Source organism: Amycolatopsis minnesotensis, from assembly GCF_039529815.1.
Classification (GTDB): domain Bacteria; phylum Actinomycetota; class Actinomycetes; order Mycobacteriales; family Pseudonocardiaceae; genus Amycolatopsis; species Amycolatopsis minnesotensis.
Map to the genome: position 1 here is coordinate 281646 of NZ_BAAANN010000005.1, position 57671 is coordinate 339316.

General features: G+C 70.0%; 41 protein-coding genes and 2 tRNA genes (1 of these 43 only partly in view). 18 read left to right on the plus strand and 25 right to left on the minus strand.

Annotation, left to right across the window (positions count from 1 at the left end):
- Nucleotides 1-154 precede the first annotated feature (154 nt).
- The 4 genes from ABD256_RS08680 to gltX form a co-directional block, all read right to left on the minus strand.
- A tRNA-Glu gene (locus ABD256_RS08680) sits at nucleotides 155-230 on the minus strand.
- Nucleotides 231-299: 69 nt separating this feature from the next.
- Nucleotides 300-371, minus strand: a tRNA-Gln gene (locus ABD256_RS08685).
- A 92-nt stretch (nucleotides 372-463) separates the two neighbouring features.
- Complete coding sequence (locus ABD256_RS08690; RefSeq protein WP_344415544.1) at nucleotides 464-1162, minus strand: HAD family hydrolase; 699 nt, start codon at nucleotides 1160-1162, stop codon at nucleotides 464-466.
- A 159-nt stretch (nucleotides 1163-1321) separates the two neighbouring features.
- Entirely contained in the window at nucleotides 1322-2803 is a 1482-nt protein-coding gene (gltX, locus tag ABD256_RS08695; protein ID WP_344415433.1) for a glutamate--tRNA ligase, read from the minus strand.
- A gap of 100 nt (nucleotides 2804-2903) precedes the next feature.
- Here gltX and ABD256_RS08700 point away from each other — a divergent pair, with 100 nt between their 5' ends.
- Nucleotides 2904-4133 (plus strand): FAD-dependent oxidoreductase, encoded by a 1230-nt coding sequence (locus ABD256_RS08700; protein WP_344415435.1) that lies wholly within the window; start codon nucleotides 2904-2906, stop codon nucleotides 4131-4133.
- 110 nt (nucleotides 4134-4243) lie between these two features.
- Here the strand turns inward: ABD256_RS08700 and ABD256_RS08705 are convergent, their stop codons facing one another.
- From ABD256_RS08705 to ABD256_RS08740, 8 genes are all read right to left on the minus strand, one after another.
- A complete protein-coding gene (locus ABD256_RS08705; protein ID WP_344415437.1) occupies nucleotides 4244-5014 on the minus strand; it encodes a fumarylacetoacetate hydrolase family protein in 771 nt (256 codons plus the stop codon).
- A gap of 9 nt (nucleotides 5015-5023) precedes the next feature.
- Nucleotides 5024-6649 (minus strand): citramalate synthase, encoded by a 1626-nt coding sequence (gene cimA / locus ABD256_RS08710; RefSeq protein ID WP_344415439.1) that lies wholly within the window; start codon nucleotides 6647-6649, stop codon nucleotides 5024-5026.
- Nucleotides 6650-6984: 335 nt separating this feature from the next.
- The gene (locus ABD256_RS08715; RefSeq protein WP_344415441.1) at nucleotides 6985-8025 is read right to left on the minus strand and encodes a 3-isopropylmalate dehydrogenase; all 1041 of its coding nucleotides are present in this window, start codon (nucleotides 8023-8025) and stop codon (nucleotides 6985-6987) included.
- 311 nt (nucleotides 8026-8336) lie between these two features.
- Nucleotides 8337-9932, minus strand: a complete 1596-nt coding sequence (gene serA / locus ABD256_RS08720; RefSeq protein WP_344415444.1) for a phosphoglycerate dehydrogenase — start codon at nucleotides 9930-9932, stop codon at nucleotides 8337-8339.
- A gap of 308 nt (nucleotides 9933-10240) precedes the next feature.
- Nucleotides 10241-10549 (minus strand): DUF397 domain-containing protein, encoded by a 309-nt coding sequence (locus ABD256_RS08725; protein WP_344415446.1) that lies wholly within the window; start codon nucleotides 10547-10549, stop codon nucleotides 10241-10243.
- A gap of 79 nt (nucleotides 10550-10628) precedes the next feature.
- Nucleotides 10629-11642: a ketol-acid reductoisomerase gene (gene ilvC, locus ABD256_RS08730; RefSeq protein WP_344415448.1), complete on the minus strand. Its 1014-nt coding sequence runs from the start codon at nucleotides 11640-11642 to the stop codon at nucleotides 10629-10631.
- Between the two features lie 48 nt (nucleotides 11643-11690).
- Nucleotides 11691-12197, minus strand: a complete 507-nt coding sequence (gene ilvN / locus ABD256_RS08735; RefSeq protein ID WP_215546526.1) for an acetolactate synthase small subunit — start codon at nucleotides 12195-12197, stop codon at nucleotides 11691-11693.
- On the minus strand, nucleotides 12194-14095 hold the full coding sequence (locus ABD256_RS08740; protein WP_344415453.1) for an acetolactate synthase large subunit: 1902 nt from the start codon (nucleotides 14093-14095) through the stop codon (nucleotides 12194-12196). Before ABD256_RS08740 ends, ilvN begins: the two co-directional genes overlap by 4 nt.
- A gap of 319 nt (nucleotides 14096-14414) precedes the next feature.
- On the opposite strand from ABD256_RS08740, the gene ABD256_RS08745 reads away from it, so the two are divergent.
- A complete protein-coding gene (locus tag ABD256_RS08745) occupies nucleotides 14415-14957 on the plus strand; it encodes a PH domain-containing protein (protein ID WP_344415456.1) in 543 nt (180 codons plus the stop codon).
- A gap of 151 nt (nucleotides 14958-15108) precedes the next feature.
- Nucleotides 15109-16953 (plus strand): dihydroxy-acid dehydratase, encoded by a 1845-nt coding sequence (gene ilvD / locus ABD256_RS08750; protein ID WP_344415458.1) that lies wholly within the window; start codon nucleotides 15109-15111, stop codon nucleotides 16951-16953.
- A 110-nt stretch (nucleotides 16954-17063) separates the two neighbouring features.
- Here ilvD and ABD256_RS08755 read toward each other — a convergent pair whose 3' ends face one another.
- Complete coding sequence (locus ABD256_RS08755; RefSeq protein ID WP_425546404.1) at nucleotides 17064-17693, minus strand: DoxX family protein; 630 nt, start codon at nucleotides 17691-17693, stop codon at nucleotides 17064-17066.
- A 44-nt stretch (nucleotides 17694-17737) separates the two neighbouring features.
- Nucleotides 17738-18652 (minus strand): 2-hydroxyacid dehydrogenase, encoded by a 915-nt coding sequence (locus ABD256_RS08760; protein ID WP_344415460.1) that lies wholly within the window; start codon nucleotides 18650-18652, stop codon nucleotides 17738-17740.
- Between the two features lie 64 nt (nucleotides 18653-18716).
- Here ABD256_RS08760 and ABD256_RS08765 point away from each other — a divergent pair, with 64 nt between their 5' ends.
- The gene (locus tag ABD256_RS08765) at nucleotides 18717-19910 is read left to right on the plus strand and encodes a PQQ-dependent sugar dehydrogenase (RefSeq protein ID WP_344415462.1); all 1194 of its coding nucleotides are present in this window, start codon (nucleotides 18717-18719) and stop codon (nucleotides 19908-19910) included.
- A gap of 703 nt (nucleotides 19911-20613) precedes the next feature.
- Nucleotides 20614-21186, plus strand: coding sequence for a dihydrofolate reductase family protein (locus ABD256_RS08770; protein WP_344415464.1), 573 nt, complete (start codon nucleotides 20614-20616; stop codon nucleotides 21184-21186).
- On the opposite strand, the gene ABD256_RS08775 is transcribed toward ABD256_RS08770, so the two are convergent.
- Complete coding sequence (locus ABD256_RS08775) at nucleotides 21171-21464, minus strand: hypothetical protein (protein ID WP_344415466.1); 294 nt, start codon at nucleotides 21462-21464, stop codon at nucleotides 21171-21173. The genes ABD256_RS08770 and ABD256_RS08775 overlap by 16 nt on opposite strands.
- A 199-nt stretch (nucleotides 21465-21663) precedes the next feature.
- On the opposite strand from ABD256_RS08775, the gene ABD256_RS08780 reads away from it, so the two are divergent.
- The 5 genes from ABD256_RS08780 to ABD256_RS08800 all read left to right on the plus strand — a co-directional run bounded on the left by ABD256_RS08780 (nucleotide 21664) and on the right by ABD256_RS08800 (nucleotide 28557).
- Complete coding sequence (locus ABD256_RS08780) at nucleotides 21664-23061, plus strand: amino acid permease (protein WP_344415548.1); 1398 nt, start codon at nucleotides 21664-21666, stop codon at nucleotides 23059-23061.
- A complete protein-coding gene (locus ABD256_RS08785; protein ID WP_344415468.1) occupies nucleotides 23058-23843 on the plus strand; it encodes a carbon-nitrogen hydrolase family protein in 786 nt (261 codons plus the stop codon). Before ABD256_RS08780 ends, ABD256_RS08785 begins: the two co-directional genes overlap by 4 nt.
- Nucleotides 23840-25543: a flavin monoamine oxidase family protein gene (locus ABD256_RS08790; RefSeq protein WP_344415470.1), complete on the plus strand. Its 1704-nt coding sequence runs from the start codon at nucleotides 23840-23842 to the stop codon at nucleotides 25541-25543. Before ABD256_RS08785 ends, ABD256_RS08790 begins: the two co-directional genes overlap by 4 nt.
- Before the next feature lie 50 nt (nucleotides 25544-25593).
- On the plus strand, nucleotides 25594-26214 hold the full coding sequence (locus ABD256_RS08795) for a TetR/AcrR family transcriptional regulator (protein ID WP_344415472.1): 621 nt from the start codon (nucleotides 25594-25596) through the stop codon (nucleotides 26212-26214).
- A gap of 204 nt (nucleotides 26215-26418) precedes the next feature.
- Nucleotides 26419-28557, plus strand: a complete 2139-nt coding sequence (locus ABD256_RS08800) for an MMPL family transporter (RefSeq protein WP_344415474.1) — start codon at nucleotides 26419-26421, stop codon at nucleotides 28555-28557.
- A 48-nt stretch (nucleotides 28558-28605) separates the two neighbouring features.
- Here ABD256_RS08800 and ABD256_RS08805 read toward each other — a convergent pair whose 3' ends face one another.
- Nucleotides 28606-30039 carry an MFS transporter gene (locus ABD256_RS08805; RefSeq protein ID WP_344415477.1) on the minus strand — a complete coding sequence of 478 codons (1434 nt, stop codon included), beginning with the start codon at nucleotides 30037-30039 and terminating at the stop codon, nucleotides 28606-28608.
- A 458-nt stretch (nucleotides 30040-30497) separates the two neighbouring features.
- Here ABD256_RS08805 and ABD256_RS08810 point away from each other — a divergent pair, with 458 nt between their 5' ends.
- The 3 genes from ABD256_RS08810 to ABD256_RS08820 are packed head-to-tail and all read left to right on the plus strand — an operon-like array spanning nucleotide 30498 to nucleotide 39624.
- Nucleotides 30498-32255, plus strand: coding sequence for a fatty acyl-AMP ligase (locus ABD256_RS08810; RefSeq protein WP_344415479.1), 1758 nt, complete (start codon nucleotides 30498-30500; stop codon nucleotides 32253-32255).
- Nucleotides 32255-38752, plus strand: a complete 6498-nt coding sequence (locus ABD256_RS08815; protein ID WP_344415481.1) for a beta-ketoacyl synthase N-terminal-like domain-containing protein — start codon at nucleotides 32255-32257, stop codon at nucleotides 38750-38752. The genes ABD256_RS08810 and ABD256_RS08815 overlap by 1 nt, the downstream gene beginning before the upstream one ends.
- Nucleotides 38749-39624, plus strand: a complete 876-nt coding sequence (locus ABD256_RS08820; RefSeq protein ID WP_344415483.1) for an alpha/beta hydrolase — start codon at nucleotides 38749-38751, stop codon at nucleotides 39622-39624. Before ABD256_RS08815 ends, ABD256_RS08820 begins: the two co-directional genes overlap by 4 nt.
- Here the strand turns inward: ABD256_RS08820 and ABD256_RS08825 are convergent.
- A complete protein-coding gene (locus ABD256_RS08825; RefSeq protein ID WP_344415485.1) occupies nucleotides 39608-40843 on the minus strand; it encodes an MFS transporter in 1236 nt (411 codons plus the stop codon). The genes ABD256_RS08820 and ABD256_RS08825 overlap by 17 nt on opposite strands.
- Before the next feature lie 489 nt (nucleotides 40844-41332).
- On the opposite strand from ABD256_RS08825, the gene ABD256_RS08830 reads away from it, so the two are divergent.
- Nucleotides 41333-41536: a hypothetical protein gene (locus tag ABD256_RS08830; protein WP_344415487.1), complete on the plus strand. Its 204-nt coding sequence runs from the start codon at nucleotides 41333-41335 to the stop codon at nucleotides 41534-41536.
- Between the two features lie 525 nt (nucleotides 41537-42061).
- A complete protein-coding gene (locus tag ABD256_RS08835; RefSeq protein WP_344415489.1) occupies nucleotides 42062-43318 on the plus strand; it encodes an HNH endonuclease signature motif containing protein in 1257 nt (418 codons plus the stop codon).
- Nucleotides 43319-43808: 490 nt separating this feature from the next.
- Here ABD256_RS08835 and ABD256_RS08840 read toward each other — a convergent pair whose 3' ends face one another.
- From ABD256_RS08840 to ABD256_RS08860, 5 genes are all read right to left on the minus strand, one after another.
- Nucleotides 43809-44723 (minus strand): SMP-30/gluconolactonase/LRE family protein, encoded by a 915-nt coding sequence (locus ABD256_RS08840; RefSeq protein WP_344415492.1) that lies wholly within the window; start codon nucleotides 44721-44723, stop codon nucleotides 43809-43811.
- A 10-nt stretch (nucleotides 44724-44733) separates the two neighbouring features.
- Nucleotides 44734-45396 (minus strand): histidine phosphatase family protein, encoded by a 663-nt coding sequence (locus tag ABD256_RS08845; protein WP_344415494.1) that lies wholly within the window; start codon nucleotides 45394-45396, stop codon nucleotides 44734-44736.
- Nucleotides 45396-46460, minus strand: coding sequence for a phosphotransferase family protein (locus ABD256_RS08850; protein ID WP_344415496.1), 1065 nt, complete (start codon nucleotides 46458-46460; stop codon nucleotides 45396-45398). Before ABD256_RS08850 ends, ABD256_RS08845 begins: the two co-directional genes overlap by 1 nt.
- Entirely contained in the window at nucleotides 46457-47209 is a 753-nt protein-coding gene (locus tag ABD256_RS08855) for an SDR family oxidoreductase (protein ID WP_344415498.1), read from the minus strand. The genes ABD256_RS08850 and ABD256_RS08855 overlap by 4 nt, the downstream gene beginning before the upstream one ends.
- A 121-nt stretch (nucleotides 47210-47330) precedes the next feature.
- Entirely contained in the window at nucleotides 47331-48572 is a 1242-nt protein-coding gene (locus ABD256_RS08860) for a S8 family peptidase (RefSeq protein ID WP_344415501.1), read from the minus strand.
- A 315-nt stretch (nucleotides 48573-48887) separates the two neighbouring features.
- On the opposite strand from ABD256_RS08860, the gene ABD256_RS08865 reads away from it, so the two are divergent.
- Both ABD256_RS08865 and ABD256_RS08870 read left to right on the plus strand, forming a co-directional pair.
- On the plus strand, nucleotides 48888-49832 hold the full coding sequence (locus tag ABD256_RS08865) for a hypothetical protein (protein ID WP_344415503.1): 945 nt from the start codon (nucleotides 48888-48890) through the stop codon (nucleotides 49830-49832).
- Nucleotides 49833-49899: 67 nt separating this feature from the next.
- The gene (locus tag ABD256_RS08870) at nucleotides 49900-50352 is read left to right on the plus strand and encodes a hypothetical protein (RefSeq protein ID WP_344415505.1); all 453 of its coding nucleotides are present in this window, start codon (nucleotides 49900-49902) and stop codon (nucleotides 50350-50352) included.
- Here ABD256_RS08870 and ABD256_RS08875 read toward each other — a convergent pair.
- The gene (locus ABD256_RS08875) at nucleotides 50349-51983 is read right to left on the minus strand and encodes an acyl-CoA synthetase (protein WP_344415507.1); all 1635 of its coding nucleotides are present in this window, start codon (nucleotides 51981-51983) and stop codon (nucleotides 50349-50351) included. The two genes, ABD256_RS08870 and ABD256_RS08875, sit on opposite strands and share 4 nt — an antisense overlap.
- Before the next feature lie 132 nt (nucleotides 51984-52115).
- On the opposite strand from ABD256_RS08875, the gene ABD256_RS08880 reads away from it, so the two are divergent.
- Complete coding sequence (locus tag ABD256_RS08880) at nucleotides 52116-53810, plus strand: bifunctional 3'-5' exonuclease/DNA polymerase (protein WP_425546407.1); 1695 nt, start codon at nucleotides 52116-52118, stop codon at nucleotides 53808-53810.
- A gap of 1 nt (nucleotide 53811) precedes the next feature.
- Here ABD256_RS08880 and ABD256_RS08885 read toward each other — a convergent pair whose 3' ends face one another.
- Together ABD256_RS08885 and hrpA are read right to left on the minus strand one after the other, a co-directional pair.
- A complete protein-coding gene (locus tag ABD256_RS08885) occupies nucleotides 53812-54306 on the minus strand; it encodes a GNAT family N-acetyltransferase (RefSeq protein WP_344415511.1) in 495 nt (164 codons plus the stop codon).
- Between the two features lie 20 nt (nucleotides 54307-54326).
- Nucleotides 54327-57671, minus strand: partial view of an ATP-dependent RNA helicase HrpA gene (hrpA, locus tag ABD256_RS08890; protein ID WP_344415550.1) — the 3' portion only. The gene runs 486 nt beyond the window's last position; the window shows 3345 of its 3831 coding nt (coding positions 487-3831); its start codon lies beyond the right edge, outside the window; it ends in the stop codon at nucleotides 54327-54329.

Below are 57671 nucleotides of genomic sequence, written 5' to 3' on the forward strand. Positions count from 1 at the left end.
GTTCGCTCGCCGCGGCCGAAGGCGCCCGAACCAGCGATATCGGAGACCGGGGATCTCGGCCTGGTCGACGCACTGTCTCAAGTGTCATGACAGGGCATTACACACTTTCGGCGCCGCCCGCATTCGCGGACAGCGCCGAAAGTGTAGCTATTACTGGTACCCCCGATGGGATTCGAACCCACGCTACCGGCGTGAGAGGCCGGCGTCCTAGGCCGCTAGACGACGGGGGCTAGGATTTCTTCAGTTGTTTCTCTGTGTTGCGAGAGAGAACTTACCAGAACCGGTTTTTCCCTCTGCAGCTGGGGTACCAGGACTCGAACCTAGACTAACTGAACCAGAATCAGTCGTGCTGCCGATTACACCATACCCCAACGAGTCCCGATCCAGCCTTGGCCGGATCAGTACCGCCGGGAAGAAATACTAGACCACGGCCCCGCGAGCCCGGAACGCGGGGCCGGGATGATCACCGCTGGGCCGGGATGCCCAGCCTCGCGAACTCGCTGACCAGCAGTTCCGGCAGCTCATCGAGTCCGGAGACGACGTGCACGCCGCACGGGACGTCGACGTCGTCACAGCCTGCCCTGTCCAGCCAGACGGCGCCGAGCCCGGCGTCGCGGGCGCCCACCGCGTCGACGCCCAGCTTGTCCCCCACGTGGGCCGCCTCGGCGGGATCGCATCCCGCCGAGGCGCATACTGAGTGGAAGATCACCGGATCGGGTTTGGCGACGCCGATCTCGCCCGCGATCGCGATGTGGTCGAAGTACCCGGCCAGCCCGAGGTCCGCCAGTTTCGCGCGCTGGTGGGCACCGGAGGCGTTGGTCACCGCGGCGAGGCGCACCCCGGCCGCCCGCAGCCATTCCAGGCAGGGCAGCACATCGTCGAAGAGCCGCCACGACTGCCTGAGGATCTCCTTGCGGCGCAGTTCGAACACGGTGACGTCGGCCGCGTCGAGGAAGACGCCCAGCTCGGCGAGGAAGCACTGGGTGCGCCGCCGGTGCATGGACGCGTACTCCAGCTCACCGGCGACCACCATGGCCACGTGCGCGTCGGTGACGCGCTCCCACAGCGGCCACATGTCACCCCGGCCGATCAGCGCGGCGAGGGCGAACCTGCTCGCCGCGCTGAAGTCGATCAAGGTGTCATCGATGTCAAGGCAGACCAGCCGCAACGTGGGCGGCGACCACGGGTCGAGTGTGGTCTTTTCCGGGGCGACCGAGGTCTGCGCGAGTTCCACCCAGCGAGGCTAGGCCACTGATGGGCTAAGCGTATTCGGCCAACGAGGTGATAAACCGTCGTCCCATCCGGGATTTTCGCTCTACCCCTAGTGGACGTTCACCGCGCGGTGCAGCCTGCCGAGTGTCCGCTCGCGACCGAGCAGTTCCATCGACTCGTACAGCGGCGGGGAAACCGTACGTCCGGTCACCGCGACGCGAACGGGCGCGAAAGCCTTGCGGGGCTTGAGACCCAGCCGTTCGACGAGTGCGTCCTTGAGCGCTTCTTCGATCGCGGAGGTCTCCCACGACGACAGCGCTTCGAGCGATTCGATCGCCGCCCGCAGCACCGGTTCGGCGTCCGGGCCGAGCGCCTTCGCCGCCGACGCCTCCTCCGGGGCGAAGCTTTCCTCGTCCAGGAAAAGGAAACGCACCATCTCGACCGCGTCGGACAGCACGGTGACGCGCTCCTGCACCAGCGGCGCGATGGCGCGCAGCACCGAAAGCTGCTCGTCGGCGGGCTCGGCGGGGACCACACCGGCGGCGGTCAGGTAGGGCACCACGCGGCCGGTGAAATCGTCCACATCGAGCGCGCGGACGTGCGTTCCGTTGATGGCCTCGGCCTTTTTGACGTCGAACCGCGCCGGGTTCGCGCTCACCTTGGTGATTTCGAACGCCTCGACCAGTTCGGCGATGCTGAACACGTCCCGGTCGTCCGCGATCGACCAGCCGAGCAGCGCCAGGTAGTTGAGCAGGCCCTCGGGGATGAACCCGCGGTCGCGGTAGTTGAAGAGGTTCGAGGAAGGGTCGCGTTTGGACAGTTTCTTGTTGCCCTCGCCCAGCACGTACGGCAGATGGCCGAACTCGGGCGTGAACTCCGCGACGCCGACGCGCCGCAGCGCGGCGTAGAGCGCGATCTGGCGCGGCGTGGACGGCAGCAGGTCCTCGCCGCGCAGCACGTGTGTGATCCGCATGAGCGCGTCGTCGACCGGGTTCGTCAGCGTGTAGAGCGGCTCGCCGTTGGCGCGCACCAGCACCGGGTCCGGGATGGTGCCCGCCGGGAAGCTGATCTCGCCACGCACGAGATCGGTCCAGCCGAGGTCCTCGGCAGGCATGCGCAGCCTCAGCACGGGCGTTCTGCCCTCGGCGCGGTAGGCGGCGCGCTGGGCGTCGGTGAGGTCGCGGTCGAAGTTGTCGTAGCCGAGCTTCGGATCCTGGCCGGCGGCCTTGCGCCGCGCTTCGACCTCGTCGTTGGTGGAGAACGCCTCGTACAGCTCGCCCGCGGCCAGCAGCTTCGCGGCGACGTCGGCGTAGACCTCGCGGCGCTCGCTCTGCCGGTACGGACCGTAGTCGCCGCCGGCCTCAGGGCCCTCGTCCCAGTCGATGCCGAGCCAGCGCAGGCCGTCGAGGAGCTGTTCGTACGACTCCTGCGAGTCGCGCGCCGCATCGGTGTCCTCGATGCGGAAGACCAGCTTGCCGCCGTGATGGCGGGCGAAGGCCCAGTTGAACAGGGCCGTCCGGATCAGCCCGACGTGCGGGGTGCCGGTCGGCGAGGGGCAGAAGCGCGCGCGTACCGCGGATGTCTCACTCATAGCCCGATCAGCGTATCCATCGCCGCGAGGCTTGACGCACCCAAGTCCCCGGGGCATCCTGAGTTTATTCAACGAGTGATGAATAAGGGGGTTGGTCGAGATGACCGAGCACACCACCTGCGTGGTCGTCGGCGGTGGTCCGGCGGGGATGGTGGCCGGGTTGCTCCTGGCCAGGGCCGGTGTCGAGGTGACGGTGCTGGAGAAGCACCCCGACTTCCTCCGCGACTTCCGCGGCGACACCGTGCACCCGTCGACGCTGACGCTGCTCGACGAGCTGGGGCTTGGCGAAAAGTTCGACGCGGTGCCGCACAGCGAGGTGTCCGCCGCCGGGTTCCCGACCGAGGACGGCGGGATGATGAAGATCGCGGACCTGACCAGGCTCAAGGTGCCGCACCCGTACATCGCGATGGTGCCGCAGTGGGACTTCCTCGACCTGCTCGCCGCCTCCGCGCTGAAGGAACCGACGTTCACGCTGCGCGTGAGCACCGAGATGACCGGCCTGATCCGCGAGCGCGGGCGGGTCGCGGGTGTGCGGTACCGCAGCGGTGACACCGACGGTGAACTGCGGGCGGACCTGGTCATCGCCGCGGACGGCCGCTGGTCGACGGCGAGGCGGGAGGCCGGTCTCGAACCGAAGGAGTACGACTGCCCCTTCGACGCGTGGTGGTTCCGGATCTCCCGCGCCGAGAACGAGGGCCAGGGGATGCTGACGCCGAGGATGCGCCACCGCCGGTTCGCGGTGCCGCTGCCCCGCCAGGGCTACTTCCAGGTCGCCTATCTCAGCCCGAAGGGCCAGGACCTGCGGGAAGGGGGCATCGAAGGGTTCAGGGAGAACGTCGTCGAGGTGTGCCCCGAGTTCGCCGACCGGGTGCACGAGCTGGCGACCATGGACGACGTGAAGTTCCTCGACGTGCGCCTGAACCGGCTGCACACCTGGCACCGCGAGGGCCTGCTCTGCATCGGCGACGCGGCGCACGCGATGTCACCGGTCGGCGGCGTCGGGATCAACCTCGCGGTGCAGGACGCCGTGGCCGCGGCCACGCTGCTCGCCGACCCGCTGCGCCGCGGTGGCGTCACCGGCGCCGAACTGGCGAAGGTCCGCTCGCGCCGCCTGCTGCCGACGATGCTGGTGCAGGGGCTGCAGCGGCTCCTGCACCGGAGCGTCATGCGGCCGGTGATGGACGGCAAGCGCAACGGCCCGCCGCCGGCGATGATCGCACTGCTCAGCCGGTTCCCGCGGCTGACCGCCATCCCGGCGAGGCTGCTCGGCATCGGGTTCCGGCCGGAGCACGCCCCGGCCTTCGCCCGCCGTGCGCAGGAACCGGCGTAGTCCCTGCCCCGCACGGCGCGCGGCAGGGTGCTGCCGGCGCCCTGAAGGCGCCCATCACGGCACCGCATTCGCCCAAGGGCGCCTTCAGGACATCGCGGAGAGCCTCGTGGTCAGGCGTCCTGGACGGGGTTCGTCAGGGTGCCGATGCCCTCGATCGTGATGGAGACCTGCTGGCCCGCGACGATCGGGCCGACGCCCTCCGGGGTGCCGGTCAGGATGATGTCGCCCGGCAGCAGGGTCATCACGCGCGACACGAACTCCACCAGCTCCGGCACCTTGTGCACCAGGTCCGAGGTCCGGCCGTCCTGCTTCAGCTCACCGTCGACCTCGGCCTTCAGCGCCAGGTCGGCGGGATCGAGCGAGGTCTCGATCCACGGGCCGAGCGGGCAGAAGGTGTCGAAGCCCTTCGCCCTGCCCCACTGGCCGTCCGACTTCTGCAGGTCCCGCGCGCTGACATCGTTGGCGACGGTGTAGCCGAGCACGGCGCTCGCGGCGCGGGCGGCGGGCACGTTCTTCACCGGCTGCCCGATCACCACCGCGAGCTCGCCCTCGAAGTCGACCCGGCCGACGTCGGCAGGCCGCTTGATCGCCACGTTCGGGCCGATCACCGTGGTGGACGGCTTGATGAACAGCATCGGATCCGACGGCACCTCGTTGCCGAGCTCGGCCGCGTGCTTCGCGTAGTTCCGGCCGACCGCGATCACCTTGGTCGGCAGGATCGGCGCGAGCAGCCGGACGTCGGCGAGCGGCCACCGCTTACCGGTGAAGTTGGGAGTGCCGAAGGGGTGTTCGGCGATTTCGAGTACCTGGGCGTCGTCGCCTTCCCCTTCGACCGAAGCGAAAGCGACACCACCGGGATGAGCAATTCGGGCTAGACGCACTCCGCCATCCTACGCACCGGCCACACTCAGCGACTTGTGCACCAGCGCGTCGCACAAAGCCAGCCAGCTCGCCTCGACGATGTTGCCGTGCACGCCGACGGTCGTCCACTCGCGACTGCCGTCGGTGGTCTCCACGAGCACCCGCGTGACCGCGTCCGTGCCGGGATGCCCCGGCAGGATGCGCACCTTGTAGTCGGCCAGCTCCACGGTGTCCAACCAGGACAGATAGGGGCTGAGCGCCTGGCGCAGCGCGGCGTCCAGCGCGTGCACCGGCCCGTTGCCCTCCGCGGTCGCGATCACGCGCTTCCCCGCGACGTGCACCTTCACCGTGGCCTCGGACACCACTTCGCCGTCGGAGCGGTGGTCGAGCACCACTCGGTAGGACTCGAGTTCGAACGGCGGGTTGTCGAGCACCCGGTTCTGCGGGCCGTCGACTTCGCGGCGCAGCAGCAGTTCCAGCGAGGCGTCGGCGGCTTCGAACGACCAGCCGCCCGCTTCGAGCCGCTTCACCTTGTTGACCGCGCTCGTGAGCGCCTCGGGCTGGCCGGCAAGGTCGACCCCGAGCTCACGTCCCTTGAGCTCGAGACTGGCCCTGCCGGCCATCTCGGTGACCAGTACCCGCATGTCATTGCCGACAGAAGCTGGATCGATGTGGTTGTACAGCAACGGATCCACCTTGATCGCGCTCGCGTGCAGCCCCGCCTTGTGGGCGAAGGCCGAGGACCCGACGTAGGCCTGGTGGGTGTCGGGTGCGATGTTCGCGATTTCGGCAAGGGCATGGGAGACGCGGGAAAGCTCGGCGGCGCCTCCGGTCGGGAGCACCTCCATCCCGAGCTTGGTCACCAGGTTTCCCGTCACGGCGAACAGATCGGCGTTGCCCGCCCGTTCGCCGTAGCCGTTCGCGGTGCACTGGACGTGCGTCGCGCCGGCCTGCACCGCGGCGACGCTGTTCGCCACCGCGCACGAAGTGTCGTCCTGGCAATGGATTCCGAGCCGGAACCCGGTGCGCTCCCCCACCGCGCGGACGGTTTCGGCGAGCCCGAGCGGGAGCTGCCCGCCGTTCGTGTCGCACAGCACGACGACGTCCGCGCCCGCCGTCGCCGCCGCGTCGAGCACGCGCAGCGAAGTGTCCGGATCGTACGCGTAGCCGTCGAAGAAGTGTTCCGCGTCAAGGAAAACGCGGCGCCCCTCGCCGACGAGGAAGGACACCGTGTCCCGGACCATCGCGCACGCCTCGTCCACGTCGACGCGCAGCGCGCGTTCGATGTGCCGCAGGTCCGATTTGGCCACCAGCGTCACCACCGGGGCCTGCGAGTCGAGCAGCGCGCGGACCTGCTTGTCCTCGCTCGCCTTGGCGCCCGCCTTCCGCGTGGCGCCGAAGGCGACGAGCGCGGCGTGCTTGAGCGCCAGCTCCCCCTTCGCGGCCCTGGCGAAGAACTCCGTGTCCTTCGGCAGCGCGCCCGGCCACCCGCCCTCGATGAAACCGACCCCGAGCTCGTCGAGCAACCGCGCGACGGCCAGCTTGTCGGTGGCCGAGTACGAGATCCCCTCACGCTGCGCCCCGTCGCGCAGGGTCGTGTCGTAGAGGTGGAACTCGTCGCCGAGCGGGGTATCGGCCGGCTCCTTGCGGGTCACGGTGCTCTCCTTGGCGTGGTGGGCGAAAAGGCTTCCTGGCAAACAAAAAACCTCCCGCATGGATGCGAGAGGTTTGCGCGCCGGATGCTCCTGCGGGAGCACCTATCCGACGCGCTGCTCAATAATGATGCGGAAGGAAGCCACGCCGCGATGATGCCACACCCCGTTCCGCACTTCCACACCCTGGTCGAAGATTCCCGCATCGCGGGACGCCGTTCACCCGACCGAGAGCCGCCGGGACCCGTGCCTGCCCTGAAGGCGCCCACCGTGCGCGGGAAGGACAGCGGAAGGGGCCCCCGCACCGAAGTGCGAGGGCCCCTTCCGTGGCGCAGGGATCAGACCGCGCCGCGGGTGTTCGACGACACGAGTGCGGCGAGCCGGTCACCGATCGCGTGCGTGGCACCGGGCGAGTTCTGGTCGCGGGTGGCGAGGTCGAAGGCCACCGACGCCTCGATGCGGCGTGCGGCTTCCTTCTGCCCGAGGTGGTCGAGCAGCAGCGACACCGACAGCACGGCCGCGGTCGGGTCGGCGAGCCCCTGCCCGGCGATGTCCGGCGCGCTGCCGTGCACCGGCTCGAACATGCTCGGGTTCCGGCGGGTGATGTCGAGGTTCCCGCTCGCGGCGAGCCCGATGCCGCCGGTGACCGCGGCCGCGAGGTCGGTGATGATGTCGCCGAACAGGTTGTCGGTGACGATCACGTCGAAGCGCGAGGGGTCGGTCACCAGGTGGATCGTCGCGGCGTCCACGTGGGAGTAGGCGACGGTCACCTCGGGGTGCTCGAGCGAGACCTCTTCGACGATCCGCGACCACAGCGAGCCGGCGTGCTCGAGCACGTTCGTCTTGTGCAGCAGCGTCAGGTGCTTGCGCGGGCGCAGCTCCGCGCGGTTGAACGCGTCGGCGACCACGCGGCGGATGCCGAACGCCGTGTTGACGCTGACCTCGGTGGCGATCTCGTGCTCGGTGTCCTTGCGCAGCAGGCCGCCGTTGCCCGCGTACGGGCCCTCGGTGCCTTCGCGGACCACGATCATGTCGATCTCGCTGGTGTCGGCGAGCGGGCCGCGCACGCCCGGGTACAGCCTGGCGGGCCGCAGGTTCACGTGATGGTCGAGCTCGAACCGCAGCCGCAGCAGCAGGCCCCGCTCGAGGATGCCGCTGGGCACCGTCGGGTCGCCGACCGCGCCGAGCAGGATCGCGTCGTGCTGGCGAAGCTCGCCGAGTACCGACTCGGGCAGCAGCTCGCCGGTGGAATGCCATCGCGCGGCGCCGAGATCGTAGTTGGTGATCTCCGCCGTCGGTGCGACCTCGCCAAGCACCTTCAGCGCCTCGGTGACCACCTCGGGCCCGATCCCGTCACCTGGGATCACAGCGAGCCGCATCCACACACCTCCGTCGACCGGGGTCATCCGGTAGTCCGAACGCCCCATCCGCAAGAAACTCCAGCGACGGCAGGTTACCGGCCGTCGCCAATTCCTCGAAGCCGCACCACCCTTATGCCTCATGATCCCGGTCCGCGAGACACCCGACCGGGTAACGGGACCACCCGCCATCCGGTCAGTTGACGGCGTTCTTCAGCGCATTCGGGGCAGTGGCGATGTGGCGTACGCCATTCGCTGACATCATCCTATCGGGTGAGAACGGCACGGCGCCCCGGCTCGCTGAGCCGGGGCGCCGCAAACCGTTTGCCGCGTCAGTCGAACTTCACCGCGCGGATCGCGCTGGCGCCGACGGCGGCGCCGATCGGCTCGAGCAGGTGCGCGTCCACCGAGCGGTCGACGCGCAGCAGCATCACGGCGTCGGCGTCGGTGGTCTGGCTGATCTGCGCCGCCGCGATGTTGATGCCCGCCTCGCCGAGCAGGGTGCCGACGCGGCCCATGATGCCCGGGCGGTCGGGGTATTCGAGCAGCAGCACGTTGCCCTCGGCACGGATGTCGAACGAGCGGCCGTTGACCTCGACGAGCTTTTCGACCTCGTCCTTGCCGGTGATCGCGCCGGACACGGTGAGCTTGGTGCCGTCGGCGTGGACCGCGCGGATCGTGACCAGGCTGCGGTGGTTCGGGCTCTCCGGCTCGGTGACGACCTCGACGTGCACGCCGAGCTCCTCGGCGAGCCGAGGCGCGTTGACGAACGTCACCTGGTCCTCGACCACGCCGGAGAACACCCCGCGCAGCGCGGCGAGCGGCAGCACGCTGACGTCCTCACCGGACAGTTCGCCGCGCACCACCACGGTCACCGACGAAGGCGCGTTCTGGCTCAACGCGGCGAGCACGGTGCCGAGCTTCTGCGCGAGCGGGAGGAACGGGCGCACCTCCTCGCCGACCGTGCCGCCCGCGGCGACGTTCACCGCGTCGGGCACGAAGTCGCCGCGGAGGGCGAGCAGCACCGACTTGGCCACGTCGGTGCCCGCCCTGTCCTGCGCCTCGGCGGTCGACGCGCCGAGGTGCGGGGTCACCACGACGTTCGGCAGCTCGAACAGGGGGCTGGCCGTGGTCGGCTCGGTCACGAAGACGTCCACGCCCGCGCCACCGACGTGCCCGGAGCGAACGGCCTCCGCGAGGTCCTCCTCGACGACGAGCCCGCCGCGAGCCGCGTTCACGATGATCACGCCGGGCTTGGTCTTCTTCAGCGCCTCGGCGTTGATCAGGCCCTTGGTCTCCGGCGTCTTCGGCAGGTGGATGGAAATGGCGTCGGCGCGCCCGAGCAGCTCGTCGAGGCTCACCAGCTCGATGCCGAGCTGAGCGGCGCGTGCCGCCGAGACGTACGGGTCGTAGGCGATGACCTCGGTGCCGAACGCGGCGATGCGCTGCGCGAACAGCTGGCCGATCTTGCCGAGGCCCACCACGCCGACGGTCTTGCCGTTGATTTCGACGCCGGAGTACGAGCTGCGCTTCCACTCGCCGCCGCGCAGGCTCTGGTCCGCGGCGGGCACGCGCCTGGCCACCGAGAGCAGCAGCGCGACGGCGTGCTCGGCGGCGGAGACGATGTTCGAGGTGGGCGCGTTGACGACCAGGACGCCGCGCTCGGTCGCCGCGGGGACCTCGACGTTGTCGAGGCCGACACCGGCACGGGCGACGACCTTGAGCCTGCTGGTCGCCGCGAACACCTCCGCGTCGACCTTCGTCGCCGAGCGCACGAGCAGCGCGTCGGCGGTCTTCACGGCCTCGAGCAGCGCGGGACGATCGGTGCCGTCCACATGCTGGACCTCCACCTCGTCCCCGAACACACTCAGCGTGGAGGGCGCGAGCTTCTCCGCGATGAGGACAGTCGGTTTCTCTGATGTGGTCACGATTGCAGCTCCCAAAGGCTCGGAATCGGGGAATGGCTCGGGGGTGCGACGTCGTCGGCCGCGGTCAGCCGGAGATCGGGGCACCCCACCTGCGCTGACCGGCCACGACGGTGTGCCCGGATGGCCCGCAGTTTAGCCCCAAGACACCGGCCCCGTTAACCGATGCGCAACGTCGTGACAACAAAACGGGCGAACCGCCACGACTGCGGTCGCAGCCGAAGCCGAGCGCGCACGGTCATGCCCCGAACGTGACCTTCGGGGCAGGTAGCGCCCGGAAAGCCGCTTCCGGGAGACCGGCGTGCGCGGGCCTAGGCTTCGGGTTTTCCGGTGCCCTCGGAAGCCTCTTCGTCGAAGTCCTCGGGGAGGTCGAACTCGCCGTCGCGCACGCCCTTGACGAAGGCGTCCCATTCGGACGGGGTGAAGACGAGGATGACGCCGTCCGGCTTGGCGGACTGGCGCATCGCGGTGTAGGTGACCCCGTCGGTGTGCTCGACGAACGCGTACTCGACGCAGTCGTCGAGCGTGACGCCCTCGGGTTCGGCGCGGATCCACGGCGCGTTGGTCAGGTCCAGCTCGTGCCGGATGTGCGCCTTGTCGTCGACGGGCTGGTCGCTCATGCCCCCCACAGTATCGGGAGGCCGAAACGGCCTGAAGGCCACCTTGACGGCGTCGAGGTGGCCTTCAGGGGCAACGAAACTACGCCGTTTCGGTGATGGGGCGGTCGACCCAGGACATCAGGCCGCGCAGCTTGCCGCCGACCTCCTCGATCGGGTGATCCTTGCCCTTCTGGCGCAGCGCCAGGAAGTTCGGGCGGCCGTTGTCGTCCTCGGCCACCCATTCCTTCGCGAAGCTGCCGTCCTGGATCTCGCCGAGGATCTTCTTCATCTCGGCCTTGGTGCCGTCGGTGATCACGCGCGGGCCGCGGGTCAGGTCGCCGTACTCCGCGGTGTCGCTGCAGGAGTAGCGCTGGCGCGCGATCCCGCCTTCGTAGATCAGGTCGACGATGAGCTTCAGCTCGTGCAGGACCTCGAAGTAGGCGATCTCCGGCTGGTAGCCCGCCTCGACGAGGGTCTCGAACCCGGCCTGGATGAGGTGCGAGGTGCCACCGCACAGCACCGCCTGCTCGCCGAAGAGGTCGGTCTCGGTCTCCTCGGTGAAGGTGGTCTTGATGGTGCCGGCGCGGGTGCCGCCGATGCCCTTCGAGTAGGACAGGCCGAGCGCGAGCGCGTTGCCGGAGGCGTCCTTCTCCACCGCGACCAGGTTCGGCACGCCCTTGCCGTCGACGAACTGGCGGCGCACGAGGTGGCCGGGGCCCTTCGGCGCGACCAGGACGACGTCGACGCCTTCGGGCGCGTCGATGTAGCCGTAGCGGATGTTGAAGCCGTGGCTGAAGAACAGCGCGTCACCCGGCTTGAGGTTGGGCGCGATGTCGTTCGCGTACACGGTGCGCTGCACGGTGTCCGGCGCCTGGATGGAGATGAGGTCCGCCTCGGCAGTCGCCTCGGCCGGGGTGAGCACCCGCAGGCCCTCTTCCTCCGCCTTCGCCCGGGACTTCGACCCCTCGGGCAGTCCGATGCGGACGTCGACACCGGAGTCGCGCAGGCTCAGCGCGTGCGCGTGCCCCTGGCTGCCGTAGCCGATCACGGCGACCTTGCGGCCCTGGATGATGCCGAGGTCGGCGTCGTCGTCGTAGAAGATTTCCGCTGCCATGGGGGGTGTTACTTCCTTTCCTGACTGGAAAAACAAAAACTGGGTGGCCTACCTGGCCGAGGTCGCGGTGATCGAGCGCGCTCCGCGCCCGACCGCGACCATGCCCGACTGCACGAGCTCGCGGACGCCGTAGGGTTCGAGCATCCGCAGCAGCGCGCCGATCTTGTCGGAGGTGCCGGTGGCCTCGACGGTCAGCGCCTCCGGCGACACGTCGACGACCTTGGCGCGGAACAGCTGCACGGTTTCGAGCACCTGGCTCCGCACCGTGGCGTCCGCTCTGACCTTGACGAGCAGCAGTTCGCGCTGCACCGCGCTGGCCTTTTCGAGCTCCACGATCTTGATCACGTTCACCAGCTTGTTGAGCTGTTTGGTCACCTGTTCGAGCGGTAGCTCCTCAACGGCGACCACGATCGTCATGCGGGAGACCTCCGGGTTTTCCGTCGGCCCCACCGCGAGGGACTCGATGTTGAAGCCGCGCCGGGAAAACAGGCCCGACACGCGCGCGAGCACACCGGGGACGTTCTCGACGAGAACACTCAACGTGTGGTTGGTCATCGAGCCTCTCCCTGTGCCTGCGAAGCTTCGGCCGCGGCCTCGACCGGTTCGATCGACACCTCGTCGTCGTCGAACAGCGGCCGGATGCCGCGCGCGGCCATGATCTCGTCGTTCCCGGTTCCCGCGGCCACCATCGGCCACACCTGGGCATCCTTCCCCACCACGAAGTCGATCACGACGGGGCGGTCGTTGATCTCCATCGCGCGCTGGATCACCTTGTCGACGTCTTCCTTCGTCTCGCAGCGAAGGCCCGCGCAGCCGAGTGCCTCGGCGAGCAGGGTGAAGTCGGGGATCCGGTGCTTGTGGGTACCGAGGTCGGTGTTGGAGTACCGCTCCGAATAGAACAGGTTCTGCCACTGCCGGACCATGCCGAGGTTGCCGTTGTTGATCACCGCGACCTTGATCGGGGCGCCCTCGATGGCGCAGGTGGCGAGTTCCTGGTTGGTCATCTGGAAGCAGCCGTCGCCGTCGATCGCCCAGACCTGCTTGTCCGGCTGGCCGAACTTGGCGCCCATCGCGGCCGGGACGGCGAAGCCCATCGTGCCGAGGCCGCCGGAGTTGATCCACGACATCGGCTTCTCGTAGTTGACGAACTGGGCGGCCCACATCTGGTGCTGGCCGACGCCGGCGGTGTAGACGGCGTCGGGGCCGACGAGCTGCCCGATCCGCTCGATGACGTACTGCGGGGAGAGCGTGCCGTCGTCCGGCCACTCGTACCCGGGGGGAAAGTCGTCGCGCCACGAGCTGACCTGCGTCCACCACGCGGTGAGGTCGGGCTCGTCGTGCTCGGCGCGGACCGCGGCGATCAGCTCGGTGATGATCTCCGCGCAGTCACCGACGATCGGCACGTCCGCCTTGCGGTTCTTGGAGATCTCGGCCGGGTCGATGTCCGCGTGCACCACGGTGGCGTCCGGCGCGAACGAGGAAAGCTGACCGGTGACGCGATCGTCGAAGCGGGTGCCGAGCGCGATCAGCAGATCCGCGCGCTGCATCGCGGCGACGGCGGCGACCGAGCCGTGCATGCCCGGCATGCCGAGGTGCTGGCGGTGCGAGTCGGGGAACGCGCCGCGCGCCATCAGCGTGGTGACGACCGGGATCCCGGTCAGCTCGGCCAGCTCCAGCAGTTGCTGCGACGCCTGCGCCTTGATCACGCCGCCGCCGACGTAGAGGACGGGCCGGCGCGCGTTCGTGATCAGCTTCGCGGCCTCGCGGACCTGCTTGCCGTGCGGGCGCAGCGTCGGCCGGTAGCCGGGCAGGCGCATCTCCGGCGGCCACGCGAACGACGTGGTCTCCTGCAGGACGTCCTTCGGGATGTCGACGAGGACGGGGCCGGGACGGCCGGTGGAGGCGAGGTGGAAGGCCTCGGCGATCGTGCGCGGGATGTCGGCGGGCTCGGTGACCAGGAAGTTGTGCTTGGTGACGGGCATCGTGATGCCGCAGATGTCGGCTTCCTGGAACGCGTCGGTGCCGATCAGGCTCCGCGACTGCTGCCCGGTGATCGCGACCACGGGCACCGAGTCCATGTTCGCGTCGGCGAGCGGGGTGACGAGGTTCGTCGCGCCGGGGCCGGAAGTGGCCATGCACACGCCGACCTTGCCGGTCGCCTGCGCGTAGCCGGTGGCGGCGTGGCCCGCGCCCTGCTCGTGGCGGACCAGGACGTGCCGGACCTTCGTCGAGTCGAGGAGCGGGTCGTACGCGGGCAGGATCGTGCCGCCGGGAATCCCGAACACCACCTCGGCACCGACGGATTCGAGCGACCGCACGAGCGACTGCGCACCGGTGACCCGCACCGGCGTGCCCGCGGGCGGCGCGGGCTTCGGGCGGGCTCCCATGGTGCTCGGCGACGCCGGGTTCGGCGCACCGGAGTTCGTGTCCGATCGCGATGTGGCGCTAGTCATCGGTTCTGCCTCGGGGTCTCGGTGTCACTCGTTCGGGTTTATCGGCTTCAGGCAACAAAAAACCCTCGCCGACCATAAGGTCGCACGAGGGTCGCGCATCGACGCAGCGGGAGTGCTCCTAAGCGTCGATGCGCTTGGGAAGTACGAGGCCGGTCTGAATGTGCACGACTCAGACCGTAATAGCTGCGCCTCGGGAGTGTCAACTCTGCGGGACGGCGATTCCGCATGGTGGACGCCCTTCCGGGCAGTGGAACGCCCCGCCATCCCTTCCGGGCGACCCGCGCGCACGTCGCGCGCGCGTGCGGTGCACCATCGTGCAATGGCGAAAAAGGCGCAGCAAGAGCAGCAGGACCAGGGCCGGAAGGCGATCTTCCGCATCCCCGCGACCGCGATCCTCGCGATCGTCGTACTGGTCGTGTGCGTGACTCCCGTCGCATTCGGCGGGATCCCCGGGCTGCAGGCGCTCTACCTCGTCCCGCTCGGCCTGCTGTGGTTCGTGCAGCGGATGCGGACGGTCGCGACTCCCGGGGGACTGGCCGTGCGGACCATGTTCGGGCACCGCGACCTCCCGTGGACCGCGCTGAAGGGACTGTCCATCACCAGCAAGGCGAGGGTCCGCGCGGTACTGGACGACGGCAGCGAGGTCGCGCTGCCCGCCGTGCGCACGCGGCACCTTCCGGTGCTGTCACTGGTCAGCGGCGGGCTGCTGAAGGACCCGACCGGCCTCACCGACGACGAAACCGGACCGTCCGAATCGGACACCACGGCTCCCGGCGAAGAAGCTGCCGCCACCGCCGGGAAGGACGAGGCCGAGACGATCAGCACAGAGTCGGCCGCCGAAGGCGCTCCGCACAAGGAGTAGCCTCGAACCACCGCCTGAGATCCGCTGACGCCCACCCCGCGTCGCGCCCAGCCGATGCCCTGAAGGTGGCCTTCGGGGCATCCGAGTCCCCGAAGGCCACCTTCGGGGACGTGCGCCCGTTCCACCGAAGACCAAGCACATTGGAGTAGCCGTGCCTCAGCTACGGTCCCGCACCACCACCCACGGCCGGAACGCCGCCGGCGCCCGTTCGCTCTGGCGCGCCACCGGGATGACCGACTCCGACTTCGGCAAGCCGATCGTGGCGATCGCGAACTCCTACACCCAGTTCGTGCCGGGCCACGTCCACCTCAAGAACCTCGGCGAGATCGTGGCGGAGGCGGTGGCCGAGGCCGGTGGCGTCGCGCGCGAGTTCCACACCATCGCGGTGGACGACGGGATCGCGATGGGCCACAGCGGCATGCTCTACTCGCTGCCCTCGCGCGAGATCATCGCGGACTCGGTGGAGTACATGGTGAACGCGCACCAGGCGGACGCGCTGGTGTGCATTTCGAACTGCGACAAGATCACCCCTGGCATGCTGAACGCCGCGATGCGGCTCAACATCCCGACCGTGTTCGTCTCCGGCGGGCCGATGGAGGCGGGCAAGGCGGTCGTGGTCGGCGGCGTCGCGCAGGCGCCGACGGACCTGATCACCGCGATCTCCGCGTCCGCGAACAGCGCCGTGGACGAGCACGGTCTGTCCATTGTGGAACGGTCAGCCTGCCCGACCTGCGGCTCGTGCTCTGGCATGTTCACCGCGAACTCGATGAACTGCCTGACCGAGGCGCTCGGCCTTTCGCTGCCGGGCAACGGCTCGACGCTGGCCACGCACGCCGCGCGCCGCGACCTGTTCAGCGGCGCCGGCCGCACCGTCGTGGAACTGTGCAAGCGCTGGTACGGCGAGGACGACGAGAGCGCGCTGCCGCGGTCGATCGCGAACAAGGAAGCCTTCGAGAACGCGATGGCGCTCGACATGGCGATGGGCGGCTCGACGAACACCGTGCTGCACATCCTCGCCGCCGCGCAGGAGGGCGAGATCCCGTTCACCATCGACGACATCGACGCGATCGGCCGTCGCGTGCCGTGCCTGTCCAAGGTGGCACCGAACTCGGACTACCACATGGAGGACGTGCACCGGGCAGGCGGCATTCCGGCGATCCTCGGCGAGCTGTACCGCGGCGGACTGCTCAACACCGGCGTGCACTCGGTGCACTCCCCCGACCTCGGCTCGTGGTTGTCCACATGGGACATCCGGGCGGCTTCCCCGTCGGCGGCCGCGGTGGAGCTGTTCCACGCCGCGCCGGGCGGGGTCCGCACCACGGAGGCGTTCTCCACGGAGAACCGGTGGTCCAGTTTGGACACCGACGCGGCGGACGGCTGCATCCACGACGTCGAGCACGCCTACACCGCCGACGGCGGGCTCGCGATCCTGCGCGGGAACCTCGCCGAAAACGGCGCCGTGATCAAGTCCGCGGGGATCGACGAAGAGCTGTGGCGCTTCGAGGGCCCGGCGCGCGTGCTGGAAAGCCAGGAAGAGGCGGTGTCGGCGATCCTGGCGAAGAAGATCCAGCCGGGCGAGGTGCTGGTGATCCGCTACGAAGGCCCGGCAGGCGGCCCCGGCATGCAGGAAATGCTGCACCCGACGGCGTTCCTGAAGGGCTCCGGGCTCGGCAAGAAGTGCGCGCTGATCACCGACGGCCGGTTCTCCGGCGGCTCGTCGGGGATCTCGGTCGGCCACATCTCCCCCGAGGCGGCGGCGGGCGGCACGATCGGGCTCGTCCAGGACGGTGACCTGATCCGCCTGGACGTGCACGAGCGGCGGCTCGAACTGCTCGTCGACGACGAGGTCCTCGCGGAACGGCGAGCGAAGATGGACGCGAGCGAGCGGCCGTGGCAGCCGGCCGAGCGCCAGCGCCCGATCACCGCGGCACTGCGCGCCTACGCCCGGATGGCGACCTCCGCGGACACCGGCGCGGTGCGCGACCCGAACAAGTAGGAACTGCCCGAAGAAGGGGCTTCGAGCCGTTCGGTGATCTCGCCGGGCGCTTCCTCCGGGAGGAAGTGCCCGGCGGAAACCGGGACGTCGAGCTCCTCGAACCCGCGCACTTACCGGAAGAGCACGATCACGAGCACCGAGGCGCCCGCCGCGAGCAGCAGCCCGAACAGGCCGAAGGGCAGCGGTTTGCGGCGCCACGGGGTGTTCACGTCGAGCGCGATCCGGCCGGAGCCGGTGAACAGCAGCGAGAACGCGACGGCGCCGAGCAGCAGCTCGTACTCGAAACCGGTGCCCTGCCCCGCGAAGAAGCCGCCGTGGAACTTCGCGTAGACGATGTTCGCGGCGACGCCGAGCAGCGCGGCCGCGCCGAGCGGGGTGAACAGGCCCAGTATCACCAGCGCGCCGCCCGCGAGTTCGCTGATCCCGGTGATCCAGGACAGCAGCGTGGTCTGGCTGGTGAACCCGAACCCGCCCAGCGCGCGGGCGAACCCGGCGATGCCAGGGCCGTCGAAGAGCCCGAACACCTTCTGCAGGCCGTGCGCGCCCATCGTGCCGCCCAGCACGAGACGCAGGATCAGCAGGCCGAAGTCGAGCCCGCCATGCCAGCGCGTGGTGGTGTCCTTCGCCTCGGCCACACCGCTTTCGCCGGTCCCGGAAAGGATGCTCGTGGTGGCACCCGATGAGGCCGTGTCGTCGAACAGGCTGGTCTTTTTGCCGTACTCATCATCGTGAGTGGTCACGCGCGCAGAGTAGGGGATACCGGGTACCGGCGCACGACCAGCCGTCAGTACTCGCCGTGCACGAGGTTGTCGGGCAGCTCGCCGCTGGCCCACCGCGCGATCTCGGCCGCCGCGACCGCGTACGACCGCTTCTGCGCGCCTCGCGCGGCGCCCGCCACGTGCGGGGTGAGGAACAGGCCCGCGGCGTCCCACAGCGGGTGGTCCTCCGGCAGCGGCTCGGGATCGACGACGTCGAGCGCGGCGCGCAGCCGTCCCGTCTTCAGCTCGTCGACGAGCGCCTCGGTGCGCACGACCGGTCCACGCGCGACGTTGACCAGCACGGCCCCGTCGGGCATCGCGGCGAGGAACTCCGCGTCGACCATGCCCCTCGTCCGGGAGGTCAGCGGCACCATGAGCACCACGACGTCGTGCAAGCCGAGCAGCTCGGGCAGCTCTTCGACGCCGCGGACGCCGTCACGCGCGTTCAGGCCGACCATCTCGACCCTGGTCTCGAACGGTTCGAGGCGGCGGCGAAGCTGCGTCCCGAGGTCACCGGCACCGATGATGAGCACGCGCTTGCCCTGCAGCGCGTCGGTGCTGTGCCGGGACCAGCGCCGCTCGTCCTTCGCGATGGCGAAGGAGTGCAGCTCGCGGTAGATCGCGAGCAGCGCGGCGACCACCCATTCCGCGGTGCTGCCCCCGTGCGCGCCGCGGCAGGTCGACAGCAGCACACCGGCGGGCACCTCGCCCACCCAGTCGTCGGCACCGGCGGCGAGCAGCTGGATCAGCTTGAGGTTGGGGAGCTCCGCGAACAGGTCCCTGCCCTCGCGCGCGCTGTGGAAACCGGGGATCAGCACCTCGGCTTCGGCGGCTTCGGGCGGCAACGGCTCACCCCAGGTGTAGCGCACCGCGCGCACCCCGGCGAGCTCGGCCAGCGCGATCACCCCGTCGTCGTCGGGTACCAGCACGGTAATCGTCATGTGTCCCACCGTAACCGCCGACACTTACCCATGGCTCACGGCGGGCCGCCTAGGCTTGGTAATCGTGCGTACCCGTCCCAACTGGTGGCCGGTGGCCCTACTGGCCGGCGGCAGCCTCCTGCTGTCCGGCTGCGCCGAGTTCGACGACCGCGCGGCGAGCCAGACCTACGCACCGGCGCCGACGCTGACCCCCGAAGCGGGCCCCGCACCCGAACTGCCCGAGATCGGCGGCACACCGGGCGGCCCGTCCGCGCCGAAGGGCGCGCCGTCCACGAAGGTGCAGCCGCCGCAGGGCTGCACGGACTTCGACAAGGCCGTGGTGGAAACCTGCCTCGACACGGTGGCCGCGGTCGCCGCGCTGCCCGGCGAGGGTGACAACCCGGCCGCGCTGGCCGGTGAGCGCAGGAGCGGGCGGATCCTGCGGGTCGCCGCGAACACCGATCCCGCGCAGATCGCGAAGGTGGATGTGGACGCGACCGGCGACGGCGGGCTGACCGGGCTCGCGCTTTCGCCGAGCTACGCCGAAGACCAGCTCGTGTTCGCCTACGTCACCACCGCGACCGACAACCGGGTGGTCCGGATCGCGAACGGGCAGGCGCCGAAACCGGTCCTCACCGGCATCCCGCGCGGGGCGACCGGGAACCGCGGGGCGATCCTGCCCGACGGGAAGGGCGCGCTGCTCGTGGCCACCGGCGACGCGGGCAACCCGGCCGAGGCGGCGGGCGACGCCTCGCTCGCGGGCAAGGTGCTGCGGATCGACACCGCGGGAAAGCCCGCACCGGGCAACCCGTCGGCGGGGTCCGCGGTGTTCGCCAGCGGCCTGCACGCGCCGGGCGGGCTGTGCAAGTCGGCCGACGGCTCGCGGCTCTGGGTCACCGACCGCGACGACAACAGGGACCTGCTGCACCGCATCCAGCCGGGTGCCTCGCTGTCCATCCCCGCGTGGACGTGGCCGGCGAAGCCTGGCGTGGCGGGCTGCGTCGACGCCGGCGCGCAGCTGTGGGTCGCCGCGGCGGCAGCGGGCAACATGCAGAACCTGCCGATCACCCCCGAAGGCACCGTCGGCGGCAAGCCGCAGGAGACCATGAACGGCAAGAACGGCACCAGCTACGGCAAGCTCAGCGCCCTCTCCCCGATCGACCAGCGCTACGCGTTCGCGGGCACGGTGAACAAGGACGGCGGCAAACCGGTGTCGAGCGACGACCGGGTCGTGATCATCGCGCTCCAGCCGAGCCAGGGCGGCGGCGGCAAGGACTAGCGGCTACCGCGGCGGGGCCTTGCGCCTCCGTGTGAGGTCACGTGTATGCCCTGAAGGGGCCCTTGAGGGAATCTGATGCCGCGAAGGGGCCCTTGAGGGCATGCGCATCGCCGGGTCGTATGCCACGAGGGGCGAGATCGCGGCGTCAGATTCCCCGAAGGCGCCCTTCAGGGACCAAGCCACCGGGCGGTTCCACGCTTCCGCCACCCAACGCACCGGAATCGACGCGCACACATCATGCCTGCGACCTCAAGGGACCTGAGCCCTTCGAACTCCGCCCTGGTAAGAACTCTCGCCACCGGACTCGTGCCCCGAAAGGGAACCTTCAGAGCCGTGAAGGCCGCGGATGTGACCCTCGCGGGCCCACCTTGCTCCGAACCACATGCCCCGAAGGGCGCCTTGAGGGAAACAGACGCCGCGAAGGGCCCCTTCGGAGCATCAGCAGCACCAAGCCGCGCGCCACGAGGGGCGAGATCGCGGCGTCAGATTCCCCGAAGGCGCCCTTCGGGGCATGCACAGCCCGGCCGCGGCAGGACTTGCCCGAGCGTACTGCGCCGACTGATCGGATGGACCTGTCGATCCGGCTCCGCGTCCGGCGGAATGACATCCGCCTCCGCCGCCGGGCAGAACAAGCGCATGGAGGCGGCGGCCTTCCAGCTCTAGAGTGGTTTCCGGGACCACCGCCCGTGTGTTGGAGGGAACCTTGCGCAAGCTGACGTACTACGTCGCCGCCTCGCTCGACGGCTTCATCGCCGACCCCGACGGGGACTTCAGTTTCTTCGTGCTCGAAGGCGATCACCTCACCGCGCTGAACGAGCAGCACCCGGAGACGGTGCCGACGGCGTGGCGCGAGGCGGCCGGGATCGAGGGTGCCAACAAGGTGTTCGACACCGTGCTGATGGGCAGGGGCACCTACGAGATGGGGCTCAAGACCGGCACCGCGAGCCCGTACCGGCACCTGCGGCAGTACGTGTTCTCCACCGGCTATTCGGGTGAACTCGGCGAAGGGGTCGAGCTGGTCAGGACCGACCCGATCGCCAAGGTGCGCGAATTGAAGCACGAGGACGGCGGGCTCGGCATCTGGCTGTGCGGCGGTGGCGGGCTCGCCGGTTCGCTGCTGCCGGAGATCGACGAGCTGATGATCAAGCTCAACCCGGTGGTCGCGGGCTCCGGGATCCCGTTGTTCAACCGGGAGTTCGCCGCGGCGCAGTTCCGGCTGACCGCGCACGACGTGTACGACAACGGGGTCGCCGTCATGACCTACGAGCGGCGGTAGCGCGTCTCACCTCGTCGTCGTTCGCCACCGCGGGGCAGCGTCGCTCCCGGGGTTTCGTACTCCTCGCGGCGGCCGCACATGCCGTGCCCGTCGCGCCTGGACGGGGCCGCTTCGCGCACGCCCGAAGCGGCGAGATGGCTCGCGTCGCCGTTCGCGAGCGCCTTCAGGTGTGCATCGGTCAGCTCGGCTACGAGATCGGCCACGGCCACCGGCTCGACGTCGTTCCCGAAGGCGGCAAAGGCTTTCTGCTGGGCTTTCGTGATCTCGCCGGTCCTCACCCGCCCGTGGCGAAACCCTGTGCGGCGATCGTCTCTTGCGCAACAAATCGCCATAATATGCGTCACATGGACAACAGATCGGTGTTCTCGCGCGGATTCGCGATGGATACCGTGATCCGGTCCCGGACCCCCGACCAGAAGGAGCACCGTGGAGCAGCACACCGCCCGGCCACCCGGCCGGACCGGTTTCGCGGCGAGCATGCTGCGGCGCAAACCGGTGGAGGCCTTCGTCGACGAGGGCGGTGTCGGCCAGGGCGGCACCCTGCGCCGGACGCTCGGCCTGACCCAGCTGACCACGCTCAGCATCGGCGCGACACTCGGCAGCGGCATCTTCGTCATCCTGGGTGAAGCCGTCCCGGTCGCCGGGCCTGCCGTGGTGCTCTCGTTCGTGCTCGCCGGGATCACGGCCCTGTTCTCCGCGCTGTCCTACGCGGAGCTGGCAGGCATGATCCCGCTGTCCGGTTCCTCCTACTCCTACGCCTACGCCACGCTCGGCGAGCTGGTCGCCTGGGTGTGCGGCTGGTGCCTGGTGCTCGAATACGGCGTCTCCGTCGCCTCCGTCGCGGTCGGCTGGGGCCAGTATCTCAACGAACTGCTCCAGCTCGCCTTCGGCGTCGCGATCCCCGACGCGCTGAGCCAGCCGCCCGGTGACGGCGGGATCGTGAACCTGCCCGCGATCGCGGTCGTGGTGCTGGCGATGTTCCTGCTGCTCGCCGGGGCGAAGGAGAGCGCGACCGCGAACACCGTGATGGTGCTCGTGAAGGTCGTGACGCTCGTGCTGTTCTGCGCGGTCGCGTTCACCGCGGTGCGCGCCGGGAACTTCAGCCCGTTCCTGCCGATGGGCCTCGCCGGGCTGAGCGCGGGCGGGGCCAAGCTCTTCTTCTCCTACATCGGCTTCGACGCCGCGTCGACCGCGGGCGAAGAGGCGCGCAACCCGCAGCGCGACCTGCCGCGCGCGATCCTGCTCTCGCTCGGCATCGTCACCGTGCTGTACTGCCTCGTCGCACTCGCCGCGGTGGGTGCGCTGCCGTGGCAGCAGTTCGACGGCGAGCAGGCGGCGCTCTCGCACGTGCTGACCACCATCGTGGACAACAAGCTGTGGGCGGCGCTGCTCGCGGTCGGCGCCATCGTGGCGATCTCCAGCGTGGTGCTCACCGTGCTCTACGGCCAGACCCGCATCCTGTTCGCGATGTCCCGCGACGGGCTCGTCCCGAAAGCACTGTCCAAAGTAGATCCCAAGAGCGGCACGCCGAGGGTGAACACGGTCGTCGTGTCGCTGTTCGTCGGCCTGCTCGCCGCGTTCGTCCCGCTCGGCAAGCTCGCCGACGCGACGAGCATCGGCACCCTGTTCGCCTTCGGGCTGGTCAACATCGCGGTGCTCCTGCTCCGCCGTCGCCACCCCGACCTGCCGAGGACGTTCCGCGCGCCGCTCTCCCCGGTCACGCCCGTGCTGGGGGTGCTCTGCTGCGGGTACCTGATGTTCAGCCTCGACGTCGCGACCTGGATCGTGTTCGGCTGCTGGATGGCGGCCGGGCTGGTGCTCTACTTCTGCTACGGGGTAAGGCGATCCCGGCTCGCGACGCGGGAGGCGGCATGATCGTCGCGGTCTACCAGGGACCCGCGGGCACGGGTGACGTGCTCGGCGAGCTCGGCACCGTCGCCGAGCGCGCCGCCGCGGCGGGGGCGTCGCTGCTGGTGTGCCCGGAGATGATCACCACCGGATACCACATCGGGGCGCGCACGGCCGAGGTCGCCGAGCCGGCGGACGGTCCGGCCGCGCGCCGGATCGCCGGGTTCGCGGCCGACGCGGGTGTCGCGATCGTCTACGGCTACCCCGAACGCGATGGCGAGACCGTCTACAACAGCGCCATGCTCGTCGACGCGAACGGTGACCGGCTCGCGAACTACCGGAAGACGCACCTCTTCGGCGCTATCGACAAGACCGCCTTCTCACCAGGTGAGGAGGCCGTGGTGCGCGCCGAGGTCGACGGTGTCGTAGTGGGCGTGGTGATCTGCTACGACGTCGAATTCCCGGAACTGGTCCGCGCGCACGCGCTCACCGGCACCGAACTCCTCGTCGTGCCGACCGCGCTGATGCGGCCCTACGAGCTGGTCGCCGACGCGCTGGTGCCCACCCGCGCCTACGAAAGCCAGCTCTTCGTCGCCTACGCCAACCGGTGCGACATCGAAGGCGAACTCGACTACTGCGGCCGCAGCAGCGTCGTCGCGCCGACCGGTTCGGTACTGGCGAAGGCAGGAGACGCCCCCGAACTCGTTCTGGCCACTGTGGACGGTGCGGCCCTGCGGGTGTCCCGTGCCGAGAACACCCACCTGACCGACCGACGTCCCGAGCTGTACCACGGAGCACACCAGCGATGACTTCCGCAGTCCCGACCGCGATCCACCCCGAGCAGCCAGCAGACGGCGACGGGCGCCCGATCACCATGGCGGGCCCCGACTTCCCGTTCGGCTACGACGACTTCCTCGGCCATCCCGCCGGAATCGGCTCGGTGCCGCCGCAGTACCACGGCACCGAGGTCGCCGTGATCGGCGGTGGCCTCTCCGGGATCGTCACCGCCTACGAGCTGATGAAGATGGGCCTGCGGCCGGTGGTGTACGAGGCCGACGCGCTCGGCGGCAGGCTGCGCACCGTGCGGTTCGACGGCTGCCCCGACGACGTGGTCGCCGAGATGGGCGCCATGCGGTTCCCGCCGTCGTCGACCGCGCTGTTCCACTACATCGACAAAGTAGGCCTGCACACCACGCCGTTCCCGAACCCGCTGGCCCCCGGCACCCCGAGCACGGTGGTGGACCTGAAGGGCAGGAGCCACTACGCGCGGACGCCCGCCGATCTGCCCCCGGTGTTCGCCGAGGTCTCGCGCGCCTGGCAGCGCACCCTCGACGAGCACGCCGAGTTCGCCGGGATGCGGGCCGCGATCAAGGCGCGCGACGTCGGCACGATGAAGCGGATCTGGAACGACCTGGTGCGCGGGCTCGACAACCAGACGTTCTACGGGTTCCTGTGCGATTCGCCCGCGTTCTCGTCGTTCTCGCACCGGGAGATCTTCGGCCAGGTCGGCTTCGGCACGGGTGGCTGGGACACCGACTTCCCGAACTCGATACTGGAGATCCTGCGAGTGGTCTATACCGGCGCCGACGACGAGCACCGGTCCATCGTCGGCGGGAGCGACCAGCTGCCGAGGCGGCTCTGGGAGCGGGTGCCCGCCAAGATGGTGCACTGGCCGGCGGGCACGAGCCTGAAGACCCTGCACGGCGGCGCGCCGAGGCCGGGCGTGACGCGGCTGCACCGGACCGCGCCGAACAACATCACCGTCACCGACGCCGATGGCCGCATCCGCACCTACCCCGCCGCGGTGTGCACCGCGCAGAGCTGGCTGCTGCTGTCGAAGATCGAATGCGACGAATCGCTCTTCCCGATCGACCACTGGACCGCGATCGAGCGCACGCACTACATGGAGTCGTCGAAGGTGTTCGTGCCGGTCGACCGGCCGTTCTGGCGGGACGTCGACCCGGCGACCGGGCGCGAGAAGATGAGCATGACGCTCACCGACCGGATGACGCGGGGCACCTACCTGCTGGAAAGCGGGCCGGACTCGCCAGCGGTGATCTGCCTGTCCTACACCTGGGCCGACGACGCGCTGAAGTGGCTGCCGCTGAGCGTCTCCGAACGCGTCGAGGTGATGCTGCAGTCCCTGCGCGAGATCTACCCCGGCGTCGATGTCCGCCGCCACGTCATCGGCGACCCGGTGACCGTGTCGTGGGAGGCCGAACCGCATTTCATGGGCGCGTTCAAGGCGAACCTGCCCGGTCACTACCGCTACCAGGAACGCCTGTTCAGCCATTTCATGCAGGACCGCCTCGCCGCCGAGCACCGCGGGCTCTTCCTCGCCGGTGACGACGTGTCGTGGACCGCGGGCTGGGCGGAAGGCGCGGTCCAGACCGCGCTCAACGCCGTATGGGGCGTGATGCACCAGTTCGGCGGTGCCACCGATCCGGCGAATCCCGGCCCTGGCGACCGCTTCGCCGAACTGGCGCCGATCGTGCTCGGTGACCGCTGAGCCGATCGATCTACCCCACGCGGGTGGCCCCGCATGAGAAAATAGTGGCCATGAACTCAGATCCCGCGCCGAAATGGCGTCGGCTGGAGCCGGACGAGCGCAGAGAACAGATCTTCGCCTGCGCGGTCCGGCTCTTCGCTGAGCGACCGTACACCGAAGTGTCCACTTCGGACATCGCAGCCGCCGCGGGGGTGGCGAGGGGCCTGATAAACCACTACTTCGGCACCAAGCGTTCGCTCTACCTCGCGGTCATCCGCCGTGCGCTGACGGTGCCGAGGGTGGCGATCGAGATCCTGCCCGACGGGCCGCTCGACGAGCGCGCGGACGCCGCCATCAGCTGGTTCCTCGACATGGTGACCAGCCAGGAGAAGATGTGGCTCGCCGCGATCGCGCCGGAGGGCATCGGGCGCGACCTCGAGGTGGAGCAGATCCTCGAGGAGGCCGACCGCGAATCGGCGGACAGGGTGCTCGAAGCGGTCGGGCTGTCCAGGGACAGCGAGCACGGCAACGAGCTGAACGCGCTGGTCCGCGCGTTCGGCGGGATGGTGAAGGCGGCGAGCCGCGAGTGGCTCGTGCGGGGCGCGCTCAACCGCGAACAGGTGCACACCCTGCTGAGCCACTCCCTGCTCACCCTGGTCCGCGACATCTTCCCGGCGGTCCAAACGCCGTAGTTCTCTCGGTTGTCTATCGGGCGACAACCTTGCGCTGCCAGGGCGCGGCTCCCGGCTCGACCCGCCGGTCGGTCGCGGGGCGCACCGGATCGCCCGGTGCCCGGCCGGGGTGGGAGTGGCCGGACCTCCGGCCCGGACCCCGCGGCACTCGGGGTAGGTGGGCGGGTGGGGACGGACGTAGGTAGGCGAGATACAAATGACCTCATGCAGAGCGGGAGCTTCACGGGTGAGCTCGTGCTGCCGTCGGACGACCAGCGTCCGCGGCGGGCGCGATGGCTGCTGCCTGCGCTGCTGATCGTGCTGTGGCTGGCGATCGGCGCGGTGAGCGCCCCGTTCCTCGGCAAGCTCAGCGAGGTCCAGAGCAACGATCCCGGCTCGTTCCTGCCGGCGAGCGCCGAGTCGACGGAGGTCCAGCACCTGCAGGAGCGGTTCGCGCAGAACCGGCTGCTGGTGACCGTGGTGGTCTTCGACCGGCAGAGCGGGCTGACCCCCGCCGACTCCGAGGCGATCAAGGCGAAGACCGCGGAACTGGCGAAGGGCCCGGGGCTGGACGGCGCCGTGCCACCGCCGATCCCGTCGGCGGACGGCAAGGCCGCGCAGGTGATCCTGCCGGTGAAGGGCGACGACCCGTACAAGGCGGGCGCCGTGGTCAAGGACATCCGCGCGCAGGCGAAGGCGGGGCTGCCTCCCGGGCTGAGTGCGCTGGCCACCGGGCCCGGCGGGTACAACGCCGACTTCGCCGAGGTGTTCGGCGGGATCGACGGCGCGCTGCTGATCATCACGGCGTCGATCGTCGCGGTGATCCTGGTGATCGTGTACCGCAGCCCGCTGCTGCCGATCTTCGTGCTCATCTCGGCGGGGCTCGCGCTGACCTCGTCGTCGGCGGTGATCTACCTGCTGGCCCATGCCGGGGTGCTGACGCTGAACGGGCAGTCGCAGGGCATCCTGCTGATCCTGGTGTTCGGCGCGGCGACCGACTACGCGCTGCTGCTGGTGGCGAGATATCGCGAAGAGCTGCTCAGAACCCCGTCGGCGCGGGAGGCGATCAAGATCGCGTGGCGTGCCTCGCTCGAACCGATCGGCGCGTCCGGCGGCACCGTCATCCTGGGCATGCTGTGCATGCTGGCCAGCGAGCTGACGTCGAACCGCAGCCTCGGCCCGATCGCGTCGCTCGGCATCCTCGGCGCGCTGCTGGCGTCGCTGACCTTCCTGCCCGCGGTGCTCGCGCTCGTGGGGCGCGCCGCGTTCTGGCCGGGCGACCCGGTGCCCCGCAAGCACCGCAGGACCTCGCACGGCATCTTCGACGCGATCGCCAAGCTCGTGCGCAAGCGGCCGCGCTGGACGTGGGCACTGACCACCCTCGCCCTCGTCGCCGGTGTCCTGTTCGTCCCCGCGCTGAAGGCGAGCGGCACCTCCCAGCAGGCGCTGTTCCTCGACGAGGTCGAGGCCGTCACCGGGCAGAACGTGCTCAGCGCGCACTTCCCCGGCGGCACCGGCAGTCCCGCGATCATCACCGCGAACGCGACTTCGGCGCAGCAGGTGCTGGCCGCCGCGAAGGGCATCGACGGGGTGGTCGACGTCCAGGTGTCCCCCGCCGACCCCCAGAACCCCGCCGCCGGGCCCAAGATCGTGGACGGGCTCGTCGAAATGGGCGCCACGCTGCGCGATCCCGCCGACTCGCCGTCCGCGGTCACCGTGGTCGGCAAGCTGCGCGACGCCGTGCACGGTATCCCGGGCGCCGGCGCGAAGGTCGGCGGGCAGAGCGCGCAGCAGAGCGACATGATCGCCGCCGCGACCCACGACCGGGACCTGATCATCCCGATCGTGCTCGTGGTGATCTTCGCCGTGCTCGCGCTGCTGCTGAGATCCCTGCTCGCGCCGCTGCTGCTGATCGCGACCGTGGTGCTGTCGTTCGGCGCCACGCTCGGCGTCGGCGCGCTGGTGTTCAACGACCTGTTCGACTTCCCCGGCGCGGACCCGGCGATCCCGTTGTACGCCTTCGTGTTCCTGGTGGCGCTCGGGATCGACTACAACATCTTCCTGATGACCCGCGCCCGCGAAGAGGCGGCGCGGTTCGGCACCGAGACCGGCACCCTGAACGCACTCGGCGTCACCGGCGGCGTCATCACCTCGGCCGGGGTCGTGCTGGCCGCCACCTTCGCCGCGCTCTCGGTGATCCCCGTGCTGTTCCTCGCGCAGGTCGCGTTCCTGGTCGCCTTCGGCGTCCTGCTGGACACCTTCCTGGTCCGCTCGCTGCTGGTGCCCGCGCTCGCCGTCGACTTCGGCAGGGTCATCTGGTGGCCGGGAAAGCTCGCGCGCCACCCCCGCCCTACCGGGCGATGACCGCGCAGATGACCTTCGGGGGCAGCTACACGTCTCCGAAGATCACCTTCAGGGCGTGAGCGCGGGTTCCGGAGCCTCTTCGACGGGCTCCGGCGCGGGCGTCTTCGGGAGCAGCACACCGGCGATCGCGCCCAGCAGGCTCAGCGCGGCGACGACCAGGAACGCCACGCCCATCGCATCGACGAAGCTGAGCTTCGCGACCGCGGACACCGCGTTCGCGAGCCTGGCTCCGACGGTGCCCGGCTCGAACCCGTCGGGCACCTTGCCCTGCGTGACGGCGTCGGTCCCGGCGCGCACGGTCGCGGCCACCGGGTCCGGCAGGCCCGCTTCAGCGGTGTGCCGCCCCAGCGCGTCCGAGACGCGCCACGACATGACACCGCCGACGGTCACGATCCCCAGCACGCCACCCACCTGGGACGCGACCTGCTGCAGCCCCGAGGCGATACCGCTGAGTTCGTCCGGCGTGCCGCCCATGATCGCCTCGGTCGCGGCGATCACGCACAGGCCGGTGCCGAACCCCGCGAGCAGGCCGGGCACGAGCAGATCGCTGAACTCCGAGCCGCGGTCGAGGGTGGTCAGCCCCACCAGCCCGGCGGCGACGAGCACGAGACCCGCGGTGACCGGCCAGCGCGGCCCGAACCGCTGCGCCAGTATCCCGCCGATCGGCGCGGACACCACGACGACGCAGGTGGGCGCGAGCATCCAGGCGCCGGCCGCGACGGGGCTCATCCCCCGCGTGTTCTGCAGGTACAGCGTGAGCAGGAACAGCAGCGCGAACACGCCGAACGAGCTCACCCCGACCAGCGTCGCGCCCAGCGTGACGGATCGGTCGCGCAGCAGCTTCCGCAGCCCGCCGTGGCCCGTCGCGTCCCCCTTGGACTCCGCGACCGCGAAGAACGCGATCGCGACCGTGAGCACCGCGACCGGGACGTTCAGCAGGAACACGGCCTGCCAGCCGAACCCCTGCACGATGAGCCCGGCGATCACCGGGCCGAGCCCGATGGCCAGCGCGTTGGCGCCGCCCCAGATGCCCAGCGGCAGGCCGAGCTTGTCGGCGGGGAAGGCGTTGCGCAGCATGGCCAGCGCGGCGGGTTGCAGCAGCGCCCCCGCGAAGCCCTGCAGCACGCGGAACGCGACCAGTGCGAAGACGCCACTGGACAGCGCGACGCCGAGCGACGCGAGCCCGAACACGGCGACGCCGATGACGAACGTGCGGCGGCGGCCGATGCGGTCGGCCAGCTTGCCCGCGGGCAGCAGCCCGATCGCGAGCGCGACCAGGTAGGCGTTGGCGATGAGTTCGAGGTCGCCGAGGGTGGCGTTGACCGACGACGAGATGAACGGCGCGGCGATCGTGATCGCGGTGCCGTCCAGACCGACCATCGCCCCGCCGAGCACGCCACCCACGAGGGTGAGCCATGGCCTGCCCGCCCGCTTCGCCGTCGTGGGACGCAGTGCTCCCCCGCGCATACTTGAGGCCGTCACCTGGGCATCTCCTCCCGGGTCGCGCACGGATCGTGTGTGCTGGACCGTTTCGAAGGGCACAGCATTTCGAAGGGCACAGCATGACGGGTGGTCGCGAGCCCGCCACGCCCGCCCCCGGCACTTCACCCACTAGAAACGAATTTTCTTCAGGTCTGGCCAAAACGGTAGCGGAGGGTAACCGTGGACCTTGGGAGGATTATCACTCGTTCGAGCGTTGTTGCGTGACCAACTTGCAACCTGATGCATACATCGCTACGGTCTTGCAGGCACATCAGCCAATAGCGTGAATTCGCCAGGGCAGGCCGATCCCCCGCGGCCGGTGCCCTTGGCGTATTTCGCATAGCGAATTTCCACGCCGGAACGGCGGATTTCCGCAGATACGCGCCGCGAAAGGCACTGAAGCCCATTTCGGCGCGTGAGGCTGCCACACAAACACTTTCACCTGCAGGAGAGTGCACATGCCCGAGGCTGAGCGCCGGTACCCCGAACCGACGGACGGCCTGAAGAACCTGGTGCGGCCGTTGACCGATCTGCTGGTCGACCGCGCCGGTTCGTCCGCGCCCGCGTTCACCTTCCGCGACTACGCCGCCGATCGCGAGGGCACCGAAGTGACCCTCAGCTGGGCGGAGCTGGCCGAGCAGGTGCGCGCCGTCGCCGCGGAGCTGTCCAAGATCACCTCGCCGGGACAGCGGGTCGCCATCCTCGCCCCGCAGGACCTCAGCTACGTCACGGCTTTCCTCGGCGCGCTGCACGCGGGCACGATCGCCGTGCCGCTGTTCGCCCCCGAGGTGAGCCAGCACGGCGGACGCCTCGTCGGCGCGCTCGCTGACTGCGCCCCCGAGGTGTGGCTGACCTCGTCGGAAGCGCTCCCCGCGGTGCGCTCGCTCGCCGAGGAAAACCCGGTCCCGATGCCGAAGCAGATCCTCGCGGTCGACAAGCTGGACCCCGCGGGGGCCGGCTACACCCCGCCAGCGCTGTCCCTCGACGCGCCCGCCTACCTGCAGTACACCTCGGGTTCCACACGTGCGCCCGCGGGAGCGGTGATCACCCATCGCGCGGTCGCGGAGAACAGCAACCAGGCGGCCGTCGCGTTCGGCGTCGACGACACCTGGACCTGCGCGGGCTGGATCCCGTTCTTCCACGACATGGGACTCGTCCAGCTCCTGTGCGTACCGGTGGCCACCGGCGCGCGGTCGGTCTTCATCACGCCGTTCAACTTCATCATGCGGCCGGTGCGCTGGCTGCGGCAGCTTTCCGACTTCCCGAAGGTGTTCGCCGCGGCACCGAACTTCGCATTCGAATACGCGACGCGGAAGGTGTCCGAAAGCGACCGGGCCGCATTGGACCTTTCCGATGTCAGGGCCGTCATCAACGGCAGCGAGCCGGTGCGCGCGAGCACGATCGCCGCGTTCCAGGAAGCGTTCGGACCGCACGGATTCCCGGCGACCTCGCACCGCCCGTCCTACGGGCTCGCGGAAGCGACGGTATTCGTCACGAACACGCGCGAAGAGGGCCCGACGGTGACCGCGTTCGACCGGCTAGCGCTCGGTGAGCACCGCGGGGTGATCGTCGCGCGCGGCACCGAGGGCTCGATCGACCTCGTCGCCGCCGGGCGCCCGCACGGCCAGCTGGTCCGCATCGTGGACCCCGCGAACGGCACCCTGCGCACCGACGGTGACGTCGGGGAGATCTGGGTCCACGGCCCCAACGTCGCCAGCGGTTACTGGGAGCAGCCGGAACGGTCCGCGGAGACCTTCGGCGGCCGGATCGACGGCGCGGCGGGCATCCCGGGCGAGGGCTGGCTGCGCACCGGTGACCTCGGGCTCTTCCACGACGGCCTGCTCTACATCACCGGCCGGATCAAGGACCTGATCATCATCGACGGCAAGAACCACTACCCGCAGGACATCGAGGCGACCGTGGAGGCGGCGCACCCGGTGATCCGGCGCGACCACGTGGCCGCCTTCGCGGTGACCACCGAGGACGGCCGCGAAGGCGCCGCGGTGGTGGCCGAGTTCAACCGCAAGGCGGCACCGGAGGGCTTCGACGAGAAGGAGGTCGCGAGGGCGGTCCGGCGCGCGGTCTCCGCGGCGCACGACGTCAAGCTGCGCGATGTGCTCGTCCTGCCGCCCGGCGCGGTCCAGCGGACTTCGAGCGGGAAGGTCGCCCGCGCGGCCACGAAAGCACGGCACTGGGAGAAGGCGGACGAGCGCTGATGACCACCGCGCGTGAGCTGCGGTCCTGGCTGATCGAACAGGTCGCCGAGGTCTGCGAGCTCGACGAGGACGAGATCGACCCCGGACTGCCGCTGGACGAGTACGGCCTGTCCTCCCGTGACGCCGTCCAGCTTTCCGGCGCGCTCGAGGAACTGCTCGACCGCCCGATGCCGACGACGCTGCTGTGGGAGCACCCCACGATCGACCGGCTCGCGGCCGCGCTCACCGGATCGGCGCTCACCGGATCGGCGCGCGACGACAGCGCTCCCGCGCGTCCCGCCTCGGTCGGCGAGCCGATCGCGGTCGTCGGCGTCGGCTGCCGCCTTCCCGGCGGCGTGCACGGCGCGGACGGCTTCTGGCGGCTGCTGACCGAAGCCCGCGCCGCGACCTCCGAGGTCCCCGCCGGTCGGTGGGAGCACGACGAGGCCGTGGCCGAAGCGGTCGGCACCACGCGCTGGGGCGGTTTCCTGGACGACGTCGCGGGGTTCGACGCCGAGTTCTTCGGCATCACGCCGCACGAAGCGGCCAGGATGGACCCGCAGCAGCGGATGGTGCTCGAAGTCGCCTGGGAGGCGCTCGAACACGCCGGAATCGCGCCGGAGTCCCTCCGCGGCACCGAAACCGGCGTGTTCGTCGGCATCAGCGGGACCGAGTACGCCGCGCGCGCACTCGGCGATCTGTCCGAAGTGGACGCCTGGACCGGTACCGGTGGCGCGCTTTCGATCGCGGCGAACCGGCTGTCCTACGTGCTCGATCTGCGCGGCCCGAGCGTCGCGGTGGACAGCGCGTGCTCGTCCTCGCTGACCGCGGTGCACCTCGCCGTGCAGAGCCTGCGCTCCGGCGAAACCGGTGCCGCGCTCGTCGGCGGCGCGAACCTGCTGCTCGGCCCCGGCGTCACCACCTCGTTCGACGAGATGGGGATCAGCTCCGCCGACGGCCGGTGCAAGCCCTTCTCGCACGACGCCGACGGGATCGCCCGCGCCGAGGGCGCCGGGATGGTCGTGCTCAAGCGCCTTTCGGACGCCGTCGAGGCGGGTGACCGCGTGCTCGCCGTGGTCCGCGGCACCGCGGCCAACTCCGACGGCAGGTCGAACGGCCTCACCGCGCCGAACCCCGAGGCGCAGGAAAACCTGCTCCGCACCGCCTGCCGCCAGGCCGGCATCGCACCGGCCGACGTCGCCTACGTCGAAGCGCACGGGACCGGCACGCTGCTCGGCGACCCGATCGAGGCGCGCGCGCTCGGCGCGGTGCTCGGCGAGGGCAGGGACGAACCGCTGCTGCTCGGCTCGGTCAAGAGCAACCTCGGGCACCTCGAAGCCGCGGCGGGGGTCGCCGGGCTGATCAAGACCGTGCTGGCACTGCACCACGGGACCATCCCGGCGAGCCTCAACTACGCGGGCCCCAACCCGCACATCGACTTCGACGCGCTCAAGCTGTCCGTTGTGGACAGTGCGCGGCCGTGGCCGGACGGCACCGCCGTCGCGGGCGTGTCCGGTTTCGGCTTCGGTGGCACGAACGCCCACGTCGTGCTCGAACAAGCCCCCGGCGCCGTACCGCCGGCGCCCAGCCGCGAAACGCGCGGCAGGTTCCTGCTCGGCGCGCCGTCCGCGGACCGGATCGCCGACTCCGCGGCCGAACTCGCCGCATGGCTCAAGGGCACCGGCACCCCGCTCACCGATGTCGAGCACACACTGGCGCGACGGCTCGGCGGACGGCACCGAGCCGCAGTCGTCGCGGAGGGGCGCGAGGACTTGATCACCGGGCTGCGCGCGCTCGCCGCGGGCGCGAACGCCCCCGGCGTGGTCACCGGAAAGCCCCGCCAGGCGAGCAAGCTGCCGGTGTTCGTGTTCTCAGGGCACGGTTCGCAGTGGGCGGGCATGGGCAAGCGGCTCTACGCCGAAGAGCCGGTGTTCGCCGCCGCGATCGACCGGCTCGACCCGGTGCTGGCCGCCGAAAGCGGCTACTCGCTCAAGGCCGATCTGCTCGGCGGTGTCGACGCGCGCACCATGGACCACGTCCAGCCGTTGCTGTTCGGCATCCAGCTCGCGCTCACCGAGCTGTGGGCCGCGAACGGCGTGCGGCCTGGCGCGGTGATCGGGCACTCCTTCGGCGAGGTCTCCGCGGCGGTCGTCGCGGGCGCGATCTCCGAAGCGGACGGCGCGAAGATCGTGTCACTGCGCTCGCGCCTGCTCGCCTCGCTCGCCGGCGACGGCGCGATGGCGCTGCTCGAACTCGGCGCCGAAGAAGCGGGCGAACTCGTCGACGGTCTGTCCGATGTGGACGTCGCGGTGCTGTCCGCGCCGAAGGAGACGGTGATCGCGGGCAGCGCGGACGAGGTGCGCCGCATCGTGTCCGATGTGGACTCACGAGGGCTGCTCGCCAAGCTGGTCAAGCTGGACGTCGCCGCGCACTCCCCCATCGTCGACCGCGTCACCGGCACGCTCGTGGACGGCCTGATCGGCATCCGCGCGGACGAGCCGGCGCTGGACTTCTACAGCACCGCCGACGCCGACCCGCGTGGCGTGCCCGCGTTCGACCCCGGGTACTGGGCGGCCAACCTGCGGCGCCCGGTCCGGTTCTCCGGCGCCGTGTCGGCCGCCGCCGAAGACGGCTACGACACGTTCGTCGAGATCTCCCCGCATCCGGTGCTGCGGCACGCGCTGACCGGGAACCTCGGCGAGTCGGGCACGCTGGTGCTCTCCAGCGGCAGCAACTCCGGCGACGAGACCACCCACTTCCACACCCAGCTCGCGGCGCTCGAACTCGCCGGTGGCGTGCGCGTGGCACGTGGCGGAGCGGTCACCGACGTGCCGTCGACGCCGTGGCGGCACGTCCGGCACTGGCTGCCGCAGCCCGCACCGGCCGCGGCGTCCGGGTCCACTTCGGACACCCGCCCGCACCCGCTGCTCGGCACCGGCATCGACCTGCCGGACGAGCCGAAGCTGGTGTGGCAGGCCGAGCTGGACCGCGCCGCGCTGCCATGGCTGCCCGAGTACCGCTGGGACGGCAAGCCGACGCTCGCCCCGTCCGCCTACCTGGAGCTGGCGAACGCGGCGGCCAGGACGGCGTTCGTGGTGCCTGCCGACCGGGTGCTGGTCCGCGATCTCGAACTGCTCGCGGCGCTGCCGCTTGGCGAGTCGACCTCGGTGACCACCACGGTGGTCCCGGAGACCGGCGAATTCCGCGTGCACGGCAGGGCCGACGGCGCACCGTGGCGGCTGCTGGCCACCGCTGAGGTCTCCGTGCTCGCCGAGACCGCGATCACCCCTCCGGTGTCCGAAGTGGATGATCGGGACCTGCGCCGTCGCGGCGGCACCGATCCCGCGCCGCAAACCCCCGGCTACGGGCCCTCGTTCGCGACGATCAGCGCGATCCGCGTCGCCACCGGCCGCGGCCTGCGCGCGGTGGCCGAGGTGGAGGTCCCCGCCGGGCTGGGTCACGAGCTGCGGCTGCACCCCGCGCTCGTCGACCCGTGCCTGCGCCTGTTCACCTTGGCGCTGAACGAGAACGACTCCGGCGCATCGGCTCTCGTGCCCGTTTCACTCGGCACCGTCCGCGTCTACGGCGACCCGGCGCGGGCCGCCTCGGTGCGGATCGCGGTGACCACCGGTGCCGACGGCGGCCATGTCGGCGATCTGCACCTCGTCGACCCCGACGGCGTTGTCGTGCTCGAAATCGGCGAGATCTCGCTCCATAAGGCGACCTCGGAAGAGCTGCTCGCACCGGTGTCCGAACGGCTCGTCGAACCGCGGTGGCGGCTCGACCCGCTGCCGTCGCGGAAGCGGCCGCGCGGCCGCGTCGTGCTGCTCAGCGCGGGCGCGCACGAGCTCGAAGGCCCGCTGAAGGACACCGGCGCCGACGTGACCTCGATCGACTACCGCGACAAGCAGGCGATCCGCGAGGTGATCGCGGCCGACGGCGATCTCAGCCTGCTCTTCCTCCAGCCGGCGAACGGCACCGGGCTCGACGCGATCGCCGCGGCGGAACGCGCGGTGCTCGCGGTGTCCGACACCATCCACCTCCTGGGCGAGCGAACGGCGCGCGGGCACGCCAGGGTCTGCGTGGTGACCGCCGAAGCCGCCGCCGTGCACGCCGATGAGCCGGTCGACCCCGCGGTCGCCGCCCAGCGCGGGCTCGTTCGGATGTTCGCCTACGTGTACCCCGAACTGGGGACCACGATCATCGACGTGGCACCGGGGATACCGGGTGACGTGGCCGCGGCGAGCCTGCTCGCCGAGCTCGCCACCGGAACCGATGACGAGGTGGCGCTGCGCCGGGACGGCCGGTACACCCGTCTGCTCCAGTGGGCAACGCCGTCGCCGAAGTCCGCCTCCGTCCCCGTCGTCCGTGACGACGGCGCCTACCTGATCACGGGCGGGCTCGGCGGGCTCGGCATTTTCCTCGCGAGCTGGCTCGCCGGGAAGGGTGCCGCTCGGATCGTCCTCAACGGACGGTCGGCGCCGAGCGCGAGCGCCCGCGAAGCGATCGCCGCGATGCCGTGCGACGTGCGAGTGGTGCTCGGCGACCTCGCGGAGCCGGAGGTGGCCGAGCGGCTCACCGCGGCCGCCACCGAGGACGGGCTGCCGCTGCGCGGGGTGCTGCACGCCGCCGCGGTCTTCGCCGATCGCAACGACAATTCCGCGCTCGATGCCGATATCCTGCACCGCACCTGGCTGCCCAAGGTCCACGGCGGCTGGCGCTTGCACGAAGCGACCAAACAGGACACTCTCGACTGGTGGGTCGGGTTCTCGTCGGCGGCAACGACACCCGGCCTGCCCGGCCAGCCCGCGTACTCGACGGCGAACGCCTATCTCGAAGCGCTGGTCGAGCACCGGCGCGCGGGCGGCCTGCCCGCGACCTCGGTGGCCTGGGGCGCCTGGGCCGAAGTCGGTGTGGTCGCGGACATCGACCTTCCCTGGCTGCGTCCGATGCGGCCCTCCGACGGGCTCGACGTGCTCACCACGGTCCTCAGCGAGAACAGGCCCACGACCGGCGCCGTCCGGCTGGCACATCACCGGCTGCTGGAGACCTTCCCGCACCTCGCCGGCATTCCGTTCTTCGGCGCGCTGTTCGAAGGCGTGGCACCGGTCGAGACCGGAGACGACCGCCCGCTCATCGAACGGCTGACCGGGCTGTCCACAGTAGACGCACACCACGCGGTGTCCGACCAGTTCCGCACCAGGGTCGCCGGTGTGCTGGGCTACGCCGCGGAATCGCTCGACGTGACCGCACCGCTGCCGGCGCTCGGGGTCGACTCGCTGCTCGCGGTGCGCATCCGCAACGCCGTGCAGCACGACTTCGACCGCGCGATGCCGGTGTCACTCCTCCTGCGCGGCGCGAACGTGCTGGAGACCGAACAGTGGCTGCTGGGTGAGCTTGGCCTCGAAGACGCGGGCGACCAGTGGCGGGCGACCAGCGTGGGACCGAGGGACGCGGCCGAACGGCTGGTGTCCGCCGTGTGGGCCGACGTGCTCGGCGAGCAGCACGGTGTCACCGCGGACTTCTACGCCGAAGGCGGTGTCCGTGAGCAGGCCGAGGCGATCACCGCGCTGCTGAGCGAGCGCAGCGGCCGCGAGCTGACCGTCTCGGAACTGTTCGAGCACCCCACCATCGAACGGATGGCAGTGCACCTGCGCGACGACGAGGCAGAAGGATGCCTTGTCCGTCCACTGCGGACACAGGGGAACCAGCGGCCGCTGTTCTTCTTCCACCCCGGCGGCGGCGACACCTCGGTGTACCGCCAGCTCGTCCAGCTCCTCGACCAGGAGCTCCCGGTGTACGGATTCGACCGCGTCGACGGGGTGGTCTCGGTCGAAGAGCGGGTGGAGCGGTACCTGCCGGAGCTGCGGAAGATCCAGCCGCATGGGCCGTACCGGCTGGCGGGCTGGTCGTTCGGCGGGTTCATCGCGTTCGACATGGCGCAGCGACTGCGCGCCGAGGGCGAAGAGGTCGAACTGCTCGCCATGATGGACACGATCCTGCCGCTCACCGGTGACACCGGGCTGTCCGATGTGGACTTGATGCGGAAGCGGCTGGAACGGTTCGGCGAGTTCCTGGAAACCAGTTACGGCAAGCGGATCGATCTTCCGTTCGACCAGCTCGCCCGGCTCGGCGTCGAGGATCAGGCACAGCTGCTCGTCGACACGATGCGCGGGGAGAACCTCGTCAACGGCGAGGTCAGCGAGGCGATCCTGCACCACCAGCGCACTTCGTTCGTGGACGCGCGAGCGCTCGAGTTCTACCGGCCGGAGCGCTACGACGCCCCGCTGGTGTTCTTCAGCGCGGCCGACCAGGTGCCAGGCGGGCTGCGGGACCACCGGTTCGACCGCACCGACCCCGCACGGGGCTGGGACGCGGTGTGCCCCGCCCTCGACGTGATCGTGGTGCCGGGCCACCACCTGTCGCTGCTGGACCCGCCCAATGTGGACCACATCGCCGCACGGCTCACCGAGCTGCTCTCGGCGGGTGCGCCGGTCGGCGCGGGGAGCAGGAGATGACCGAGCTGTCCGTTGTGGACACCAAGTCCGGTGACGGCGGCGAGCTGCTGCTGAAGCTGCGCTCCCCCGCGCTCGGGCGCGAATGCGGTGTCACGCTGCTCACCCCGGACGGGTGGGCACCGTCCAAGAAGTACCCGGTGCTGTACTTCTTCCACGGCTCGTCGGACGTGCGCTCGTCGGTGGTGGAGCGGACCGCGCTGCGCTCGCTCGCGGCGAAGTCGAACGTGCTCGTGGCGCTGCCCGACGGCGGCCGGATGGGCTTCTACACCGACTGGCGGGTGCCCGACCGCGAAGGCACCATCCCGAAGTGGGAGACCTTCCACCTCGGCGAGCTGCTTCCCTTGCTGGAGGCCGATTACGGCGCCTCCGACGTCCGGATGGCGGCCGGGCTCTCGATGGGCGGGTACGGCGCGCTGCGGTACACCATGCGGCATCCCGGCCTGTTCCGCGCGGCCGCGTCCTTGAGCGGCTTCACCCACCTCACGCGGCGGGGCACCGCCGCGCTGCTCGCCACGCTCGCCGTGCGCGAAGGCATGCGGCCGGGGCGGATCTGGGGCCCTCGCCGGTACGCGGCGGAGAGCTGGGCCGCGAACGACCCGCACCTGCACGCGGAGAAGTTCGCGGGCACCGAGGTCTACATCGCCGCGGGAAACGGGAAGCGCGTGTCCGGCGAGGAGTTCGTCGCCGGGATGGAACTCGTCGAACGGTTCGTCCGCGGTATGGCCGACGACCTGGTGGACACGCTGCGCACGGCGGGCGCCACCGTCACCACCGATCTCGGTCCCGGCATCCACTTCTGGACGACCTTCGCCCGCCAGGTCGACAACCTCTGGCCGTACGTTGAGAAGAACCTGCTCAGCGAACGCCCTTGATCGGCCGTACCAGCACCGCGCCCGCCAGTGCGATCACGCCCGCGATCAGGTACAGCACCGTGTAGCTCGACACCAGCGCGATCACCGCGCCCGCGACCAGCGGGGCGAACGCCTGCGAGGCGGTGTTCGCGATGTTGATCACCCCGAGGTCCTTCGCGCGCTCCTTCGCCACCGGCAGCACCTGCGTGATCAGCGCGTTGTCGATCGCCGCGTAAACACCGTAGCCCAGCCCGAGTATCCCGGCCGCCACCATCGCCGCGACCCAGTTGTGCCCGATCGCGAGCACCAGCATCGCCAGCGCGATCACGCACGACGAGGTGATCACGAAGACCTTCCGCTTGCCACTGCGGTCGGACAGCCTGCCCGCGACGACGCTGGTGAGCAGGATCCCGGCGGTGTAGATGATCGTCAGCACGAAGACGCCGCCTGCCGGGTCGTCGAGCTTCACGTCGTCGCGCAGGAAGTACAGCAGGTACAGCGTCGCGATGGAGTTCGCGAGCTGGATCGCCAGCCGGGACACCGCCGCCCAGCCGAAGTCGGGGTACTTGCGGAGGTCGATCTTGAACCCGGCGAGGAACCGCTTGAGCACGAACGGCTCCGCCTCCGCGGCCGGCAGCGGCTCGTCCGGTGTGCTCAGCACGAACGGCACCGTGCACACCAGCAGCAGCCCGGCCAGCAGCAGGTACCCCGCCGTCTGCCCGGACACCACCTGCGTCACGAGCAGCACGCCGAGCACGAGCCCCACCGGCGTCGCCAGGCCGAGGAACGCCGACACCAGCCCGCGCTGCGCCACGGGCACCCGGTCCGGCACCATCGCGCTGAGCCCCGAGAAGAGCGTGTTCTGGGCGGCCTGCGCGATCACCCAGCACAGCGCCACCCCCAGCACGGTCGCCTGCGCCGACTGCACCGCGAGCGCCACCGCCGCGACCAGCGCGCCCCCGATGATCCACGGACGGCGGCGGCCGAGCCGCGAGGTCGTCCGGTCCGACAGCGCCCCGGTGACCGGCGCGGCCAAAATGGACGCCACCGCCGCCGCGGCCGTCACCCAGGCAAGGCTGGTCTCCTTGCCCCCGGCGTCGATCCGCTCGATCTGCAGCGGCAGCAGCACCTGGATCGGCGTCACCACCACGATCCAGAACCCGAGCACCGCGGTGGAGAGCGCGGCGATCCAGCGTCCGGTGACTGGCTCGGTCGGTTCGGTGAGTACCCCCGCTGTCATGGCAGGGAGAGTACCCGGATCCTGCTTGTTCCGGGTGGTCCGGGCGGGCGGGTCGTTTCACAGTTCACCTGCGGTTGTCGTGCGCGGTGGTCCGGTCGTCGTGTCGGGTGGCGGTTTGAAGATGGCTTCGGACGACGGGAGGGGCCCGGCTTCCGGCTGCGCTTTCCATCGAATTTTGTTTTGTTTGAACAATCTTTGGACAGTCCATTTTGGACGACATTGACTTCTACCTGAATGATAACTATTCAGGTAGAATGAGGGTTGTGGATGGCTGCGTGGGATGATCCTTTTTGCAGGGAAGGGTGTTCGTCCGTCGTACAATGAGCTGGCCGCGTTGGTTGCCGCACAGGCCGTGGAGCTTGGTCGCGCGGGTCGGGAGATCATCCGGTTGCGGCATCGGGCCGGTTCAGCAAACCGAAGTCGAAGTCGTTGCGCGGGGTCGGTGTGACGCGTCGACAGGTGGTGGATCTGCCCGAGGTGCGCCCGCCGGTGACCGCGCTGACGGCGTATGCGGCGAGCTATCAACACATTCCGGTCACCCGGGCCACGCGGTTGCCGGCGGACCTGCTGGGCCCGCCGGTCTCGACCGGCCGGGTCGCCGGGGTCCTGTCGTCGATCGCGGCCGAACTGGACGAGTTCGGGATCCTGGTCAACCAAGGCGGTACGGACGGCGCCGGTGACGCAATTCGGTGAGACCGGGATCCGGATCGAAGGCAAACCTGGTGGCTGCGCACCGCCTGCACATCTACGCTGACGGCGTACTTCGCCCACTCGCTGCGCGGCAGCGAAGCGATGGTCGAGTCCGGGATCCTGCCGACCTTTCGCGGTGTCGCGGTCCACGACGGCTGACACCCTTACGACTACTACGGCCTCACACACGCCCGCCGCAACGCCCACCACGTGCGTGAACTGGTCGCCGCCTGCGGTTCGCCCATGACCTCACGGGCCCGTTCACCGGCAACCAAACCGAACGCGACCTGCGCATGATCGAAGTCCAGCTCGAAATCTCCGGCAGTTGGCGCATCCGACGCGGCTCCGCGTTCGCGCCCACAGCTCAACCCTCGCCCAAGAACGACATCCACATCCTCACCGAACCCCGCAACGCCATCACCGGGAACCCTTAACTGCCAACAAAACTCACAACAGCCCGAAAAACTACCCGGCCGTTTCACTCGATCGTGCGTTCGATTACGTGTGCGGGCACGGTAGAATGGTGGGGTGTCCGAGACTTCTTCCCTTGTACCGCAGCGGGAGCTGTGGCAACTCACCTCGCGTGAGAAAGCCGCCGCGCTGCGGGAAGAGTTGATGTCCTTGTGGCAACAGGAATCCCGGGTCTACCAGATCATCGCCGACCTCGACAACGGCGGCTCCCGCGAACTGGGGTATCCGTCCACGACAGCGTTGGTGGCGGAGATCGCGCGGACCTCGTCGGCGGCGGTGCGGAAGATGGTCGCGCGGGCGATCGCGCTCAACCCCAGCCACGGTGTCGGTGGCGTGGAGATTCCGGCAGCCGCACCGTTGACCGGGCAGGCGGCGGCGGAGGGTGCGATCTCGGCGCAGCACGCGGACGCGATCGTGGCGGCGCTGCGGTCCATCCCGGCGACGGTGTCGGTGGAAGAGCGGGAGAGGACCGAGAAGACTCTGGTCGACCTCGCCCGCAACGCCGGTATGTCCGAGCTTGCCCAAGGATGCCAGCGACTCCGGGACACGCTTGATCCCGACGGCGCCGAACCCCGTGACACTCCTGAACCGGCACGGTCGATGCGGTGGCACACCCGCAAAGACGGCTCCGTCAAGTTCGATGGCTACCTCGACCCGATCTCCGGGGCGAAGACCCTGGCACTGCTGGAACCGCTCGCTGCGGCTCGTAAGGATGATCCGAGTGACAATCCGCTGGTGCGCGGGCAGGCTGAGCGCAACGGGGACGCGTTCCTGGAAATGGTCACCCTCGCCGCCAGCCACCCCGACTCCCCCAACCGCAGCGGCACCCGCGCGGACCTCATCGTCACCATCACCCTCGACGACCTGAAGAAGGAACTGGGCAAGGCGTGCCTGGACATGGTCACCGACATCACCGCCAGCGAAGCCCGCATCCTCGCCTGCGACTGCAAAATCATCCCCGCCATCCTCGACGGCCAAGGCCAACCCCTGGAAATGGGACGAGCCAAACGCCTGGTCACCGAAGCGATCCGATACATGCTCGCCATCCGCGACTGCGGATGCGCCTTCCCGGGGTGTTCCCGCAAGCCGAGACATTGCGAAGCGCACCACGTGCTGCCGTGGCACGCGGGCGGCAAGACCGACCTGGGTAATCTCGTGCTGTTGTGTGGTTACCACCACCGCCTGCTGCACAACAGCGACTGGACACTCCGCATGGTCAACGGCATGCCAGAGTTCACCCCACCGGCATTCCTCGATCCCTGGCGAAAACCCAGAACCAACACCATCCACACCGCCCAACCCCGCGCCGCCTGACCGGGAGTCCCGCCATACCGGCTGGGATTCCGGCAAAGTCGTGTCGTTGCGGGCAGGGTGCCGGGGCCGGGGTGCACCTGCTGCCTGCGCATCACCCCTACCGCACCGACCGCACCACGGCACCCGGGAACCTGCACCGTCCACAGCATAACCGGCCTGGCCGCAGTCGTGTGGCCCGATCCGCTGTGTCCACAATGGAGCAATTCTGCCCACCTCGCCGGAGGATGGCATGGGCTGTCCGCGATCGCTGCCGTGGGTCGTTGGCCGGTCGAACCGGGGCCGGGGCGTCGGCCTGCTGGTCGCGGTGAGTTCGGCGGGATGCGTTGTCCTGCTGGACTTCGTCTGGATGGGTGGCCCGCGATGCGCCGGAATCCACCGAACGCGGTCAGAGGGCCAGCCGCATGCCGCGACCGGCTGGACCACCGGCCCGGCATACACGAGCCACCCTGCCCCCAATCTTCACGGAATCAACCGTCCAGCCTTGCACAGCTCAGGAGGGCACCGTGGTGATAGCGATCGTCCTGTCCTCCAGACTCCCGCAGTAGAGCTTCCCGTCGCGCTCGCGGACGCCGGTGAGCATGTGGAACCCGTCGATCTCACCGCGCAGTTCGTGCACGACCGTGCCGTCGGCGTCCACGGCGAGCACGCCGACCTCGCGGCCGGGTGCGGGTTGGAGCCACAGGGGCAGCCTGCGCACGGCGAGCCGGAGTGGGGCGGGGAGCTTGCGCACGAGGTCGAGCGCGGGCACCTTCGGGCTCGTCTGGGTGATCCAGATCAGGCCGTCGCTGCCGGTGGAGATGTTGTCCGGGAATGCTGGCAGGTCGGGGACGAGATCGGTGACCGCGCCGTCCGGGAGTGAAACCTTGCGGACGCGGCACGCGCCGGTTTCGGCCACGGCGACGAACGACTCGTCGGGTGGGAGCGCGACGCCGTTGGCGAACTGCAGGCCGTCGGTGACGAGGGTCATCTCGCCGTCCGGGGTGCGCCGGATCAGCCTGCCGCCCGTTTCGCTCTCGATCAGGTCGTCGCGCCACTTGTCGATGCCGAACCGTTCGGTCGAGTCGGTGAAGAAGATGGTGCCGTCGGCGGCGACCGCGGCGTTGTTGCAGAACACGAACGGCTTGCCGAGCGCTTCGGTCGCCAGTACGCGCACCGCGCCGTCGGCGGGGTTCACCAGCAGCAGCCCGGCGCGCGCGTCGCACACGAGCAGGTCGTCGCCGTAGAACTCGATGCCGAGCGGCCTGCCGCCGGTGTCGGCGACGACCTCGATCCGGCGGCCGTCGTCGCTGGTCCTGATGATCCGGCCGTCGGCGACACCGGTGTACACGCGGCCTTCACCGTCCACGAGTACGTCCTCGGGACCGTCGCCGTTGACCTGGACGACCGTGACCTGGCCGAACCGCATCAGCCGCTCCTTACCGGTAGGTGAGCAGTTTCGCCGCGTCCGCTTCGAAATGCGGGTGTTCGTTGAACGACAGCAGGGTGAGCCCGCCGCGGCCGGACACGAGCTTCGTGATGCCCGCGTTCACGGTCACCCTGTTCAGCTTGAGCAAACCGGCTTCCGGGGTGCCCATCAGCGCGCCGCACGCCGCCGCGATCACGCCACCGGAGGTGAACACCACCGCGTGCTCGCCCTTTCCCAGTGTGGCCACGACATCTTCGAGCGCGCCGCGCACCCTCGCGAGGAAGGCGGGCCAGGTCTCCGCGCAGGGACTGCCGTCACCCGCTTCGACCCAGCTGGTGAGCGCCGCGTCCAGCACCGCCTGGTACGCGCGGGGATCGGCGCCGACCTGGTCGGCGCCACCCGCGTGGTGCTCGGCGATCGCGACGTGGTCGTACTCGTTCCAGCGCGGGTCCTCCTTGACCGCGGGCGCGGAATCGAGCCCGGCGAGCGCGATCTCGGCCGTCTTCACCTGCCGGGACAGCGACCCCGTCCTGGCCTGGCTGAAGGTGACTTCGCGGCGGCGCAGCTCCGCACCCGCGAGCGCGGCCTGTTCCGCGCCGCGCTCGGAGAGCCGGTCGTAGTCCTCGGCGCCGAACGAAGCCTGGCCGTGGCGGACCAGGTAGACCGCACCCATCAGGACCGTCCTTTGTGGATTATCTCGAGGCAGCGCCACTCCAGGTAGGCGACGAACTGCCAGAAGTCGGCGAACGCGGGGTTGTGCGTGTCGCCGGAGTGGAAGCGATAGTAGATCTGCTGCAGCACCACCGCGAGGCGGAAGAGCCCGTAAACCTCGTAGAAGGTGAAGTCGCCGATCTCGATGCCGCTGCGGTTCGTGTACCGTTCGACGACCTCGGCCCTGGTCAGCATGCCGGGCAGGTGCGTCGGCTGCCGCCGCGAAGCCTTCATCACGTCGTCGTCATCGGCCTGCACCCAGTACGCCAGTGTGCTGCCCAGTTCCATCAGCGGGTCGCCGAGCGTGGCCATCTCCCAGTCGAGGATGCCGGTGATCGAGAGACCGGCACCGAGCAGCACGTTGTCGAACCGGAAGTCGTTGTGGATCAAGCAGATCCGCACCTCGTCGCGGAGGTTCGCTTCCAGCCAGCCGATCACCTCGGTGAACTCGGGCGCGTTCGGCGTCTTGGCCTTCGCGAACCGCGACGTCCAGCCGCGGATCTGGCGCTCGACGTAACCGGCGCCCTTGCCGAGATCGCGCAGGCCCACCGCGTCGACATCCACCTCGTGCAACTCGGCGAGCCGGTCGACGAGGCCCTGCGAAAGCTCGCGCGCCGCGGGCTCGTCCAGTGTCAGCCCCGGCGGCAGGTCACCGCGGAGGATCAGGCCGTCGAGCCGTTCCATCACGTAGAAGTCGCCGCCGAGCAGCGCCGGATCGTCGTTGAACGCCAGCACGGTCGGCACGTAGCCGAAGGCGGGCTTCAGCGCGGCCTGCACCCGGTACTCGCGCCGCATGTCGTGCGCCGACGCGGCCTTGTGCCCCGCGGGTGGCCGCCGCAGGATGAGGTCGCGGTCCGGGTACCGCAGGAGATAGGTGAGGTTCGACGCGCCGCGCGGGAACTGGCGGACCTCCGGCGGCCCGTCGAGTCCGTCCACTTCGGACGAAAGCCAGTCGTGCACGGCACCGGCGTCGAACCGGTCCTCGGCGCGGACCTCGACCGTCGGGTCGTCCTCCGCGCCGGTCACACGAACTTCCTCAGCAGCCACGGCGGTGCGAACCGCATCACCGGGCTGAGCAGTGCCCACGGCAGCGTCGGCACGTACGCCTTCGCGGGCTCCGACTCGATCGCCTTCACGAGTGCGCGTGCCCCGGCATCGGCCTTGGTGACGAGCAGGTTGCCACCGGCGCGCGCGTTCATCTCCGACTCGATGTAGCCGGGCAGCAACGTGGTCACCTTGATCGGCGTGCCGTGCACGTCGGTCCTGATCCCGTCCGCGAGCGCGGACAGGCCCGCTTTCGACGCGGCGTATGCGGTGACGTTGCGGGGCAACCCGCGCAGCGCGCTGAACGACGACACCACGACGAGGTGGCCCGCGCGCTCGTCGCGGAAGATCTGCATCGCGGCCTCGCACTGGGCGAGGCCAGCCACGAGGTTGGTCTCCAGCGTCTGCTTGTTCGCGTCGAAGCGGCCCTTGCCGACCGGCTGGCCCTTGCCGAGCCCCGCGTTCACCACGACCCTGTCCACGGTGCCGAGGTCGGCGCGGAACTCGCCGAACACCTTGAACACCTCGTCGTGGTCGTTGACGTCGAGCGGGTGCACCACGACCTCGATCCCGGGGTACTCGGCCTTGAGCTCGGCGGCGAGCTTCTCCAGCCGGTCGGTGCGCCGGGCGCACAGGCCGAGGTTGCGGCCCTTCGCGGCGAATCCTCTCGCCATTCCCTCGCCGAGGCCGGAGCTCGCGCCGGTGATCACGATGTTCTTCCGCAACGTCATACCGCGCACCTTACCCGCCAGTAACAAGGCGCGGGAGGCCTCCTTTCGTGAGCGGAAAAACCGATGGCCCGGCGCGAACGCCGGGCCATCGGTTCCAGGGGTGCGAAAAGTGGCTCTTGCCCTACTTGCCGCCGGTGTTCAGCAGCTTGTTCGGGGTGCCTTCGCTCGGGTTGGTGATCTTGTCCGCGGTCGCCGCGTCGGTCAGCGCCTTCGCCACGGCGTCCGGCTTGGCGTCCGGGTTCCCCGCGAGGTACAGCGCCGCCGCGCCGACCACGTGCGGAGTCGCCATCGACGTGCCGCTGATCGTGTTGGTCTTGTCGTCACCGGTGCCCCACGAGGACGTGATGTCGACACCCGGTGCGTACAGGTCCACGATCTTGCCGTAGTTGGAGAAGTCGGCCTGCTTGTCGGTCTTGTCGCTGGCCGCGACCGTGATGGCCTCCGGGACACGCGCCGGCGAGCTGGAACCCGCGTCGGTGCCCTCGTTACCGGCCGCGACACCGAAGGTGACGCCCTTCGAGATCGCGCCCTGGACGGCCTTGTCCAGTGCGTCGTCCGCGCCGCCGCCGAGGCTCATGTTCGCGACCGACGGGCCCTTGGCGTTCTCGGCGACCCAGTTGATCCCGGCCACGACCTGCTCCGTGGAGCCGCTGCCCTGCGCGTCGAGCACGCGGACCGGCACGATCTTGACGCCCTTGGCGAGGCCGTACTCCTCGCCGCCGATGGTGCCCGCGACGTGCGTGCCGTGGCCGTTCTCGTCGCTCGGGTCGGTGTCGTTGTCGATGAAGTCCTTGCCACCGGAAACCCGGCCGCCGAAGGTCTTGTGGGTCGCCCGCACACCGGTGTCGATGACGTAGGCGGTGACGTTGTCGGCCTTCGTCGAGTAGGTGTACGACTTGTCCAGCGGGAGGTCCTTCTGGTCGACGCGGTCCTCACCCCACGACGGCGGGTCCTTCTGCACGTCGTACGCGTGCAGCACGTGGTTCTGCGTCACGAACGCGACGGTGGGGTCGGCGGCGAGCCGCTTGGCCTGCGCTTCGCCGACCTTGACCGAGAAACCGTTCAGCGCCGCACCGTAGGTTTGGCTGACCTGGGCGCCGTACTGCGCGGCAAGGCTCTGCGCCTTCGCCGCGACGCTGGCCTTGACCTCGCCCTTCGACTGGCTCACCGCGGTGTCCTTGAGGACCACGATGTAGCTGTCCGCAACGGCGTTCGCGGTGTTGGCGCCGAGAATCTGCCCCTCTTGCGCCGCCTGCACCGGAGTGGCGGCGAGCGCCGCCACGACCGCCGTGACGCCGGCCGCGACGGTGCCCGTTTTGAGGCCCGCCGCGAGTCCGCGCCGAAGTTTCCGAGAGTTGCCCATGAGCTACCTTCCTCGTCCCGACAGTTGGCACGGCGAGAGTGGTCGCGGTTCACTGGAGAACTCGCACCGGTTTTCGAAGGGTGCTGCCCCGAGTTCCCCAGTCCGTCCTGCCCTCGCTGTGTGCAATTCATGCAAACGTGATGAACTCGGTTGGGCAATAATTAACAGTTACCAGTACTGGGCCGTTCGGAGTAACAGTGAGCTACCGAATGGCCGAGCCGAGGTCTAGTGAGATTTGCCCTTGTCGTCCGGCTACTCCTGATAGCGTTGCTCTCACCAGCAGTTAGGTCGACGAGCCGGGCGGTCACACAGCACATGCGGTCGGGGACAGGCGCAACCGGGGAAAGCACCGGCGAAACGTCCGACAACGCCTTCTCGACCGCGCTCAGAGCCGCGATCTCACTCAGTGGGCTCAGTCTCGACCGAATACAGGCACGGCTTCAGACCCGGGGCGTCTCGGTCAGTGTCACCGCCCTCAGTTACTGGCAGTCAGGAAAGCGGCAGCCCGAACGGGCGAGCTCGATCTCCGCGGTACGCGTGCTGGAGGAGATCTTGGACCTCCCCGCCGGCGCGCTGCTCGGCCTGCTGCCCCCGCCACGGCCGCGGGGCGCGTCCTCGCGGCGGCAGCGCCAGGACGCCGCGGACACCATGAACTTCCCGGCGGGCGTGCTGCGGCCGCTGCTCGACCACGTCGGCGCGCCGAACGCACTCGACCAGCACCACCAGCTCCGGCTGGTCGGCCTGCACGACCGGTGCGAGATCGCCGCCGACGGCGGGCAGCGCGCGACCACCGCGCGCGCCGTGCTGCAGGCCGAGGCCGACGGCCAGAACCGGTGGCTGCTGGTCTACGACCACGGCGGCGCCCACGCCGATCCGCCGAAGCTCTCCCCGCTGCGAAACTGCCGCACCGGCCGCGTCGCTGTCGACCTCCGGCACGGCCTCACCGTCGCCGAACTCGTCTTCGACCGGCCCATCGACCGCGGCGAAACCCAGCTGATCGAATACGCGCTGCTCAACCCCGGCCCGCCGTACCCGGACGGCCGCCACACCTACTACCGCGAATTCCGCCGCCAGGTCCGCGAGTACCTGCTGGAAGTCTGCTTCGACACGGACACCGTTCCCGAGCGCTGCTGGCAGTACTCGCGCACGGCCGCGAACCGCCCGGAGGAGCGCAAGGACCTGAAGATGGACACCGGCGGCAGCGTGCACGCCGTCGCACTCGACTTCGGCCCCGGCGTCTTCGGCATCGCCTGGAGCTGACTCCCCCGCCACTCGCCGACCCAGTGAAAGCGACGTCAGCACGCGCCTGCACCAGGCACAGAACGACGTGCAAGAACTGTCGAATCGGCTCAGCGAAGCCAAGTCCGAACGGGCAATTGCTTCCTGCCATTGCTTGCGTTGGCGCGCCAGGGAGCTGGCAACCGCGAAAAACAGCCTGATCCAGGCGAAGCTGTGCACCATTCTCGCCGATGAAGCACATCTCGACCTCGCCACCGCGGAGGCGAGGATGAACGGCAGCTGTTCGATCCGGAACGGCCAGCCGAAACTGAGCGCGGAGTTCCCGGAGTTCTTCGAGTTTTCGGAGTTTTTTAACGGTTCAACGCTCTTCGACGAAACGATCAACGGCACTCCGGTCAGCCTCACGCCGCAGAAGATGGTCGTCAGGCTGGAGAGCAAGCCATACCAGGGCATCACCGTTTCGGTGGGATATCCACCACCCGGGCTCGATTACAAGGCTTTCACCGAGCGGGTGCTGGCCAAGCTCGTCGGGAAGGGTTAGCCGAGCTTGGTGCGCAGGACCTTTCCGGTGGCGTTGCGGGGCAGTTCGTCGAGGAATTCGACGTCGCGCGGGACCTTGTAGCGCGCGAGGTTCGCCTTGACGTACTGCCGCACTTCGTCGGCGTCGAGTTCCACGCCGTCGGCGAGTACGACGTAGGCCTTCAGGCGTTGCCCGAATTCGTCGTCCTGGACGCCGACCACGGCCGCTTCGAGCACATCGGGGCGTTCGACGAGGAGGTTTTCCACCTCGATCGGGAACACGTTCTCACCGCCGGAGACGATCATCTCGTCGTCGCGGCCGTCGATGAACAGGAGCCCGTTCTCGTCGAAGTGGCCGACGTCGCCGCTGGAGAGCAGGCCGTCGATGATCTCCTTGTTCCTGCCGTCGGTGTAGCCGCCGAAGCTCAGTCCGCTGCCGACGAACACCCGGCCCGTCACGCCGCGCTCGGTGATCCGCTGCCCTTGGTCGTCGTAGATCGCGACGCGGCAGCCGACCGGTGGCCTGCCGACCGTGCCGGGTGCCTTGCGCCAGTCCTCCGGCGTCGCGACGGTGGCCACCGCGACCTCGGTCGAGCCGTACAGGTTGTGCACGACATCGCCGAACGCCTCGGTCGCCCGGTTGCCGAGATCGGGTGAAAGGGCCGAGCCCGCGACGAACACGATCCGCAGCGACGAGGTGTCGTACTTCGCGAGCGTGTCCTGGCCGAGGTCGACGATCCGCTGCAGCATCGTCGGCACCAGCACGAGCGCGGTGCACTTGTGGTCCGCGATGCCCTTGAGCGCTTCCTCCGGCTTGAACTTCCGCCGCATCACGACCTTCGAGCCGAGCGCGAAGGAAAGAATGAACTGCGAGAGCCCGGTGCCGTGGAACAGCGGCGCGCCCATGTACGTGCTTTCGCCCGCGCGCAACGGGATCCGGTCGAGGAACTGCGCCGAGTCGAGCGGGCTGACCTGCGGCCGCGGCGCGCCCTTCGGCGTGCCCGTGGTGCCGCTGGTGAGCAGGACGAAACCACCGGGCTTCGCCGGGGCCGGCACCGGGCGGTCGTCGCTGCTGGCGATCAGTTCGTCGAGCACGGGAATCGACTCGTCCCGGTGCGCGGCATCGCTGTCGACCCAGGCGAGGTAGTGATCGACGTCACCGGCGACGGCGTCGAGGAGGCCCGTGAACTCCTCGTCGTAGATCAGCGCCCGCACCTCCTCGCGGGCGGCGACGTCGGCGAGCTGGGGCTTCGCGAACCCGGTGTTCATCAGCAGCAGCCTGGCGCCCAGCTTGCCCGTCGCGAGCATCGACAGCACGAGCCCCCGGTGGTCGCGGCACAACGCGGCGACCACGGTGCCCGGCGTGATGCCGCGCGCCGAAAGAGCCCTGGCCAGCGCGTTGGACTGGGCATCGAGCTGGCGGAAGGTGAGCGGGCCGAGATCGTCGACGATCGCGACGGCGGACGGGTCCCGCCTGGCCGCGACGTGCACGGTGCCCGCGAACGGCCCGAACCGGCGGATGGCGCTGAGCGAGCGCACCCCTTCGTCGAGCCGGGGGAACGGCACCAGCCCGGCCTGCCACATGACCTCGATGCTGCGCACCGTCTCGGTCACCTTGGTGGCCAGCTCCCCGACCACGGGCGGGTATCTCATCTGCGCACCTCCGTCGCTGCGGCCAGATCAGGTCCTCGTGAGATCACGTCCTCGCGGGATCACCGTACCGACGGTATGGCGGCTGGTCGAGAGGTGGGCGAAACTGTCGGGGGCATGACACACAATCGAGGCGTGCACATTGTGGTCGGTCACGAAGCGAGCGGGTCCTACCGTGTGCACGGTGACGAAGAGCGCCTCGAACTGACCGAAACCGAGTTCGTCGCGTACGCGGCCGAGCGCGAGCGGGCGAGCACCGAGGCGCCGCGATGGGTGTTCTCCTCGGTCGAGCAGGTGTACCCGGTCCTGCTGCGCGCCGGTGTCCGGGTGCGCCGATGTCACGATCTCGCGCTCGCCGAAGGGCTGTTGCTCGCCCACGAAGGCCGGGAGGGCGAGCCTCGCGGGCTGGCCGCGGCGCTGGCCAGGGCGAACGGCATGGACGCGCCGCCGGATTCGGCCCCGGCCGGGCTGGACGACCAGCCGTCCCTGTTCGAGACCCGCGGCTCGGGCCTGCCACCGGAAGTGGCCGCGGTCGACGCGGCGGCGACAGTGCTCGCCGAACAGGAACGGCGGGTGCGGGCGGTCGAGCACCCCGGCCGGATGCGGCTGCTGCTGGCGGCGGAGTCGGCGAGCGCGCTGGCCGCGGCCGAAATGTCCGAGGACGGGCTGCCCTGGCGCGCGGACGTGCACGACGCACTGCTCACCGAACTGCTCGGGCCGCGCGTCCCGGCCGGTCAGCGGCCGCGCAAGCTCGCCGAGCTGGCGAACGGGATCAGCGACGCCTTCGGCCGCGCGGTCAACCCCGATCACCCGCCGAGCGTGGTTCGGGCGTTCGGGCGGGCGGGAATCGACGTCCCGTCGGCGCGGGCGCACGTGCTGCGCGAGGTGGACCATCCGGCGGTGGCGCCGCTGCTGGAGTACAAGGAACTCGCGCGGCTGCACTCCGCGCACGGCTGGGTGTGGCTCGACGAATGGGTGCGCGACGGGCGGTTCCGGCCGGTGTACGTCGTCGGCGGCGTGGTGTCGGGCCGCTGGGCGAGCCGTGGCGGCGGCGCGTTGCAGATCCCGCGCACGCTGCGCCGCTGCGCACAGGCCGATCCGGGGTGGAAGCTCGTGGTCGCGGACGCGTCCCAGCTCGAACCGCGCGTGCTCGCCGCGCTCTCCGGCGATCGCGGGCTCGCCGAGGTGTCCGCCGCGGCCGATCTCTACGACAGCTTGGCCGAGGCGATGTTCTCCGGGGTGCGCCGCGTGCCCGTGCCCGCGTGGGACGACCGCGATGACAGGGCGCGCGCGAAGATCGCGATGCTCTCGGCGATGTACGGCGGCACCGCGGGCGAAGCGGCGTCGCTGCTCGCCCTGCTGCGCCAGCGCTTCCCGGCCGCGGTGTCCTATGTGGAGCGTGCGGCGCAGGCCGGTGAGCGGGGCGAGCGGGTGCGGTCGCGGCTCGGGCGCACCTCCCCCGCGCCGTCCGACGCGTGGCGCGCGCTCACCGGGGCGCTCGCCGACGGTGAGGCCGCCGAGGGGAAGGCCCGCCGTGCGTCACGGGAATGGGGCCGGTTCACCCGGAACTTCGTGGTGCAGGCCTCGGCCGCGGACTGGACCGCGGTCCTGCTGGCGACGCTGCGCCAGCGCTTGCCCGCACCCGCGCACCTGGTGTTCTTCCAGCACGACGAGGTCGTGGTCCACGCGCCGGAACCGCTGGCCGATGAGGTCACGGCGGCGCTGCACGGCTCGGTGCAGGAAGCGGCGCGGCTGCTGTTCGGCGCATCGTGCCCGGTCCGGTTCCCGATGCACCCGGCGGTCGTGGACTGCTACGCCGACGCGAAGTGAATCACCTTGTCGACTTGACGTCTTTGCCGTAGCGGTGGCAGGTCAGGGGAATCGGCCCGTTCTCGTCGGCGGCGGCGTAGTCGAACGTGCCCTCGTCCTGCCACCCGTTGCGCTCGTAGAACCGGCGGGCCCTGGCGTTCCCCGCGACCACCGCGAGCCACGCCCGGTCGTACCCGTCGTCGAAGACGAGCCGCTCGGCCTCGGCGAGCAGTGCCGCCGCCACGCCGGCGCCCCGGTGCTCCCGTGCCACGTAGACCTGCTCGACCTCGTCGTCGACCACCATCACGAACCCGGCGACCGCGCCGCCCACGGTCAGCACCGTGGTGTCCTCGATCCGCTGCCCGGCGCGCGCGGCGAAGGAGTCGCCGGTACGGACGGCCACCAGCGCCTCGGGCACGTGGCCGAGATGGCCGTCGGCCCAGCCGACCCGCCAGATCCCGGCGACCCGCTCCGCGTCGTCGGGGTGCGCCGGGCGAAACCTCACGTCGGTGGCCACCCGAAGATCCTAGCCCGTGGTCAGGCGGCGTCCATCGCGCGCAGCACGCGCTTGACCGACACCGGGTGCGCCGTGCCGAGCGTCTGCGCGAAGAAGCTCACCCGCAGCTCTTCGATCATCCACCGCACGTCGCGCAGCGCCGGCGACGGCGAGGTCCCGGCCGGTACCGCGTCCAGCAGGCGCTGGTACTCCTCGGTGACCCAGGCGACCTCGCGCAGCCGCTCGATGTCCCTGGCGGGATCGGTGCGCAGCTTGTCCAGCCGCCGTTCCACGCCGCGCAGGTACCTGACCACGTTGGACAGCCGATCGAACCCTGTCCGCGTGACGAAACCCTTGTACACCAAGCCGTCGATCTGCCCTCGAATGTCCTGTAAGGACTCCTTGGCCCCGTGCGCGTCCGCGAGCGCGGTCTCGGCGTCGTTCGCGGCGCGCAGGATCCGCTCCACATCGGACAGTACGGTGAGGACGGTGGAGTTCAGCCCGGCGCGGACCTTCTCGGTCAGCGCGCCGAATCCCGCCTCGTCCCACGCCGGGCCGCCGTTGTCGGCGACGAGCTTGTCGATCGCGCACGAGATGCAGTCTTCGAGCAGCGCGGGCACGCTGCCGTGCGGGTTGCGGTTGAGCACCAGCTTGGCCTGGTTGCCGAGGCTGCGCGTGATGAACTTCATCGGCGACGGCACCGCGAGGCGCAGCAGCCTGCGCGTGCCGAGCCACATCGCGTGGTCCTGCTGCGCCGGGGTGTCGAGCATCCGGACGGCGACCGACTCGCCCTCGTCGACCAGCGCCGGGTACGCCTTCACCGCGTGCCCGCGCTGGGTGCTTTCGAACACCTTCGGCAGTTCGCCGAACGCGCCTGAGGTCAGCCCGGAGCGTTCGATGCTGTTCGCCGCGGTCGAGATGGTCGCGCGGACCTCACCGCTCAGCTTCCGCTTGAGCGCCTCGAGATCCTTGCCCTCGGCGAGCTTGCGGCCCTTGTCCCCGGTGACCCGGAACGTCACCCGGAGGTGATCGGGCACCAGCTCCGGCTGCCACGCCTCGGGCGGGATCGGCACCCCGCGGAAGTCCTCCAGCTCGCGTGCCACGACGTCGGTCACCGCGCCGTCGCCGGGATTCGCCCGCGCCAGCACCAGTTTCGCGTGGTCGGGGGCCGGGACGAAGTTGCGCCGAAGCTGCTTCGGCAGCGACTTGATCAACGCGGTGACCAGCTCTTCGCGCAGCCCGGGCACCTGCCAGTCGAACCCGTCGGGGCGTACCTGGTTGAGCACCGGCAACGGGATGTGCACGGTGACGCCGTCCGCGTCGGCGCCGGGCTCGAACTGGTAGGTCAGCGGGAACCGCAGCGAGCCCTGCGTCCAGGTGTCGGGGTAGTCCTGCTCGCTGACGTCCCCGGCGGTGGCGTTGATGAGCATCGCCTTCTCGAAGCTCAGCAGGTCCGGCTGGGTGTGCCGGGTCTTCTTCCACCAGCTGTCGAAATGCCGCGCCGACACCACTTCCCCGCCGACGCGCTGGTCGTAGAACTCGAACAGCGTCTCGTCGTCGACCAGGATGTCGCGGCGGCGCGCGCGGTTCTCGAGGTCCTCGACCTCGTCGAGCAGTGCGCGGTTTTCCTTGAAGAACCGGTGGTTCGTCTGCCAATCACCCTCGACGAGCGCGTGCCGGATGAACAGCTCACGCGACAGTTCGGGGTCGATGCGGCCGTAGTTGACACGGCGGCCCGCGACGAGCGGCACGCCGTAGAGGGTCACCTTCTCCATCGCCATCACCGCGCCCTGGCGGCGTTCCCAGTGCGGCTCGGAGTAGCTGCGCTTGACGACGTGCTGCGCGAGCGGCTCGACCCATTCCGGCTCGATGCGCGCGTTGACACGCCCCCACAGCCGCGAGGTTTCGACCAGCTCGGCGGACATCACCCAGCGCGGCTGCTTCTTGAACAGCGCCGAGCCGGGGAACACCGAGAACTTCGCGCCGCGGGCACCGAGGTACTCGCCGCTGGCGGGATCCTTGAGGCCGATGTGCGAGAGCAGGCCCGCGATGAGTGCCGTGTGGACGTGCTGCGGGTCGGCCGGTTCGGTGTTGAGCGTGATGTCGAGCTGCTTCGCGAGCTGGCGGAGCTGGCTGAAGATGTCCTGCCATTCGCGCACCCGCAGGTAGTTCAGGAACTCCGCGCGGCACAGCTTGCGGAACTGGTTGGCGGACAACGCCTTCTGCTGCTCGCGCAGGTACTCCCACAGGTTGAGGTAGGCGAGGAAGTCCGAGGTCTTGTCCGCGAAGCGCGCGTGCTTCTCCCCCGCGGCCTGCTGGTGCTCGGCAGGGCGTTCGCGCGGGTCCTGGATGGACAGCCCGGCGGCGATGATCATCACCTCGCGCACGCACCCGTTCGCCGCCGCCTCCAGCACCATGCGGCCCATCCGAGGGTCGACCGGGAGCTGCGCGAGCTTGCGGCCGACCGGGGTCAGTCGCTTGTGGACATCGGTCTCCTCGGGGTCCAGCGCGCCCAGTTCGGTCAGCAGGTGCACGCCGTCGGTGACCTGGCGGCGATCCGGCGGCTCGACGAACGGGAACGCCGCGATGTCCCCGAGCCCGAGCGAGGTCATCTGCAGGATCACCGACGCGAGGTTGGTGCGCAGGATCTCGGGATCGGTGAACTCGGGGCGGGCGTCGAAGTCGTCCTCTGTGTACAGCCGGATGCAGACCCCGTCCGAGGTGCGGCCGCAGCGGCCCTTCCGCTGGTTGGCCGAAGCCTGCGAGACCGGCTCGATCGGCAGCCGCTGGACCTTCGTCCGGTGGCTGTAGCGGGAGATCCTGGCCGTGCCGGGGTCGATCACGTACTTGATCCCCGGCACCGTGAGCGAGGTCTCCGCGACGTTCGTGGCGAGCACGACGCGGCGCCCGGTGTGCCGCTGGAACACCCGGTGCTGGTCGGCCGCCGAAAGCCGCGCGTACAGCGGGAGGATCTCGGTGCCGCGGAGGTCCCGTTTGGACAGCGCGTCCGCGGTGTCGCGGATCTCGCGCTCGCCGGAGAGGAACACCAGCACGTCGCCGGGCCCTTCGGCGGCGAGCTCGTCGACGGCGTCGAGGATCGCCTGCGTCTGGTCGCGCTCGGTGTCCGGGTCGGGGTCGTCCGGGTCCACCACCGGCCGGTACCGCACCTCGACCGGGTAGGTCCGCCCCGACACCTCGACGATCGGCGCGTCGTCGAAGTGCCGCGAGAACCGCTCGGGGTCGATCGTCGCCGAGGTGATGATCACCTTCAGGTCGGGGCGGCGCGGCAGGAGCTGCTTGAGGTAGCCGAGGATGAAGTCGATGTTGAGGCTGCGCTCGTGCGCCTCGTCGATGATCAGGGTGTCGTAGCGGCGCAGCATCCGGTC

Bases quoted from the DNA above. Each gene is read 5' to 3' on its own strand.
- gltX (WP_344415433.1), bottom strand. From the start codon at position 2,803: ATGAGTGAGACATCCGCGGTACGCGCGCGCTTCTGCCCCTCGCCGACC.
- ABD256_RS08700 (WP_344415435.1), top strand. From the start codon at position 2,904: ATGACCGAGCACACCACCTGCGTGGTCGTCGGCGGTGGTCCGGCGGGG.
- ABD256_RS08715 (WP_344415441.1), bottom strand. From the start codon at position 8,025: ATGCGGCTCGCTGTGATCCCAGGTGACGGGATCGGGCCCGAGGTGGTC.
- ABD256_RS08725 (WP_344415446.1), bottom strand. From the start codon at position 10,549: ATGAGCGACCAGCCCGTCGACGACAAGGCGCACATCCGGCACGAGCTG.
- ilvC (WP_344415448.1), bottom strand. From the start codon at position 11,642: ATGGCAGCGGAAATCTTCTACGACGACGACGCCGACCTCGGCATCATC.
- ilvN (WP_215546526.1), bottom strand. From the start codon at position 12,197: ATGACCAACCACACGTTGAGTGTTCTCGTCGAGAACGTCCCCGGTGTG.
- ABD256_RS08740 (WP_344415453.1), bottom strand. From the start codon at position 14,095: ATGACTAGCGCCACATCGCGATCGGACACGAACTCCGGTGCGCCGAAC.
- ABD256_RS08745 (WP_344415456.1), top strand. From the start codon at position 14,415: ATGGCGAAAAAGGCGCAGCAAGAGCAGCAGGACCAGGGCCGGAAGGCG.
- ABD256_RS08760 (WP_344415460.1), bottom strand. From the start codon at position 18,652: ATGACGATTACCGTGCTGGTACCCGACGACGACGGGGTGATCGCGCTG.
- ABD256_RS08780 (WP_344415548.1), top strand. From the start codon at position 21,664: ATGCTGCGGCGCAAACCGGTGGAGGCCTTCGTCGACGAGGGCGGTGTC.
- ABD256_RS08785 (WP_344415468.1), top strand. From the start codon at position 23,058: ATGATCGTCGCGGTCTACCAGGGACCCGCGGGCACGGGTGACGTGCTC.
- ABD256_RS08790 (WP_344415470.1), top strand. From the start codon at position 23,840: ATGACTTCCGCAGTCCCGACCGCGATCCACCCCGAGCAGCCAGCAGAC.
- ABD256_RS08795 (WP_344415472.1), top strand. From the start codon at position 25,594: ATGAACTCAGATCCCGCGCCGAAATGGCGTCGGCTGGAGCCGGACGAG.
- ABD256_RS08800 (WP_344415474.1), top strand. From the start codon at position 26,419: ATGCAGAGCGGGAGCTTCACGGGTGAGCTCGTGCTGCCGTCGGACGAC.
- ABD256_RS08810 (WP_344415479.1), top strand. From the start codon at position 30,498: ATGCCCGAGGCTGAGCGCCGGTACCCCGAACCGACGGACGGCCTGAAG.
- ABD256_RS08815 (WP_344415481.1), top strand. From the start codon at position 32,255: ATGACCACCGCGCGTGAGCTGCGGTCCTGGCTGATCGAACAGGTCGCC.
- ABD256_RS08820 (WP_344415483.1), top strand. From the start codon at position 38,749: ATGACCGAGCTGTCCGTTGTGGACACCAAGTCCGGTGACGGCGGCGAG.
- ABD256_RS08825 (WP_344415485.1), bottom strand. From the start codon at position 40,843: ATGACAGCGGGGGTACTCACCGAACCGACCGAGCCAGTCACCGGACGC.
- ABD256_RS08840 (WP_344415492.1), bottom strand. From the start codon at position 44,723: ATGCGGTTCGGCCAGGTCACGGTCGTCCAGGTCAACGGCGACGGTCCC.
- ABD256_RS08845 (WP_344415494.1), bottom strand. From the start codon at position 45,396: ATGGGTGCGGTCTACCTGGTCCGCCACGGCCAGGCTTCGTTCGGCGCC.
- ABD256_RS08855 (WP_344415498.1), bottom strand. From the start codon at position 47,209: ATGACGTTGCGGAAGAACATCGTGATCACCGGCGCGAGCTCCGGCCTC.
- ABD256_RS08860 (WP_344415501.1), bottom strand. From the start codon at position 48,572: ATGGGCAACTCTCGGAAACTTCGGCGCGGACTCGCGGCGGGCCTCAAA.
- ABD256_RS08865 (WP_344415503.1), top strand. From the start codon at position 48,888: ATGCGGTCGGGGACAGGCGCAACCGGGGAAAGCACCGGCGAAACGTCC.
- ABD256_RS08875 (WP_344415507.1), bottom strand. From the start codon at position 51,983: ATGAGATACCCGCCCGTGGTCGGGGAGCTGGCCACCAAGGTGACCGAG.